The following is a 57671-nucleotide window of genomic DNA, read 5'->3' on the forward strand; positions in this document are numbered from 1 at the left end:
GCCACGCCCGTCGCCGACCCCGAAATAGCTGGTGGCATCGGTGCGGGTGTTTGTATTGGCGCCATAAAGCGCCTGCAGCGCCTGCATGTCCCAGAGCATCGGGGTCAGCGCCCAGCCCTGCGCGTCATAGCTCAGATCCGCCTCGCCCGGATGGGCGACATAGGACATCACCGTGAACTGGCCGCTGGTGTCGGGGTTGTCGGGCTGCTCATTGGGATGACGCAGCCCCAGCGCATGGCCCAGCTCATGCAGATAGGTGTTCCAGCTGGTATGCCCCAGCATGGGTCCGATGTTTGGCACATATTGATCGGGGTTGCTGTTGTTGATCCAGAGATCCCCGGCCAGCGACGGGGTACGGCCCAGATCAGCCGGTTCGGGAAAATCGGAAATGAAGCCGAACAGCCCGTCATCGGCGAAATGGGCACTGGCAAAGGTCAGATCCGCCATCCCGCCCTCGGCGGGCATCAGGTTGAGATTGGCCACCTCGTTCCAGGCTGCGACCGCCTGCAACATCATCTGCCGTTCGGCGGGGTCCATGTTCACCGTCGCCCCCTCGGGCAGGTATTCTCCGCCGACGTCATAATCTCCCCAGATCGGGTCATAGTCGTAATAATCCGGCACCGAGGTGATGAACTGATAGCGAATGACGCCGGAGCCATCATGCCAGCCGGTGGCGTCATCTATCAAAACTGCGCGGTAATCCTGATATATCGGCATATCATCCCTGCCTGCTATGAGCCCGTTTCCGGGGAGCCTAGCAGGGCGCTGTGTCCAAACCTTTAATTGTTCATGAAATCCCATATGGCCCCGCTGTCAGGCAGCCGCAGAGTGGGTTGGGACCACAATATGTGCCTTTCCCGTGGCATCACCGGCGTCTGGGCGTTAGGACTGAGGACAGGACCACGGCAGCAGATCGGGGGGAGAGGACATGCAGATTGAGGACACGGACCTGCCGGGGGTGAAGATCCTGACACCGGCGCGGTTTGGCGATGCGCGGGGGTTTTTCTCGGAATGCTGGAACCGGGCGCGGATGGCCGAGGCGGGGCTCAATTTCGATTTTGTGCAGGACAATCATTCGCTGTCGATGGAGCCGGGCACCCTGCGCGGGCTGCATTTCCAGGCGCCGCCCCATGCTCAGGCCAAGCTGGTGCGCTGCGGCCAGGGGGCGCTGTTTGATGTGGCGGTGGATATCCGCAAGGGCTCGCCCACCTATGGGCGCTGGACCGGGGTGGAGCTGTCGGCGGCAAATGGCCGTCAGCTGCTGATCCCGGCCGGGTTCCTGCATGGGTTCATCACCCGCCTGCCGCACACCGAGGTGCTGTATAAATGCAATGATTACTACGCGCCGGAGTGTGACGGCGGGGTGGCCTGGGACAGCTGCGGCATCACCTGGGGGTTTGACGGCAGCCCGGTCCTGTCCGACAAGGACGCCAAGGCGCCCCGGTTTGAAGATTTCGACAGCCCCTTCGTGTGGGAAGGATAAGAGATGAAGATTTTGGTGACAGGTGGGGCGGGTTTCATCGGCTCGGCCGTCGTCCGACTGGCGGTGGCGCGCGGCCATCAGGTGGTGAACCTCGATGCGCTGACCTATGCCGCCTGTCTGGACAATGTGGCGGCTGTGGCGGACAGCCCGCTTTATGCCTTTGAGCAGGTCGATATCCGTGATCGCGCCGCATTAGACACTGTTTTTGCCCGACATCACCCGGATGTGGTGATGCATCTGGCCGCGGAATCCCATGTCGACCGCTCCATCGACGGCCCCGGGGATTTCATCGAGACCAATATCACCGGCACCTATCAGATGCTGGAAGCGGCGCGGAAATACTGGAGCGAGGCGGGCCGCCCGGAGGCCTTCCGGTTCCATCACATCTCCACCGATGAGGTCTATGGCAGCCTGCCTGCCGACCCTGATGTGCTGTTCACCGAAGAGACCGGCTATGATCCGCGCTCGCCCTATTCCGCGAGCAAAGCCGCCAGCGACCATCTGGTGCGCGCCTGGCATGAGACCTATGGGCTGCCGGTGGTGCTGACCAATTGTTCGAACAACTACGGTCCCTTTCATTTCCCCGAAAAGCTGATCCCGGTGGTGATCCTCAATGCGCTGGCAGGCAGGCCGCTGCCGATCTATGGCGATGGCTCCAATGTGCGCGACTGGCTTTATGTGGAGGATCACGCCGATGCGCTGCTCTTGGTGGTGTCCGAGGGGCGCGTGGGGCGCAGCTACAATATCGGCGGCGAGAATGAGCGCAGCAATCTGGAGCTGGTCGAGACGCTCTGTGCGATCCTCGACGAGAAACGGCCCCGGGATGACGGGGGATCTTACAAGGACCAGATCACATTTGTGACCGACCGGCCGGGCCATGATGCCCGCTATGCTATCGACCCTTCCCGTATCCGCGATGAACTGGGCTGGCGGCCCAGCGTCACCGTGGAGGAAGGGCTGGCGCGCACGGTGCAATGGTATCTCGACAATGAGGCCTGGTGGCGCGCGCTGCAAAGCCGCGACGGGGTTGGCCAGCGGTTGGGGACGGGAAAGTGACGGCAGATATGCCACAAAGGGCAGCGCCCGAGCCTGGGCGGGTGCGAAGCGCCCTCCCGTGGGGAGGGTCGGGCGCTGCCCGGCCTAACGGTCGGGCGGTATTTCTTCCGGATAGCGCTCCCTCATGCTGACCGCGCATCTGCCCTCCGGCTATGTTCTGGCACGGCTGGCGCCTGAGAAGCACCGGCTGCTGATGCCCGCCGCGCTCATTGGCGCGGTGCTGCCGGATTTTGACATGCTGTGGTTCCATTTCGTGGATCAGGGCAGCATTCATCATCACCGCTATTGGGTCCATGTGCCCGCTTTCTGGGGGGCTATTGCGGCTCTGGTTCTGCCGGTTTTGGCCTTGTTTGCCCGCCCCCTGCTGCTCCCGGCGTTGGTGTTCTTTGCCGCCCTCTTCCTGCATATGGTGTTGGACACCATCGGTGGCGGCATCCTGTGGGGCGCGCCGCTTAATGATCATCTCTATACGCTGGTGGAGATACCAGCCAGCCAGCCTCATTGGGTTTTGTCCTTTTCTGCTGCATTGGACCTTTGTTCCGGAACTGGCTATCTGGGCTACAGCCTTGTATCTATGTCATAAAGGAAGCCGTATATGATCCTCGTTTTTGGCAAGACCGGCCAGGTGGCGCGGGAACTGGCGGCGCATGATGATATTCTCTGCCTCGGCCGCGATCAGGCGGATCTCACGGATCCTGCGGCCTGCGCCGAGATGATCCGCGCCCATGCCCCTGCCGCGGTGATCAATGCGGCGGCCTATACGGTTGTGGACCGGGCCGAGGCGGAAGAGGACCTGGCCACGGTGATCAATGGCAGCACCCCCGGCGTCATGGCCGAGACCTGCGCCATGCTGGGCATTCCCTTTGTCACCCTCTCCACCGATTATGTTTTCGACGGCAAGGGCAGCAGCCCCTGGCACCCGGATGAGCCGGTGGCGCCGGTCAATGCCTATGGGCGGTCCAAACAGGCCGGTGAGGCCGCCGTGCGCCTGGCCGGGGGGGCTTATGTGATCCTGCGCACCTCCTGGGTGGTCTCGGCCCATGGCAGCAATTTCGTCAAGACCATGCTGCGGCTCGGCCAGGACCGCGACCGGATGCGTGTGGTGGCCGATCAGATCGGCGCGCCGACCCCGGCCCGGGCCATTGCGGCGGCCTGCCTGGAGATCGCCCGCCAGCTGATGACGGCGCCGGAAAAATCCGGCACCTATCATTTTGCAGGCCAGCCCGAGACCAGCTGGGCCGGGGTCGCCACCGAGATTTTCGCCGAGGCGAAACTCCCCTGTGCGGTGGCGGAAATTCCCAGTACGGCCTATCCGACCCCGGCGCGGCGACCGTTGAACTCACGGCTGGATTGCAGCACGCTGGAGAAGGTCTTTGGCATCACACGCCCGGATTGGCGGGCCGGGCTGAGGGATATTCTGAAGGATCTGGGAGCGCAGGCATGACAGCACGTAAGGGTATCATTCTGGCCGGTGGCTCGGGCACGCGGCTTTATCCGATCACCATGGCGGTCAGCAAACAGCTCTTGCCGCTCTATGACAAGCCGATGATTTATTATCCCCTGTCGGTCTTGATGCTGGCGGGCATCCGCGAGATCTGCGTGATCACCACGCCGCAGGATCAGGATCAGTTCACCCGGCTTCTGGGCGATGGCAGCCAGTGGGGCGTTCATCTCACCTATGTGGAGCAACCCAGCCCGGACGGTCTGGCACAGGCCTTTGTGCTGGCCGAAGAGTTCCTGGCCGGCGCCCCCTCGGCGCTGGTGCTGGGGGACAATGTGTTCTTTGGCCATGGCCTGCCGAAACTGCTGGCGGCGGCGGATGCGCAGACCAGCGGCGGCACCGTCTTTGGCTATCACGTGGCCGATCCCGAACGCTATGGCGTGGTGGATTTCGACGCCGAGGGCCGCGCCCGCGAGATCATCGAAAAACCCGCCGTGCCGCCGTCGAACTATGCGGTGACGGGGCTGTATTTCCTGGACGGCAGCGCGCCGCAGCGGGCGCGGCAGGTCACCCCCAGCCCGCGCGGCGAGCTGGAGATCACCGATCTGTTGCAGATGTATCTGGACGAAGGCGCCCTCCGGGTGGAGACCATGGGCCGCGGCTATGCCTGGCTGGACACCGGCACCCATGGCTCGCTGCTGGATGCCGGCAATTTCGTGCGCACCCTGCAGGAACGCCAGGGGTTGCAGACCGGCTGCCCCGAGGAAATCGCCTATGAGGCGGGCTGGATCAGCGCCGACCAGCTGCGCACCCGCGCCGAGATGTTCGCCAAAAACGCCTATGGTGCCTATCTGGAACGGCTGCTGGACTGATCAGAGCGCGACACGGCTCCGCCTCAGGCCGGGCGCAGCAGCCGGATCAGCCGATCCGAGGCGCGGCGGGTCTGCTTGGACACCGGCCCCAGCGGCCGCTCATCCGGCTGGACGGCAATCCGGTGCAGAGAGACCCGCGCGACATCAACCGGAGCTGCCAGCGCCTGCAGGTCTGCGGCGGTGATCCAGCGTTCCTCGCGTTTGGCCAGGCTGTCCTTCTCCGGCTCGAAAGCTTTGCAGAACCGGCGCGGGTGCCCCATCTTGAAGGCCGCCAGCGTTTCCAGCGGATAATCCCACCAGGCCGTGGCCTCCAGTCGGGCGATCAGCGGGGCTGCAAACCGGTATTTCAACACCCGGGCCGGCACGCCGCCAACAACGGCATAGGCTGGCACATCCTTGGTGACGATGGCGCCTGCGGCCACCACCGCGCCATTGCCGACGGTGATCCCGCCGGCCATCTGCACCCCGCGCCCGATCCAGACGTCATTGCCGATGCGCACCGGCGGTGCCTTGGTGTTGAACCGTGCGTGGGGTTCATAGGTTTCAGCGCCCATTTTGCGGGCCAGTTTTTCGTAATGCGGCCCATAGCTGAACGGGTGGGAGGACACCCGCCGGATCGGGTGCCGGTCCCCCAGAACCCGCAGTCCGGCGGCAATCGAACAGAAGGCCCCGGCGGACCAGTTGCGCGAAGGCGAGTGGCTGTAGCTCATGTAACCGATGCTGCTGAGGGGCAGCAGCCCGCCCGATTTCAACCCGTGTCGGGTGAGCGCCGAGAGTTTCAGATCCGGAGGCAGGCTCACCCGTTTGAGGGCGGTCAGATCCCGTTCGTCACGCCAGGGTTTTGGCATCACATGGCAGTCGGCCAGCAGCCTGCGCATGCTGTCGGTCACACGAAGAGTGGTGGGTTTCATCGCAAATATAGGCTCTAAATAAGGTTTTTGCAGAATAACAATGCGAACCGGGGCCAGGTTTGGTGGCTTCGTGACCACAAAATAAGGCCAGACCACAGAATAGAAACCAAGCCAGAACCGGGAGGAACAGGACAGGGGCAGACTAGCCTCGAGACGCTGCAAGGGCCAGCGCAAAATCTCTGCCTTGGGTTGATTTCTGCGGGTACGGTCTGAGGTGCCGGGCCGCCAGATCGGGCGCGACAGCTCTTGTAGAAGAGAGGCGCCCCGATCTCAGCAGGCGCCGATCAGAGCACCCCGGCGCGGCTGAAGACGCCGAAGAAATTGCCGATGATATTGGAGATGGTCAGCGCGTCGTTCACTGGTGCCTCGGTGGCGATCAGCAGGTCGCCGGAATTGATCTGGAAGCGGCGGGCCGAGAACAACCCGTCGGCCGATGTGAGATCAAGGGTAAAGACCACCCGCGCCTGGCGCGGGCCGCGCTGACCGGGGGCAAGCGCACTGTCGGGGTATTCGCGCAGCACCAGCAGGCCCTGCGGATCGGCGCGGCTGTCCTGAAACCCGCCGGCAACCGACATCGCATCCATCGCCGACATCTGATCCTTGGTGAACGTGTGCAGATCCTCACGGCCGGTGGCGCCAAAGGACAGGAAATAGCGCGCATCCTCTTCCACAAACACCCGGTCACCGCCGCGCAGCAGCGTGTCGCGGCGCGGATCATTGAGCAAAGCCTCCACCGAGGTGCCATAGATGCTGCTGCCGCGCACCAGGCGGATCTGCGGGTTGTTGAGGCTGGCACTGATGCCACCGCCGGCCGCGATCAGCCCCATCACCGTGTAATTGCGATCGGGCATCGGGTAGGTGCCGGGGGTGGTGACGCCGCTGACCAGATCCACCGAATTGCTGCGGCCTTCGGTCATATCGAGCTGCAGCTGGGCTGAGGGAACAATGGTTTCCAGCTCGCGCTGCAGTTTTTCACGGGCCAGATCCGGGGTCAGCCCGTTGACGTTCACATTGCCCACATAGGGCATGAAGATGCTGCCATTGGCCGCCACCGTCACATCCTGCAGCTGCACCATCTTCTCATCCGGGGTGGTCAGCAGGGAATTGTCGCTGCTGTCCCAGATCCGCAGGGTCAGCAGGTCGCCGGGCTGGATGATCTGGGTCTTGGCGCCTCGGGTGGCGCCGATCCATTTCAGCGGGCGCTTGCCGCTCTGGCCGCCGCCGCTTTGCGGTCCGGTTTCGGGCCAATGCGCCACGGTGGGCAGAAAGGCGCGGGTCACCGGATAAAGGGCAAAATCGGCATCCGCATCATCGGCGGTTTTCAGGATCTCTTCGCTGGCGGGAGCGCCACCGGGCAGGCGGCCACAGGCGGCCGGCAACAGGGCAAGGCCAAGAGCGGCAAGCAGGAGGGTGAGGCGGCGCATGAGAGTCCTTGTCCGAAAACGGCTTGATTTTTGTTCTCCGCAAGATACTGGGCATGCAGACTGCGTCAACCGCAAGGGCAACGGTAACAGGGGGGCTGATGCGTTTTCCACCCATATTGATCCCCGCATTGGCTCCGGTATTGATCATGGGCGCCTCGGGGCGGATCGGCGGGCTCCTGCACAGCCAGTGGAGCGGGCCGGAGCAGGGGCTGCGCTGGCAGCGCCGCCGCCCGCCTGTCGGGACCGGTCCCGACGGCCGGGGCTGGCATGTTTTCGAGCCGCTGGCAGAGCCCGAAGCGCTGCTGCAGGCGGCGGTGGGCTGTGCGGCGATCCTCTGCCTGGCGGGGCCGGTGCCCGGCGGCACGGCGGGCGGCGATCTGAGGGCGGGCCAGCTGGTGCAGCATCGCGACCTGGCGCTGGCTGCGCTGGAGGCCTCCGCGCGGGCGCGCGACGCAGGAGCAGGGGCAGGGGCGCCACGGGTGCTGCTGGCCTCTTCGGCGGCGGTCTATGGCGCGACCCCCGGCCCGCTGCGGGAAGACACCCCGCTGGCGCCGCTGGCCCCCTATGGCGTCGCCAAGGCCGAGATGGAACAGGCCGCCCGCGCCCGCGCCACAGAGCTGGGGCTGGATGTCACCCTGCTCAGGATTGGCAATATTGCCGGCTTTGATGCCATTCTTGGTGGCTGGCGGGCCGGGTTCCGCCTGGATCAATTTGCCGATGGGCAGACGCCGCGGCGCAGCTATATCGGCCCGCGGACCCTGGCCGAGGTGCTGGCCGCCCTGATCGCCAGCCCGGCGCTGCCACAGGTGCTGAACATCGCCCAGCCCGGGCTGGTGGCAATGGGCGATCTGTTGCAGGCGGCGGGGCTGGAGTTTGCCCGCAGGCCCGCGCCGGGTGACGCCATTGCCGAGGTGCAGCTTGACGTCAGCCGGCTGATCGGGCTTTTGACGCCAGAGCCTGCACCCGCCGCAGATCTGCCAGCTTGCCTGCCTGTTGCCACAGCGGCTGATCTGGTGGCCGAGGCGCGCGGACTGGGCCTGTTGTCCCCTTCCGTTTCCGATAAGGATCCCCGCATATGACCTGGCGCAAACGCCTCTTTGATCTCTTCTTTGCCAGCCTTCTGGTGGTGGTGCTGGGCCCGGTGCTGCTGGCGCTGATGGCCTGGCTGCTGCTGAAGGAAGGCCGCCCGCTGTTTTATGTGGCCGAGCGGATGAAGGGCGTCGATCAGCCCTTTGCCTTGTGGAAACTGCGCACCATGCAGGTGGTGGACCAGGATACCGGCGTCTCCGGCGGCGACAAATCGGCCCGCATCACCAAAACAGGCGCCTGGCTGCGCGCCCGGCGGCTGGATGAGTTTCCGCAGCTGTGGAACATCCTCAAGGGGGATCTCTCCTTTGTCGGGCCGCGCCCGCCGCTGCGCCAATATGTCGAGGCCAACCCCGACCTCTATGCCCGGGTGCTGAAATCGCGCCCCGGCGTCACCGGCCTGGCCTCGATCACCTATCACCGGCATGAGGCCGCCCTGCTGGCGCGCTGCACCACCGCCGAGGAAACCGATCAGGTCTATTCCCGCCTCTGCGTGCCGATGAAGGCGCGGCTGGACCTGATCTACCAGCGCCACCAGAGCATGTGTTACGATTTTGACCTGGTGTTTCAGACCATCGGCAACCTGTTCCGGCGCGGCTGAGAACAGGTCTGCGGGGATCCGATGATTCGCCCCCCGGAGCGGCCGTTTCCCGCCGGACGGGCCCATATCGCCCCCCCGGAGCGGCAGGGGACCCGCCACCTCCGCCACTCCGGCGGCACCGGGGCCTTCAGAACCGGCATCAAGGCTCGGGGCAGGTCACCGGCGCGGCAAAACGGGCAAATCACCGGGCAAATCACCGGCAGGCGGCGCTTTTTTGCTGGTTGCGGTTTTGTATTAGCCCCTAAATGGGTCTAAAGTGATCGCCGGATGACCTTTGGATGTTTCAGGCTGGATTTCCTGGACAGGGCCCGAAGGTTGGACCAAAGAAACATAGGCCCGCAGCCAGAGAGACCCAGCGCATGAGGGTCCGGGGACCTGCTGCGGGGATTGATAAAAACACATTTGAAACGATGTGCATCGGGGTGACTTCGGCGCGACATCGGGACATATCGACGGGCCGCCCCGGACTGCAGGCGGCCACCGGGGACTGGAAGCGGGGACGGCCAGGGATGTTCAATCTGATCAGTGCGCTGTCACGCAAACAGAAATCCTATATCTTTCTCACCATTGATCTCACCCTGATCCCGCTGGCGCTGTTCCTGACCTTTCTGGTGCTGCCGCTGCCGGGACCTGCGCTGGCCACCTTGGCGGCCATGCTGCCGGTGCTGCCCTATGTGCTGGCGCTGGCGGCGGCGGTGGCGCTGTGGCTGGGGCTGCCCAAGGTGCAGCTCAACGCCTATGAGCGCCATGCCGTCGGGCTGACCGCGCTGCTGGCCTCGATCACCGCCGCAGCCACGGCGGGGCTGACGCTGCTGTTTGGCCCGGATCTGCCGCCCGGCACCCATGTGGTTTTTGCCACCACCTATTTTCTCTGCCTGCTGGCCGCGCGGGCGCTGCTCTATCAGGTGGTGGTGGCGATCTACCGGCGCGCCCAGCCGCGCTGCCGGGTGCTGATCTACGGGGCCGGCACCACCGGCGCCCAGCTGGCCCAGGCGCTGAAGGCCCATGACGGCATTGATCCTGTCGCCTTTGTCGATGACAATACCTCGCTGCAGGGGGTGACGCTGGTGGGGCTGCCGGTGTTCCCGCCCGCCCGCATCGCCGAGCTGGCCGAGGCCCGCCAGGTCAAACGGGTGCTGCTGGCGATGCCCTCGCAGAGCCAGCCGAAACAGGCCCAGATCATTCAGCGCCTGCAGCGGATCGGGCTGGAGGTACAGGCGCTGCCCTCCTTTGCCCAGCTCATCGGCGAAGAGGCGCTGGTGGACAAGCTGACACCCGTCGCGCCGCAGAATTTCCTCGGTCGGGCCACCCGCGATGTGCCCTTGCAGGAGGCCAGCGGGTCCTATCAGAACCGGGTGGTGCTGGTCTCCGGCGCCGGCGGGTCCATCGGCTCCGAACTCTGCCGTCAGGTGCTGGCCTGCCGGCCGCGCAAACTGGTGCTCTACGAGCTGTCGGAACTGGCGCTTTACACCATCCATCAGGAGCTGGAGCAGCAGCTGGAAGGCACCGGTATCGACCTAGTGCCGGTGCTGGGCTCGGTCACCGATCCGCGCCAGGTGCGCATGGTGCTGGCCGATCACGGCGTGCAGGTGGTGCTGCATGCGGCGGCCTATAAACATGTGCCGCTGGTGGAGGCCAACCCGCTGCCCGGTCTGGCCAATAATGTCTTTGGCACGCAAACCCTGGCCCGCGCGGCGGCGCGCAGCGGGGTGGAACGCTTTATCCTGATTTCCTCGGACAAGGCGGTGCGCCCGACCAATGTGATGGGCGCCTCCAAGCGGATGGCGGAACTGGTGGTGCAGGATCTGGCCACCCGCAATCCCGGCACCATCTTCACCATGGTGCGCTTTGGCAATGTGCTCGGCTCCTCGGGGTCGGTGGTGCCGCTGTTTCAGGAGCAGATCAGCCGCGGCGGGCCGGTCACCGTCACCGATCCGCGCGTCAAACGCTATTTCATGACCATCCGCGAGGCGGTGCAGCTGGTGCTTCAGGCCGGTGCCGAGGCGCTTGGCGGCGAGGTCTTTGTGCTCGACATGGGCGAGCCGATCTCGATCCTGCAGCTGGCCCGTCAGGTCATCGAAAGTGCCGGCTATTCGGTGCGCGACGATGAGGATCCCGACGGCGATATCGCCATCGAGATCATCGGGCTGCGCCCCGGCGAAAAGATGCAGGAAGAGCTGACGCTGAGTTCGGACCTGATCACCACCCGCCATCAGAAGATCTTCTGCGCCCGCGAGGCGGTGCTGTCGGAAATCGAGGTCGCCGCGCTGATCCGCGGATTGCGCCAGGCAGTGGCAGCAGGAGACGAAGGCGCGGCCCGGGCGCTGATCAAACGCTGGGTCGAGGGCTATCGCACCCCCGAAGAGGCGCGCAAGACCTCCTGACGACCCGGTGTCCTGTCACATCGCCCGTCGCGCTGACGGACAGCGCCGACAACCGGGGATGGCAACTGGGGGCGGGAACTGGGGAGCGGTCATCGGGAGGAATGCGCAGACACTATAGTTTGCCGGTCACAGGTCGATCTCCGGCAGGGGTCGGCGCTGGCCAGATCGTTGATCCGCCTGCGGCTTTTGTGGTCTAACCGGGCCAACCGCGCCCCCGGGGCGCAGAGCTGCGGATCGGCCCGCCGATTCTCGGACCCTCCGAAGCCCCGACCAGACAACAAGGCAGCCCGCCCGTGATCTTTGCTCTTCGATCTTTCCGCGCTTCGGTGCTTCTGCCCTCTGCCTGTGTGGCTGTGCTGGGTCTCAGTCCGGGTCTGGGTGCAGGGGCCGCACAGGCGCAGGATGCGCTCACCGCGCCCAAGCCGGAGGCCCCGCGCTTCAAACCGCTGCCCGCCCCCAGCCTCAATTTCTACGGCTCCCCCGGTCTGGTGGACATGCCAAGCGCCGAAATGCTGCCGGACGGGCAGTTTGCCGCCACCTATTCCTGGTTTGGCGGTCAGGCCCGCTACAATCTGACCTTTCAGGCCACGCCCTGGCTCAGCGCCGCGTTCCGCTACAATGGCATCCAGACCAATGGCGCGCAGATTGCCGGCTTCTCCACCTATTATGACCGCGGCTTTGACGTGCGGCTGCGGCTGCTGCGCGAGGGGCGCTATCGTCCGGCCGTGACCCTGGGCCTGCAGGATTTTGCCGGCACCGGGATTTATGCCGGCGAATATATCGTCGCCACCAAGAATTTTGACACCCCCGCCCTCAGCCATCGCAGCGGGGCCGGGCGGTTGAAGCTGACCGCCGGTCTGGGCTGGGGACGCCTGGGCACCAGCGGATCCATCGGCAGCCTGGCCGGCAGCAGACCGGGGTTCACGGCCGGCAGTACCGGCGGTGAACTGTCCTATGACCAGTGGTTTCGCGGCGAGATGGCGCCTTTTGCAGGCATCGAATGGCTGCCCAATGACCGCTGGGGGCTGAAGGCGGAATATTCCTCCGATGCCTATGTGCTGGAGACCGGCGCTCCGAATGTGTTTGAGCGCAAATCCTCCTTCAGCTTCGGCGCCGAATACCAGGCCAGACCGGGGCTGCGGCTGGGGGCCTATTACCTCTATGGCTCGGAACTGGGGGTGACCGCGCAGATCCAGCTCAATCCGAAACACCCCCCCCAGCCGATGCGGGTGAGCGCGCCGGTGCCGGTGGCGCCGCGCAGCAGCTGGGCCACCGAGGAGGCCCATTGGAGCCGCGACTGGGCCCGGAGCACCCGCGCCAAGACCACCCTGCGGGATCTGATGAGCGCGGCGCTGCAACAGGATGGGCTCATTCTTGAAGCGCTGACCCTGCCCGCAGATGGCACCGAGGCCGAGCTGCGCTATCGCAATCCCCGTTACCGCGCCCAGACCCTGGCCATCGGCCGCGCCGCCCGCGCCATGGCACGGCTGCTGCCGCCCTCGGTGGAGACGCTGAAAATCGTGCCGATGCGCGGTGGGCTGGCGCTGTCGCAGGTGGTGATCCGGCGCAGCGATCTGGAGGCGCTGGAACATCACCCCGACGCCACCGAGGCGCTCTGGGCGGTGACCGGCCTGCAGGAGGCAGGCCCGCTGGCCGGGGAGGCGCTGGTCGCGCAGGATCTCTACCCGGCGTTTTCCACCTCCATCAGCCCCTATACCGCGCCGTCCTATTTTGACCCGGATCTGCCGTTCCGGCTGGATGTGGGGGTGGATCTGAAGGCCTCTTATGCGCCCGCCCCGGGCTGGCGCATCGCGGGCACCCTCCGCCAGCGGGTCTGGGGCAATGTGGCAGACGGGCGCGCCTCCAATTCGGTGCTGCCACGGGTGCGGACAGATGCGAGGGAATATGCCCAATTCGGCACCACGCTGAAAAACCTCTATGTCACGAAGCAATGGCAGATGGGGCGGGATCTCTATGCCCGCAGCACCGTCGGCCTGTTTGAAAGCATGTTTGGCGGCGTCTCGGGCGAGCTGCTGTGGAAACCGGTCTCCAGCCGTCTGGCGCTTGGGATTGAGACCAACTACGTGGTGCAGCGCGATTACGATCAGCGGCTGTCGTTTCGCGATTACAAGACCTTCACCGGCCATGCCTCGGCCTATTACCAGCTCGACAAAGGCTACCATATGCAGGTGGATGCCGGGCGCTATCTGGCCGGCGATTATGGCGCCACCTTCAGCCTGGACCGCGAATTTGCCAATGGCTGGCGGGTCGGCGGCTTCTTTACCCTCACCGATGTCTCCTCCGAGGATTTTGGTGAAGGCTCCTTTGACAAGGGCTTCCGCTTCAGCATCCCGCTGGACTGGCTTCTGGGCAAACCCAGCCGCAATACATTTGGCATGGTGGTGCGCCCGACCCAGCGGGATGGTGGCCAGCGGGTGCATGTCCCCGACCGGCTTTATGGACAAATCCGCGAGGCCCACCGCGCGCAGCTGACCCGGCAACGGGCGAGGATCTGGGAATGATGATGTCTGCAACGGGTCACCCCCGGGGGCGTCTGGCCCCGTTTGTCGCCCTGCTGGGGCTGCTGGCGCTGACCGCCTGCAGCCGCGGACCGGACGCGCCGCCCCTGCAGGTCGAACTGTTGCGCAACCTGTCGGACCGGGTTGGCGCCCGGCTGTCCGGGGGCCGGGCGGATCCGGCCGCGCGCCCGCCGCTGACCCGCGCCGGTCTGGATGAGATCAAGGACCCCTATATCGAGGTCACCATCGAGAAAAACGGCGTCTTTGCCTATCTGTCGCGCCAGCAGCTGCGCCGCGATGACAGCCTCGGCACGGTGGCGGTCTGGCGCACCGAGGATAATATCAGCCTGACCCTGCGCAACGGCGTTCTGGTGGCCACCCGCAACCTTGGCAATGACATCCTGTCCAGCTCCGCCCTGGTGGCGGGGGAGACCGGTGGACCTCTGCGCAGCGGCGCCCGGCGCTATCATATCCGCGGGCTGGACAATGACGCCTGGCAGCTCGACATGCTCTGCAGCCGCCGCGATCTCGGGGCTGATCCGGTTGTCATCGTGGAGCTGCGCTACCCGACCCGCCACATCGAGGAACGCTGCCAGCCCAGCCAGCCGGGGCGCGGCGGCGAGATCGTCAATGACTACTGGGTAGATTCGCGCAGCGGCCGGGTCTGGCAATCACGCCAATGGGCCGGCCCCAATGTCGGCTATCTGCGCATCCGTCAGCTGACCACCGGCGGCTGATCCGGCCCCGGAGGCTATGAAAAACAGGCGGTTTTAGACCAGATCCGCCAAAATGAGCGATATCTCGGCAACGTCGGAAAAAAAATTCCAGTCCCCGGGATATTGCTGCTAAAAGCTGCGTTGAATTCAAAGGGTAACTCACCTACTCTCAGCTCAACGGTCTCCAAAGGAGTTTTGGATTATGAACAAGTTCTTCGCAGCACTCGCCCTGGCCACCCTGGCCGCAACCACCACCGCCTCCGCTCAGGAAGAAGGCACCCCGACCCTGCTCGGCGGTACCGGCCTTGAGCAGGGCACTCTGATTGCAGGCGGCGTTGCCGCTGCGGTCATTCTGGGTGTGATCCTGAACGACGACGACGAAACCAGCACCACCACCACCACCAACTGATCGCCTGCGATCTGATGGGGTGCGGCAGGATCTGACCTCCGCCCGGCGCGCCTGAGCAGGGCAGGGTGTGGATCCCAGGCTGACAGCGTCTCAGGAATACCCATCCTCGCGATGGAAAAAAGCGGGCCAGTGGCCCGCTTTTTGCGTCTGGATCGTCTCTGCGATTGATGTCTCCGACGGCGGGCGTCACCCCACCCGGCGCAGGAAGGCCCTTGTGCGCGGATCCTGTGGCGCGTCAAAGATCTGCGCCGGCGGGCCCTGTTCGACAATCCGCCCTCCTTCCATGAAGACCACGCGATCGGCGATCTCACGGGCAAACTGCATCTCATGGGTGACGATCAGCATGGTCTGGCGCTCTTCGGCGACCTTGCGCATCAGCGCCAGCACCTCGCCCACCCATTCGGGATCCAGCGCCGAGGTCGGCTCGTCAAACAGCATCAGCTCGGCCCCCAGCGCCATCGCGCGGCCAATGCCGACGCGCTGCTGCTGGCCGCCCGACAGGCTGGCGGGATAGGCATCGGCCTTCTCCGCCAGACCGGTCTCCGCCAGGATCTCCAGCGCGCGGGCGCGGGCTGTGTCGCGGGGCTGCTTCTGAACGGTGACCAGCGCCTCCATGATGTTTTCCGCCGCCGTCTTATTGGCAAACAGCGCATAGTTCTGAAACACGAACCCCGTGCGCCGGCGCAGGGCCAGGATCTCCGCCTTGCTGGCGCGGGCGGCGTCCACTTCCAGATCCCCAATGCGGATCAATCCCGCATCGGGAGCATCCAGAAAATTGAGACAGCGCAGCAGCGTCGATTTACCGGTGCCCGACGGGCCGATGATGACGATACGCTCGCCGGGCTGGATGGTCAGATCGATGCCATCCAGCACCACCGCATCGCCAAATGTCTTGCGCAGCCCGGTGATGGAAATCGCGGTGTCGGATCTTGCATCGCTCATCGTGCATAGGCCTTGTTCAGATGGGTCTCCAAGAGCCGCTGCGCCAGCGACAGCGCCTCCACCAGAATCCAGTAGATCACCGCCACCACCAGGAAGGCCTCGAAATAGAGGAAACTGCCTGCGGCCTCTTTCTGGGTCGCCCCCATCATTTCAGTGACCCCCAGCGTAAAGGCAAGCGAAGTGCCCTTGATCATGTCGATGAAGTAATTGACCAGCGTCGGCGCCGCGATCCGGGCCGCCTGCGGCAGCACGATACGGCGCATCATCTGGCCGCGGGTCATGCCGATCGACTGCGCCGCCTCCCATTGGCTGCGATCGACGCCAAGGATGGCGGCGCGGATGCTTTCGGCCATATAGGCAGCAAAATGCAGGGTCAGCCCCATGATTGCCGCGGTGACCCCGTCAATCTGGGTCAGCACCGACAATACCTGCGGCAGCCCGTAGTAGAACAGGAACAGCTGCACCAGAAGCGGCGTGCCGCGAAAGAAGCTGATGAACAGCACCACCAGCTGGTCCAGCACCGGGATCCGCAGCACCCGTTCCACCGCCAAGAGGGACGCCAGCACCAGTGCCAGCGCCATGGCCACCACCGCCATGAACAGCGTCAGCGGCACATAGCTCAGCAGCACCGGCACCAGCCCCAGCATATAGGCGAGGTCCAACCCCTGCATTTACCGGCTCACTTCTCGACCGCTGCGGTGGCAACCGTGATATCGGTGCCGAACCATGTCTGCGAGATCTCGGCCAGCCTGCCGCTGTCGCGCAGCCGGGTCAGCGCCGCATCCACACGGTCGCGCAGCGCCAGCCCCGCCTCGTCCTGACGGAACGGCAGGGCATTGCGGATCTCGGAGAAGGGCGCGCCGGCCAGCGCCAGCGGCAGCGGGCTTTCCTGGATCAGCTGGGCCGAGGACACCCGGTCCATCACAAAGGCATCGACCCGCCCCAGTGCTGTATCCTGGGCGATATTGGCCTCATAGGTCTTGATCTCGATCTTGTCGGCCTCCGGCAGGTTGCGCAGCAGCTCCTCGAAGTTGGAGCCGAGGTTCACCGCCACGGTCTTGCCCGCCAGATCAGCAGGGCCTGCGATACTGTCCTCATTGCCGCGTTTCACCACCACCTGGGCGCCATCAATGACATAGGCTTGGGTAAAGGCGAATTTGGCGCTGCGCTCGGGCGTGATGGTGATCTGGTTGGCGATGGTGTCGATACGCCCGGCATCCAGCGCGCCGATCAGCCCGGAGAAGGACATGGTGACAAATTCCACCTCAAGGCCGGTTTCCTCGGCCACCGCATTCATCACATCCACTTCAAACCCCTGCAGCACATCCTGCCGCACGAAGGTAAAGGGGAAATAGCCGCCCGACATGCCCACCCGCAGCGTGTCGGAGGCAAGGGCTGAGGAGGCGGACATCAGGCTCACGGCGATGGCCGCAGTGCGGGCAAGCCGGACAAATGGTTTCATCATGACAAGGGAATCCTTTTGAGTTCGGCCCCGACCTAATCCCCCTGCCGCCGGGGACCAAGATGTCGCAGGCCCGGAAATGACAAATAAGCCCGCCTGTTCGCAGCCAGACGGCAGGCAGAGAACCAGCCTACGGAACAGACGCCGCAAAGCGGGAACTTGTTCCCTTTTTGGGTCGATTTTCTCGGGTTTGTTCCGATCCGGGCCGGAATGCGCCCGGATCTGAGCGGGATCAGCCGGTTTTCCCATCTGCCGAATGCGCCATCAGGCGCGCCATATGGCGGGCCAGCTGCTGCACATTGGGTGGCTGCAGGATCGACAGGTGTGATCCCGGCACCTCGATCAGCTCAAACCCGGCCTCGGCCACCGGCGCCCAGCCCAGCCCATGGGCCAGCCCTTCGGAGCTGTCAAAAAGATCGTCGCCGGCCCGGAACACGGTCAGCGGCGTGGCCAGCGGCTCCGGCGCGTAATGTTCCACCGACTGCTGGTTTGCCGCGATCAGCGCGTCGATCGTCAGTTCTCCACCACCGCCGGTTTGCTCCAGCCGCCGCCGCTCAACGGCATTGCGCAGCAGATCAATCCGATTACCGACGATATGGCGCAGATAGGCAGGCCCCATGCGCCGGAGCAGCTGCAGATGGGCGCTCAGCCTGGCCCGGCCCTGTACCCGGCTGCGCCCGGCCGGCCCTTCGGCATCAAACAGCGCCACCAGCCCCAGCTCGCGCCCCGCCGCCAGCAGCTGACGCGCCAGTTCAAAGGCGAAATAACTGCCCAGAGACACCGCCGCCAGATGCACAACCCCGCTGGGGTAATGGGTCTGGATCTCGTCCAGATACATCTTGGCGGTGGTCCGCACCCCGGTGGGGGTGTCATCATCCAGCAGGCCGATGCTCAGCCCGTAGACCGGCTGGTCGGGGCCAAGGGCACGGGCCAGCGGGCGATAGAATTCCTCGTTGCGGCCCAGCACATGCACGCCAAACAGCGGCGGCCGCGCCGCGCCATCCTGGATGATCACCAGATGATCGGGCAGGCTGTGGCCTTCCGGTGTTTCCGGCGCGCCGGTCTGTTCCCCGTTCTGCTCCGCCTCCAGCGCCGCCGCCAGGGCGCGGGGGCTGGGGGTCAGATGCAGCGCCGCCAGGCTCAGCCGCTGGCCCAGATCCGCCTCGATCCGGCCAATCAGCCGCATCGCCAGCAGCGAATGGCCGCCGCGGTCATAAAAACTGTCATCCGCCGCCAGATCGGGCTGGCCCAGGATATCGGCCATCATCTCCGTCAGCTGCCGGGCCAGCGGCGAGGGCGGGGCAGAGGTGTCGACCGCCGCTCCGGCGTCCCGCCGCAGACGCAGACCGAGCGCCCCTGCGGCCTGCTCCGGGGCGGGCAGGGCGGCCATGTCGATCTTGCCCCCTGCGGTGCGTGGAAACTCTGCCAGCGCCACCAGCGCCGGACGCATATGGGCGGGCAGATCGCGCTGCACCACCTGCTGCAACGGGCCGAGATCCCATTGGCCATCGCCCGTCTGCGCCACGCCCCGGACCCAGCAGCAGAGCTGCGCCGCAGGCCCATCCTTGCCCCGGACCGCCGCCAGCGCCTGCACCCCGGGACAGGCGCGCTCCAGCACCTGTTCGACATGGCGCAGATCAATGCGAAAGCCGCGCAGCTTGACCTGCCGGTCCTGCCGCCCGAGAAAGGCCAGCGTGCCATCCCCCCGCCAGGCAGCGCGATCCCCGGTGCGATAGATCCGCGCCGCCGCGCGCTCCGCTGCAAAGGGGTCGGGCCGGAACGCCCGCGCGGTGTCCTCGGGGCGGCCGATATAACCATCGCTCACCGCCAGGCCGCCAATCCACAGATCCCCGGCCACCCCTGCGGGGGCCAGGCTGCCATCAGCGGCCAGCACATAGGCGCGGGCATGGGCGGTGGGGCGGCCGATGGGCACATCCTCCTCCGCATCAACCGGGCCGCCCGGATCATGCAGCGTGCAGGTGATGGTGGTTTCCGTCGGCCCGTAGCCATTGAGCCAGCGCACCCCCGGCGCCAGCTGCTGCCAGCGCGCCAGCGCCTGCGGGCTGACCTGCTCCCCGCCGACGATCACCAGCCGCACCGAGGGCGGCAGGCTGCGGCCACTGTCGGCCATCACATCGCACAGCACATGCCAGAAGGCGGTCGGCAGGTTCAGCACCGTCAGCTCCAGCGCCGCCACCCGGTCCAGAAACAGCCCCGGCGCGCCGATCATATCGGGCGCGCGCAGCACCACGCAGGCGCCGGCCAGGAGGCTGGGCAGCACCTCCTCGATGGCGACATCAAAGGACAGGCTGGCAAATTGCAGCATCCGGTCGCTGGCCTGGAGGTCAAAGGCGGCGGTGATGGCGCTGGCATGGGCCAGAAGCGCCCGCATCGGCACCCGCACCCCCTTGGGTTTGCCGGTGGACCCGGAGGTATAGATCACATAGGCCAGCCGCGCCGGATCCGGCGCGGGGCGGATCGGCGCTGCGGATCGGGGCTGCGCCTGCCCGGCCCCGGGCGGGATCCAGACCAGCCCGTTTGAGGTCAGCGCCGTCTCATGTTGAGGAGCCTGATCGGCGGATTCACTCATGTCAGAGCCTGAAACGGTGCCATGATCCGGCCCGCCGATGCCCAGCCGGGTGCCGCTGTCCTCCAGCATATGGGCCATCACCGCCGCCGGGTAGGTCGGGTCCACCGGCAGGAAGGCGGCGCCAACCTTCAGCACCGCCAGCATCGCAATGATGAACTCCGGGCTGCGCGGCAGGCAGATGGCGATGATATCGCCGGCCTCCGCCCCCTGCGCCTGCAGAACCCCCGCCAGCTGATCGGCGCGGGCCTGCAGATCGGCATGGCTCAACACCGCGCCCTCGGGCGCCATCTGCAGCGCCGGGGCATCCGGCATCCGCGCCGCCGTGGCCTCCAGCCGGGTTGCCATACAGGGCGGGGCCGCTGCCATCTCCCGCGCCAGCCTCTGCGCCAGCGCCGGATCCGGGCGGCCCTGTCGCACCAGCTGCGTGACCTCCGCCTCCGGCAGCATCCCCAGATCGCGCAGGGCCATGCCCGCGGGCGCCGTGGCGAGGCTCTGCAACAGCTGGCACAGGTGATCCAGCATCCGCTCCACCTGTGTGCCCGGCAGCACCTCGGGATCATATTCCAGCATCAGCAGCGGCTGTTCATCGCCATAGACCGCCAGGGTCAGCGGCATCGCGCCCTCTTCGCGCAGTTCCACCCGGCGGTGCCGCCAGGGGGTCTGCGGATCGGCGCCGCCGAGGCTGCGCATCCGCTCGTTCAGACTGTCGCGTTCGAACATCACCATGCTGTCAAACAGCGGCACGCTGCCCGGCAGCCCGCACCAGCCGCGCATATCCGCCAGCGCGGCATGTTCATGATCGCGCAGCGCCACCGCATCGCGGCGCAGGCGCGCCAGCAGCCCGTCAACCGTCTCGCCCCCCGACAGATGCAGATACAGCGGCACCGTATTGATCAGGCAGCCTACCGTGCGCCCGCAGCCCTCCAGAAGATAGCGCCCCGATCGGGTGACCCCGAAGAGCGCCGTTTCCCGCCCGCTCCAGCGCGCCACCAGAAGCCCCCAGGCGGCATGGACCATATTGGCCAGGGTGGCCGCGCCGCCGCCCTCTGTCGCCGTGACCGCGCCTGCGCGCTGCATGAGGGCGCGGCGCAGCTCGGCCGGCAGATGTCGCTGCAGGATCCGCTTGCGCCCGGAGCTGTCCTGCGGTGTGTCGGCCGGCAGATCCGCCAGCCGGGCAATCTGATTGGGGGTTTCGAATCCCTTGAGGTGATCCTGGAAAAACGCCCGGCTTTCCGCCCGCCCCGAGACCTCCGCCACGGCCGGGCTGAAGGCGTCAAAACCGGTCACCGGCGCGGTCTCGGCAGGCAGATCGCCCGCGCTCAGCGCCGCAAAGACATCCTCCAGCACCACCGCCATGCTGCGGCCATCGACCAGCACGTGGTGGATGGTCCAGACCATCACCGACCGCTCCGGCCCCAGCCGCGCCAGCAGCACCCGCCAGGACACCGCCTGCTCCAGCGCGCAGCCCCGGTTGCGATCCTCGGCCAGGAACCGTTCCAGCCGGGCGGTCTGATCCTCCGCCCCCAGCCCCTGCCAGTCCTCGGTCTCCACCGTGACCTGCGCCGCGGCCACGGCCACCGGCGCCACCTGCAGCACCGGCTGCGGGCGGCCCTGCCACAGCACCGCGCTGCGCAGCACCGGATGGCGGGCGCAGACCTGCTGCCAGGCCGCCTGCAGCGCCTCGGGCGCGGGCGCCTCGGCGTCCAGATGCACCACGATCTGTTCCAGATTGACCCAAGGTCGGCCGGCAGCCGCGCTTTCATAAAGCAGCCCCTGCTGCATCGGCGTCAGGGGGATATCCCGCGCCCCGTCCACCACAGACGCTGCCTGAAGATCCGTCTCGCCCATCGCAGATGTCGAGCCAGGCTTAGCTGCCTGTGAAGTACCGGTCATGATGCCCCCTACCTGGCATCGGGCCTGGGCCAACCCGCGCCATACTTTCGATCCTGTGCCGCGCCCAGGTGGTCTGGGTATCACGTCACTCTTAACATCCACCTGTCTGCGGCCCTTCCGGCCCGGCTTCCGATGATGCCGACCGCAGGACCAAAGGCTACCAGATCAAACGGCAGACGAACAATAAAACACCACCCGGCCACGATCACATCTCCGTCTGATCCGGCAAGATAGGGAATTTGTCGCACCCCGGTTCGGAATGTGCTCCGGGTGTAAAAAGCTCCTTAATCAATCTTATGTTAAATTATTGCACATTCACCGCGTCGCGGCGATATATTCAGCGGGCAGATGTGACAAAGGCCGCCTGACAGGCGGCCTTTGTATCTGGGTTCGACATGACACCAGCAGCAGCGGATCATTCCGCCGGGGTTTTCTGGGCAACCAGCTCCCCCAGCACCTGCTCCAGCGCCGCCGCGTCGCCGCCGCGCAGGCAGGTCAGCACGGTCCGGGGCAGACGGCGCTTGGCGCGCAGCAAAGGGGTCACCGGGCGCTTGCTGTCATGGGACAGCTCGGCGTTGATCAGCCGCGATCCGGCCGCCGCGCGCAGCCGCTCCACATGAGCCAGATCCAGCGGATGATCGCCGTGGATGGCATAGATCCGGGCCGCCCGGTCACAGCCGCTGCAGCCATCGCGGTAGCCACTGCTCCAGTCCAGCTTGCGCGCCGCCGGGAAACGGGTCTCTCCGGGGATCAGATCCTCGGCCAGGGTGGTGATCGGCTGCAGCGCCACCACGTTTTCCGCGCCGATCAGGTCGGCAAAGGCCATGGCGCCAAAGGCCCCCATACCGGAGCCCAGCACATGCACCTTGTCAAACCCAGCCATCCAGGCGCGGGTGTCCGGTGCCCGGAAATACTGTTCCAGATCCAGCGGACGGTACCAGTTCTGCTGATGCGGCAAGACCGACAGCACCGCATAGCCGGATTTGATCAGGAAACGCTCGCCAAAGCCCGGACGCAAGGGATCCTTGCGGTCCAGCGCCTGGCCTGCCCCTTCAAAGGTGACAACCAGCTCCCGCGCGCCCTCCGGATGCAGCCGCCGCATGGCATAAGACGGGGTTAGCGTGGTGGTGGGCCACAGCCCCTCTGGCAGCGCTTCTTCGGGGGCCTTCTGGCTGCGGATGGCGCCCAGATGGCCTTGCCGGTCCACCGCAGGCACCGGCTGCGGCTCGTCGGGCACGATGGTGTCGACCTCCAGCCCGTGTTCGGCCAGCGCCGCCACATATTCGGCATGCCGCTGGCGATAGGTCGCCTTCATCGTGTCCAGCATCTCGGGCGACAGATATTCATCCAGCGTCGCCTTCAGCCCCTTGCGCATGAATTTCTGCGTGTTCAGCGCCGGCAGGCCGAAATGTTCGGTCAGCTCGGCCACCCGGTTGTCATGCTTGAGGAAAATCGCCGGCTGACCCGCCTGCAGGGCCGCCACGCCACCGTGGAACCGGTCGCCGATATAGACATCATGCAGCATCGCCGCCTGCCGCCAGGCGCCAGCCTCGGAGAAGTAATAATAGCGGTTGAAATCGACCTTATGGCCGCATTTGCGGCTCAGCCAGCGATTGAGCATCTCGGGCTGGGCAATATTATTGCCCTCATTATAGCCAAACCGGTCCGTGATGAATTTACCATAGGCAAAGATCTCATCCTGGAACACATAAGAGGCGTCGATCTTGTCGAACGCCTTGGCCAGTTCGGTGCCGCGTTCAACGATGGCGCCGTCGCGCATGGAGAAATGGCCTGCGGTCATCACATTGGCCTGACGCCCCTTGGCCTGGGCTGCGGCCCCGTCGATGGCCATGATCGACTGCGGATAGACATAGAGACTGGGGCAGCCCAGCACGGTGGTGTTCTCCAGCCCGTTGTTGGCCAGCCACTCTGCCGTCTGGGTGCCGCGCACCCCAAACAGATTGGCCCGTTCATTGAGCAGCGCCAGAAGATCGCGGTTGCCCGGCAGCAGGTCCTCAAACGCATGGCTGCCCTGCATCCCGGCCCCCAGCACCACAAAAGGCACCCGCCCATCCAGCGCCTCCAGCGCGGTAAACAGCCGGATACCATCGTGATTGGGGCGGATAAAATTGGCCAGTGACACCACGATCATGTCGAAATGCTCGGCGATGGTCTCGGCATAGCCCTCACCGAGGTTTTTCTGCAGATTGGCAATATTGCCCACCGCCGACCCATCCGGGTCCTTGCGCAGGCTGCGCGCCGGGGCTTCGGCATGGATGATATTGCCGCGATTCCCGGTCAGCCTATGCGCCGGTTTCAGACCGAACAATGTGTCCGTCACCGTCGGCGGCACCCCCAGGATACTGGAGAGTGCCGGATCCGGACGGTGGACCGAAAGCACGGGAGCGTGGAAAAGGATTCTCATATATCACCAGATGTTACTCGCCATAGCCTCCACAAACGGATGGTATGGCCTATTGAAAATAGGGGATCGGCAACCGCGCTTTGGCGTCTCCGGCGGCCGCAGCCCCCGGGATTGCTGCGTTGCGCGCATGTTAGCGCCATGACCTCTGGGGACAAGCCCGGAAAACCCGGCAGAGGCCCCTGGTGGTGAAACCCTGCCCATGGGGGCGCCCCGCGCACCCGCGCGCCTGGACATACTGGACGCCCGGCCAGATCTCCCCGCCCGCGCCCCGCCGAAAGGGTTGCGCCTGCCGCCCTCTCGCGGCATGGATAGGGGATGAAATTTCTCTTTGTGCACCAGAACATGCCCGGCCAGTACCGGGAGATGATCCAGTGGCTGGCCGATCAGGGCGAGCATGAGATCGTGTTTTTGACCCAGCGGAATGATGTGAAGCTGCCCGGGGTCACCACCGCAACCTACAGCAGCCATCACCAGCCTGCCGCCGATGCCTACGGGCTGTCCAAGGACTGGGAGGCGGCAGCCGGCAATGGCATTGGCGCCGCCCTCGCCGCGCGCCAGCTGGAGGCCAGGGAAGGCTTCAAGCCCGATATCATCATTGGCCACACCGGCTGGGGGGAGCTGACCTTCATGAAAGAGGTCTGGCCGGATGTGCCGATCATCGGCTTCTTTGAATATTTCTACCGCACCACTGGCGGGCTGGTTGGCTTTGACCCGGAAAATCCCCCCGGCGAACACGCAGGGTTCTTTGCCCATGCCCGCAACACCGTGCCCTTTGCCAATATCGAGGTGGTCGATCTGGGCCACAGCCCGACCTACTGGCAGCGCGACCGCTTCCCCAAGAGCTTTCACGACAAGATCTACGTCAGCCATGACGGCATCCGCACCGACCGGCTGCAGCCGGACCCACAGGCCAGCATCGGCCTCGGCCGCCTGCCCCGGCCGCTCAGCCGCGACGATGAGGTGATCACCTATATCGCCCGCAATATGGAACGCGCCCGTGGTTTTCACGTGATGATGCGCGCCCTGCCCAAGATCCTGTCGGAACGCCCCAATGCGCGGATCCTGATGATCGGCGGCAATGAGACCTCCTATGGGCGCGAAAGCACCCATCCCGCAGGGCTGCGCGGCGAGATGGAGGATGAGCTGGGCGACAGCGTCGACTGGAGCCGGGTGCATTTCCTCGGCCGGGTGCCTTACAGCGATCTGTGCAAGATCATCCGCATCAGCCGCTGCCACATCTATCTGACCATGCCCTTTGTGCTCAGCTGGTCGTTGCTGGAATCGATGTCGATGCAGGCCACTGTCGTCGCCGCCGATGTGGAGCCGGTGCGCGAGGCGGTGACCCATAATGAGACCGGCATGCTGGTGGATTTCTTTGATCCCGGCGCGCTGGCCGATCAGGTGGTGGATGTGCTGGCCAATCCCGGCGCCTATGCCCATCTCGGCCCCAATGCCCGCGCCCATGTGGTGGAAACCTACGATTTCCTGACCCGCTGCATGCCCGAGCACGCCCGCCAGATCAACGCGCTGCTGCCTGCGGGCAAACAGCTGAAGATCTGACACCCGGGTCGGCAACCGCCCAGTCTGTAACAGTTCGGTCCGCAGCAGAGTATCCGGGGATGATCTGCGTCGACCCGGGATCCAGCCCCCCAGCATGGATCCATGGCCGACGCAGCCCCGACCTGCCCGGCCCACCAGATGGTGGGATCAGGACAGGAATTGCTCCGACGCCCAGATCGCGGCCTGGGTGCGGTTCTTGGCACCGACCTTGCGAAAACAGGTGCGCAGATGCACCTTCACCGTGGCCTCGCAGATGCCCAGCTCATTGGCGATGGATTTATTGGTGGCGCCGTCGATCAGCTTGGTCAGGATCAGCCATTCGCGTCCCGACAGCCCGCGCGCCGCAGCCGAGGCCGGCATCCGGCGCAGGTCCACTGGCAGGGGATCGGCCGGAACACCGTTGGGTTTCCCCTTGTTAGAGCCTGCCTCAGACAGGCTCCCATTGACCCGACCGTCCAGGGTCACCGCCGCAAAATCCGCAGAGGCGCCGAGGGTTTCCGCCGCCTGGTCGCCGCTGGATGTGGTCACATCCGCCGCCCGCAGCGCCGCGGAAATATCCGATGGCACGATCCGATAGCCGCTTTGCACCACCCGCAGCGCCGCAATCAGCGCCTCGGCCGATTTGCGTTGCGGGATCACCGCCTCGGCATAGGCGCTGAGCGCATTCTGCATGCTGGTGGAACATTCGCGCCCCATGATCAGGATCAGCAGAGAGGCGTCATTGCCCTCTTTGAACTGGCGCAATTCCTCCACCAGCTCCGGTCCGGTTTCATGGCTGTAATATAAAACCAGATCATCCACCCCCAGCCCGGAGAGCGTCGAAAGCTCATCGCAGCAGGTGCCGATCTGGTAGTCGTTGCTCTGGCAAATGGCGAGGAACATGTCGCGTAACAAGCGACTTTCGCCCACAATATGAACAGGCATGATATACCCCCATACTCTTAAAAAAACTGATCCACACACGATCAGATGGTCTCAATGAATGATCTCCGGAACAGGGAGGTCACCGGGCTTTTCTGCGGGTTTGGAACACCCCGCCCTGGCCCTCGCGGTGCTGTTGCGACCCCCGTCACAGATGGCACCCCGGTGTTGTCTTATGTCTTGTGTTTTTGTCCTTTCGATCAGATGAGCGCCGCATTGCGACCCGGCCGACCAAGGGAACGCCTCAGCCGCCTGCCCGCAGGCCATCTCTCAGCTCCCCGCTGCAGCCCCCCCTATCACGGGGAAGTTTCACAGGGCCTGCTGTTCAGGCGGGCCTCCTCCAGGCCAGCCCCCTAAAATGCCGGGGCCAAATATCACGCCCCCCTGCCTCCAAATTGCAGCCCGTATCAGCGCTGCACCGCTATGCGGCACTCCAAAATAGCCCGAATCCATCCGTTTTTGTCAAAAAACTTACCCATTGGCGAAATGTTGGCGCCACCAGAACCAAAGCCTAAAGTATTGTTTTCGATATAGGCTTTTGTTTTATCAACAAGAATATCCTCAGGGCGGGCAAATCCAAAGATGTGCGAATTCCTTAATTCTGACCCGCCTCGGGCCGGTTTCCACAACCTAATGGTGTTCAATCTTCGCGAATCCTACCGCAAGAGATGGAATCACCCTTCCTTTGTTGCGCCCCCGCCCGGATCCTTACCCCCTCCGAGGTAGTTCTCCTTGAGCCCTTCACTCAGGCGGCGGATCTTTGCCAATATCTAATCATTTGAAAAATAATAATATTATGGAAAATACTGAATTGGCCCTTCGCGGTGACTTGTGGCTTACCCTGCGTCACAACACCAGATATTGATTAAAACTCAACCCTCTGTGGGTTCGCCCGTTGGTTGATCGCAAGGACAGCCCAAACCAACAGCGAATCGTCACATCCGAAGGGGTACGCCCTCTGCACAATTTGACGGCACCGGCGATATGCTAGGCTGGGACATATTCGTTTTGATATGCCGGGGGGCAATATGAATGTGTTCGGGGGCGCCGTGATCCACACGGGCGAGATCGCTTTTGCGCGATCGTTTCAAAGACAAGTTTCATCCATCACCACCACCGCCATTGCCGAGATCGACTGCACCGGGCCTGCCCGTCTGCTGGTGACCACATGTCTTGTGACCAGCGGCGACGGGGCCAGCAGCGACGGGGCCAGCGGTGCCGGATCCGCATCACGATCCGCAGCCGGGTCGCGGCCGAAACCGCCCAGGGAGGATCTTCGCTCCCTGCTGCGCAGCGGGCCGCTGATCCATTGCACCCAGCTGCATGATCCGCAGAGCCATCCCAACGCCTGGCCCGACTGGCTGGATCCCGCTGCCCTGCGTGCGGATGGCTCTGGCCACAGATCTGGCCGCTGGGTGGTGTTTGCCTGCCGTTTTGCCGATGGCAGCGAAGACCGGGTCGCGCTGCATCTGGAAGGCAGCCAGCATGACAGCCATTGCGCCGATATCCTGCCTGCCATCTGGCCGCTCACCCGCGAGGATGTGCTGCGCGAGATGCTCGCCGGCACACCGGCGCCGGAGCTGGCCCTGGAGGCCTCCGAAACCTCCGAAGCGATGCTCTGGACAATTTCCACCAAAAGCGACAGCGCGGTTCTGGTGCTGGACAGCTCGGGCCGACTGCTGGATTGCAATGGGGCCGGCTGCGACATGCTGGCGGCAGGCAATCTGCTGTGCAACAGCGACGGCGTGCTGCGCTGTGCCAACAGCCGGGAAACCCGGGCGTTTTACGCAGCCGTGCAGGAATGCGCGCGCACCCCGACCCAAGCAGCCGCCGGATCCCATGTGCCCGGCGGCGGGGCCAGCCAAGAGCTGATCCTGTTTCTGCAGGATGCCAGCTCGGGAATGCGGCTGCCGGTCTCGCTGACCTGCTATCTCTGTGCCGACACCCGGCGCGCGCTGGTGGTGGCGATCCTGCCGCGCCAGCCCGATCAGCAGCGGATCGAGATGCTGGCGCAGAAAATGGGGCTGTCGCCCTGCGAGGCCCGGGTTGCGGCGCTGATCCAGCTGGGGCTGTCCAACCGCGAGGCTGCGCATATTGCGGGCATCAAGGAACAGACCTTCAACACCTATGCCAAGCGGGTGATGTCCAAGCTTGAGGTGGCCGGGCGCACGGAAATGGCGCAGCGGCTGACCTGGCAGGCCTCTCTGGGGAGAGCGTCATGAACAAGGTAACCCATGAAAGCCTCACCCAGGGGCCACCCGCACCGGTCGCGCCAACCGCGGCCTCGATCGGCGCCGCAGCCCTGGCCGCCCAGGACCGCCGCGCGGCAGACCCCACCACAGGATCGACCACGGATGCGACCAGAAACACCGGCAAGGCCAAGTCGGCAGCCGGATCAGAAACCGCAGCCGAGCCGGCATCAGATATCGAGATGGAGAGCACCACGGATCAGACCACGCAGAACACCGACAAGCCGCGCCCCGACGGGGAGCCGGCCCATGCAGAATCCACATCGGAGGCCGCATCGGAGGCCGCCGCCCACAGGCTCGCCCCGGCGGATCTGGACCAGCTGGCCGCCCATCTGCGCGGCGGCCCCCAGCCTCTGGCCGGGCGCGGCGATCTCATTGAGCTGCACAAGCGGATCACGGCGATGTTCGCCACCCTCAACGACGGGCTGGGTGAGATCTACACCCGGAAGGCCGAGGCGGATCGCAAGGCGCTGAGCGCGCGCATCGACACGCTGGAGGAGGCGGTGAACCGGATGGAAGGGGCGCTGCGGATCGAGCTGGAGCCGGTGCTGCGCAACAGTTTTGCCAGGGTGCTGGCCGACAGCTCCGCCCACCGCCGCAGCCTGCGGCAGCGGCTGGCACGCGGGCTTGGCCAGGGCGGATATCTTGCGCTGATCCTGGCGCTCGGGCTGGCGGCGGGCACGCTCTATCACAGCCGGATTTCCGCCGCTGCCAGCACGGCCTGGAGCGAGGCGCAGATCCATTGGGCCAGCCTTGTCCGTTTTGTTGAAACAACCAGAGAAGATCCGGGCCAATAAGCAGGGAGACGGCCTGGCGATATCTGCAAATAATAGACTCTAACAAAGGATAAAGAGTCTTTCTCTTTCGGGGGTGCGACATCCCTCCGGGCCGGACTGCTGTCCCAAATCCCCGGCCCGGAAAAGATGCGTCGGACGGCTTTGGTGCCTGTCCCACATATCTCGCAGAAGAGCCCGCCGGGCATCTGATGCCGCACCCCCGGAAATCGACAATTTGAGGAAAATTTGTCCCCATTTGGGGGCATCCACCCCACCCGATTTGCGATGCAATCACCATCAGAGACCCAAGCGGTCTTTTGGTACTGGTCAGGTCCCACACCCAATTTCCCCTGGCCAGATTTCTAAAGGGGGTCGCGTCGGGGGGCGCATCACACTCCCGGTATATTAATTAGGAGGATGTTTAAGATGGGTAGACCAGACGAAGGCTCACCATGGGAAGAGTGCAATCCAGACTGCGAGATCATCTTTGACGAGGACAATAAATTCAGTCCCAATTACAATGATGGCACCACGGAACGTGGCGGTCGCGATGGCAATGTCATCAATCTGAACGACCATGATGCCGGTGACAACGCCGCAGCTGGCGGCGGCAATGATGCGGTCTATGGCAACGAGCGCAACAACCGGCTCGATGGTCAGTCCGGCCAGGACTATATCGAAGGCCGCGGCGGCAATGACGCCATCAATGGTGATGGTGGCAATGATACCCTTTACGGGGGCAATGGCACCAACGCGACCCGCGACGGCAACGACTGGATCGATGGCGGCGATGGCTGCGATTACATCGATGGCGAAAACGGCAATGACTCGCTGCTGGGCGGCAAGGATCAGGATACGGTCTTTGGCGGCAATGGCGACGACCAGATCTTTGGGGATGAAGGCGGCAAGGGCGATGGCTCCGGCGACGCCGGCGATTACCTCTATGGGGATCTGGGCGACGACTGCATGGACGGCGAAGGCGGCGACGACTGCATGTGGGGTGACCGCGGCGGCCGCGCTGGCGAATCCATCTATGACGGCGACGACACCATGTATGGCCGCGGCGGCAATGACCGGATGAACGGTCAGGGCGGCGACGACCGTATGGCCGGTGGTCTGGGCGACGACCTGGTGATCGGCGGCTCCGGCGATGACGAGATGTTCGGCGACGAACGTCAGTCCCAGGGCGACGATCTCGACTTTGGCTCTGACAGCGGTCCGGTTGGCAAAGGCCCCAATGAAGACGGCAATGACTGCATGCTGGGTGGCGATGGCCATGACACCATGGATGGTCAGGGTGGCATGGACACCATGTTCGGCGAAACCGGCGACGATCTGATGCAGGGCGGCCGCGGCCGTGACCTGATGGATGGTGGCGAAGGCCGTGACGACGTCAATGGCGATGCCGGCAAGGACACTCTCCGCGGCGGCAGCAACAATGACGTGCTCGAAGGCGGTGCCCAGGGCGATTTGATCTTTGGTGACCATGCCCGGGTCAAGGGCTATGGCGACATCGATTGGGATTGCTGCGACGACGACCCCAAAACATCGGTCGAGGCCTCAGCGCATACCAGCGATGAAACCGATCTGCGTCCCGTCGACTGCCCGGACTGCTACACACCGCAGGACGGTGGCGAAGCCGGCAATGACCGCATCCGCGGTGGCTCCGGCCATGACACCATGTTCGGCGAAGAGGGCAATGACGTCATCATCGGCGGCCGTGGTTTCGACCTCGGATATGGGGGTATCGGCCGGGATCGTCTTTATGGCAACCAGGGCAATGACACCCTCTATGGCAACGAAGGCGACGACTGCGTCCACGGCAATGTCGGCGACGACGTGCTGTTCGGCAACTCCGGCAACGACACCGTCAAAGGCGGCGATGGCGATGACCTGATCTACGGCAACAACCAGGCCGATACGCTCTATGGCGATGCCGGCAATGACACTATGTATGGCGGTCATGGCAATGACCTGATGCATGGTGGCACTGGCAATGACGTCATGAGCGGCGGCGACGGCGAAGACACCGTCAACGGCGATGATGGCGACGACCTGCTGATGGGTGACAATCGCGCGGATGAGCTGAACGGCGGCGACGGCGATGACGTCCTTCTGGGCGGCAACGGTGGCGATGACCTGAACGGCGACAATGGCAACGACTGCCTCTATGGCGAAGTTGGCAATGACGATCTGGACGGTGGCCGTGGCCATGACTTCCTGGATGGCGGTGAAGGCAATGACACCCTCTACGGCGGCGACGGCAACTTCAACGACTACCTGAAAGGTGGCGCGGGAGATGACGATCTGACCGGTGGCAACGGCAAGGATGTCTTCATCATCGACCTGACCTGGGACGGGGCTTCCTTCAGCTCCGGCGATGGCATCGACTGCATCAATGACTTTGACATTGATGAGGACCACGATGTGCTGGCCTTCCGCGTCACCAATATCGACGCTGGTGCAGGCACCTCGTCAGAGGCGGCCTTTGGCGCCCTGAATGGCGTGGCCAGTGTTTCGGATGATGGCACCGACACCACCATTTCTGTTGGTGGCGCCACCGTGGTCATCAAGGGTCTGACCAATGCCAATGGCTACACCTCCCTGGGACAGGACGCCCTGCCCTCTGGCGGTGTTGGCATCAATGCGGTCGGCACCGGCGACGCCGGCAGCTACGAGCCGATCCGGGTCGTGGCCAGCGATGACGGCTTTGACGACAGCTATGACAACATCTGGGGTCATACGCTCTGAGCCATAAGGAATGATCCTCCCGGGTGGCGGCCGCCACCCGGGGGGGTCTAGCCCTGGTTCAGGACAGCGATTTGGTCCCCGGCCAAGGATTGCCACCTTGGACCAGGGCGCTGATCTGCCAGCTTCAGAAACTTCACATCGTGCAACCGGGGGGTCACGGGTATGAAGACGAAACGGGTCTTTGACGGACAGCGGGGTGTTATCACCTCAATTTTTGTAGCGAGTATCTTTGTTAACCTGCTTGTCCTGACAGCGCCGCTGTACATGTTGCAACTGTTTGCCCGGGTCATGGCTTCGGGCAGCATGCCAACCTTGATTGCTTTGACCACCGGCGCGGCAATCGCGCTGGTGTTCTTCTTTCTCTTTGATGTCATTCGCCAGCGCCTCGTCGCCCGCCTCGGCTCGCGGCTGGAGGCCCGGCTGAGCCCGGTTGTCCTGCAAGGGATGATCAGCGGCAACCTGCCCGCGCCTCTGCGCACGGCGGAACCGATCCGCGACATTCAGGATCTGCGCGGCTTTGTCACCAGCCCGGTGTTCATTGCGCTCCTGGATGCGCCCTGGTCGCTGCTGTTCATCGGGCTGATCTTTCTGTTCAGCCCGATCCTGGGGCTGGTCTCGGTGGTGGGTCTGCTGATCCTGCTGGGGCTTGGCGTGCTGAGCGAGGTCTTTGCCCGCGCGCCCGGCAAGACCTCCGAGGAGGCCGCCCGCGAAACCAATGCCGCGGTTGAGGAGATGATGGTCAATGCCGAGATCATCCACGCCATGGGCAAGACCTCTGCCCAGATCGGCCGCTGGCGGGGGCGCGCCTTTACCGCCATTCTCTTTGGCACATTGGTCACCGACCGGGTGGCGCTGATGACCTCGCTGGCCAAGGCCACCCGCATGGGTCTGCAGATCGCCGTGCTTGGCGTGGGCGTGGTGCTGGTGATCAACAACCAGCTGACACCGGGGCTGATGATTGCCTCCTCGATCCTGCTGGGCCGGGCCGCCGCCCCGGTGGAGCAATCCATCGCCGGCTGGCGTGCCCTGCTCAAGGCCCGCAGCGCCATGGAACGGCTGAACCTCCTGCTGGCCCATGCCGAAGACACCAGCGACCGGATGGAACTGCCCGACCCCACCGGGCGGCTGTCGGTGGAAAATGCCACCGTGGTGCTGCCAGGGCGGCAGGATCCGCTGCTTCTCGACATCACCCTGTCGCTGCAACCGGGCCATGCGCTGGGGCTGATCGGCCCGTCGGGCGCGGGCAAGACCACATTGGCGCGGGCGCTGGTGGGGCTGCAACCGCTGGTGCGGGGCCATGTGCGCATCGATGATGCCGCCCTCACCGATTGGGACCCCGAACAGATCGGCCGCCATATCGGCTTTCTGCCGCAGCAGGTGGAGCTGTTCCGCGGCACCGTGGCCGAGAATATCGCCATGATGGATCCGACATCGAAACCCTCCGATGTAGTGGCCGCCGCCAAACTGGCCCGCGTGCATGAGCTGATCCTGGCCCTGCCCGGCGGCTATAACGCCGAAGTCGGCCCGCGCGGCGGGTTCCTCTCCGCAGGGCAGCGTCAGCGGATTGGCCTGGCCCGCGCCTTCTTTGGCGATCGCAAGCTGATCGTGCTGGATGAGCCCAATGCCAATCTCGACCCCGAAGGCGAAGAGGCCCTGGCCGCCGCCATCGAGGAGGTCTGCACCCGTGGTGCCATCGTGGTGGTGGTGACGCATCGGCTCAACCTGTTGCGGCGGGTCAGCCATGCCGCCCTGATACAGGAAGGGCGGATTGCCCGCTTTGGCGAGGCCCGTCAGATCATCGAAGCCGCCGCCCAGCCGATGAGCCGGGCCCAGAGCGATCCCAAGGTGACCAATCTCGCACCGCGCCGGGCGGCGGCCCGGACGGACACCGATGCAGAGGCCAGCACCGCAGAAGGAGCCCAGTCATGAGCCGCAGCAACAGCCGGGAGCTGGCCCCGCGCGCCGCCAGCGAGATTGAAATAAACCGGGGCTTTCAGGACCTGATGCCCGATGGCTTCACCCTGCCCCGCACCCCGCCGACCCGCGTGCGCCAATTGGTGCTGTGGATGCTGGTCTGCGGCTTTGGCCTGTTTGGCGGTTTGGTGTTCTGGGCGACCAGGGCCGAGCTGACCAGCGCCGTGGTCGCCCCCGGGGAATTCACCGTGGATGGCGACCGGCTCAGCGTGCAGCATCTGGAGGGCGGCATCGTCCGCGAGATCAATGTGGCCGAAGGCGATATGGTTGCCGAGGGCGATGTGATCGCGGTGCTGGACGGGCGCCGGATGCGCGCCAACCGCGCCATCCTGACCAGCCAGATGGCCAGTCTTCTGGCCCAGCAGGCGCGGCTTCAGGCGGAGCTGGCCCAGGCTGATCAGATCGAGATCCCGGCCGAGCTGGACCAGCTGATTGCCGAGGATCCAGAGCTGGTCTCGCTGTTTGAGGTGCAGCGCGATGTCTTCGCCAGCAACCGCGCCTTGTATGAAGGTCAGGTGCAGATCCTGCGCGACCGGATTGCCCAGCTGGGCAAACAGCTCATCGGGCGGCAGGCGCGGCTGACCGCGGTGGAGGATCAGCTGACCCTGATCAGGGGCGAGGTCGCCGATCTGCACAAGCTCTATGAAAAAGGCCTGGTTCCCAAGACCCGGCTCAGCGACCGGCTGTTGCAGGAAACCGGGCTGATGGGCACGTTTGGCGCGCTGGAAAGCGACAGCGAAAACCTTCAGGAGCGTGTCGCCGAAACCGAGGAGCGCATTCTGCAGGTGCACCGCGACACGGTGAACCGGATCTCCAGCGAAACCCAGCTGGTGCAGGAGCGTATTCTGGACCTGCGCCAGCGGCTGGATGCGGCGGAGGATGTGATCGAACGCCAGACCATCCGCGCGCCGCAGGCCGGCCGGGTGGTGGAGCTCTCCATCAATACGCTGGGCCAGGTGCTGAACCCGGGCCAGAATGTGCTGGAGCTGGTGCCCTCGGGCAGCGATCTGATTGTCGTGACCCGCGTCTCGCCCACCGATATCGACGAGGTGGTGACCGGTGGCCGGGCCCGCGTGCAGCTCACCGCCTATAGTTTCCGCTCCACCCCGCCGGTCCGGGGCGAGGTGGTGATGGTGGCGGCTGACAGCATTGCCGATCTCAACAGCGGCATTCCCTATTACCGCGTTCACATCCGCATTCCGCCCGAAGAGCTGGCGGCGCTGCCCAACGTCAAGACCCTGCCCGGCATGCCGGCCCAGGCGATGATCGAAACCGGGCGGCAGACCTTGGCGGATTACCTGCTCAGCCCGGTGCTGCGCAGCATGTCGAACGCGTTGAGAGAGGGGAATGGCTGATCAGGGATGCGCGGCCGGTAAGACGTCTGGCGTTTCATACCTGGGGGGGACCTGATCAGACTTCCTTTCGCCCGTCCGGCCTCTGGCCGGGCGGGTCTTTATCTGGGCAGACCGCCGGCAGGCACCGCCGTGCAAAATAGGTCCGGTTCGGCCCAAATGTTTCGCGTGCGAAACATTTAGACAACAATACTGACCTATTTTAAAGGCAAACCCGTCTCTGACACGGGGCTTTTCCCCTGCCCTATTCCGTGGCGCGTTTCTTCACCCAGCCCAGAAAGGCCGCATCGGGGCGGCGCAGCCGCGGCGCGCCGGAACGCACCCACATTTCGCGCCAGTCGGCCTCCAGCGCATAGACGTCAATGCCGGGGATCAGGCTGCGGGCCTGTTCCAGCGCGCGCGCACTCAGCACCGGCGGGCGCTGGCTGTTGTCCAGCACCGCATGTTTCTGGGAAAAGCGGATCAGATCCCCCGGCAGCTCTTCCATCGCGTAATCCGGCAGCGGCTGGGCGGTGATCATGTCGCGCAGCATCTTGCGGAACACCCGGCGCGGGCTGGCGGAGCCGGATTTCTTCAACAGCGTCTCCACCGAGATCTGCCAGCTGTCCTGGCGGCCGCAATGTTTGCGCGCCAGCTCATAGATGCGCCGCTCCAGCGGTTTGCGGAGACGGAAGTAATCGCGGCTGAGGGTCAGCACCGATTTCGACAGCACCGCGCGATAGATCCATTCGCTGAGCGTCACCACCACATTGACCATCCGCCCGCCGCGCGCCTTGCGCACGATCTCCCAGCTCTCGATCAGGCCAAAGCCGCTGGTGACCTCCTGCCCGCCGGTGACGATATTGGTGGTGATGCGGGTGCCCGCCAGCCGCTCGAACGCCTCGCGCAGGCGGCGGTAGGCATCGCCCGAGGTCTCGCGGTTGGTCGCCACCAGCAGATCATGGGCGGTGAGATGCAGCGTGCGGCTGACCTGCCGGCCGGCATTCACCGCCGCCATCAGCTGGCTGATGCAGAAGATCAGGATGTCCTTGTCATGGATCGTCGCCAGCCCTTTGACCGAGGGCACCACGGTGATCTCCGCACCATTATGTTCATAGTTCAGGATGCGCCGGTCCGGTCTTGTGCCGAGCGAGAACAGCGGATGCTCCATCGAGGCGAGATCGTTTTTCGGAATCGCATCGAAAATATCGCAGAGGAAGAAATCCCCCCCCTGCGCTGCGCTGCCCCCTGCGGTCATCTGGCCCGAAATCTGGCCTGCCATATTGCTGTCCCGTCTGCTCTGCCCGCCCCCCGCTTATCCGGGCCTTATGGCCTCTTTCGGGGTGACTCGCGTCTTCGTGGTTTTGATTACGCCCACCCTAAAGTTATCCACACCACTTCTCAACGGGGGTTCGGAGTCACTGCTTCGGGGGTTCAGAGTCAGTCTTTCGGGGTTTCGGAATCGCAGCAGCCCGAAAACCGGCTCCAAACGCCAATGAAAAAAGGGCTTTGCCGCCACTGGTGTTGCGCCTTAACTTATATATAACTCAATTATAACAGGTAGAAAAAATCGACAGGGCAGAAATTGCCCCGGTCCCGCCCCGGATCCCACCGGTTTCTTTTGCCGCAACCCCCGGATTTGCTTAGAAAATTCAAAACAGATGCGCATATATCTTTCATGTGCGCTGTTTTATGCTATCATCTCCAAAAGGCCGCACATCAAACAGGGAACCCTACAGGATCCCTGCACCGGCGGACCCAGGCAGAGGCGTGAGAGCAATGGCACGAGACATCCAGAAGAAAGATCCAGGCCGCAATGCGGCCGGGCTGCCCCCCTATTTCAACATCGACCCCGACGCCGCCCTGGGCGATCTGGAGGCTCCCACCAGCACCGGCGGCTTTGCCGATATCGCCGAGGCCTGCGCGCGCGGCCGGGCCGATCTCTCCAGCCGGGGCATGAACGAAGAGGGCCGCAAGGAGCTGCGCCTGTTCTCCACCTGGGAGATCACCCGCTATCTGATCCCGGTCGCCCAGGCCCATTTCCGCCGGGTGCTGAAGGCCAACCCAGATCTGCCGCAGGGCCGCTCCGAGACCGAAGGTGGCGCCAAATGGTTCACCCTCGACGAGGTGCTGCGCCTGCGCGCGCATTTTGCCGCGCAGGGCTCCAAGGCGAAGGATTACCAGCCCTACCGCCCCGAAGGGCTGCCCGCCAAAATGGTCGCTGTCGCCAACTTCAAGGGCGGCGTCGGCAAGACCTCCACAGCGGCCCATCTGGCGATGTCGGCGGCGCTGGATGGCTACAAGGTGCTGGTGATTGATCTTGATAGCCAGGGTTCGATGACCTCGATCTTTGGTGGCCGCGTGGAGGATGAATGGCAGACCGCCTTTCCGCTCCTGGCGCGCCATTACGGCGATCACCTGCGCCTGGAAAACCAGCGCCGTCTGGATCGCGGCGATGCGCCCCAGCCGCTGGACGACAGCCTGTCGGCGGCGATGGGCATGACGGCAGCGGATGTGATCCAGCCCACCCATTGGCCCAATATCGATCTGATCGGCGCGCAGCTGAACCTCTACTGGGCGGAGTTCCAGATCCCGGTCTGGCGGATGGCCGCGCGCAGCTGGAAGCTCTGGGATGCGCTCACCGAGCGGCTGGAGGCCGACGGGGTGCTGGAGCAATACGACGTGATCTTCATCGACACGCCGCCGGCGCTTGGCTATCTCACCATCAACGGGCTGTCGGCGGCGGATATCCTTCTGGTGCCGATGGGCGCGTCGTTTCTGGAATTCGACAGTACGGGGCGGTTCTTCGATATGCTGCATTCCACCTTCGCCTCCATCGAGGAGGGCGAGAATCTGGCGGCGCGCGCGCTGGGGCGGCCGGAGATCGCCTTTGAATGGGATGCGGTGCGCACGGTGATCACCCGCTATGACGGCGCCCAGCAGGGCGAGCTGGCGGCCTTGATGCAGGCCTATCTGGGGCCCACCCTGTCGCCGCACCGGCAGGATTACACCGCGCTGATCGGTCAGGCCGGCGAGCAGGTCAATGGCATCTACGAGGCCGATTACCGCGATTTCAACCGCGAGACCTACGCAAGGGGGCGCGAGACCTTTGACGCCACCTATGCGGCCTTCAAGCGGCTCCTGCTGGCGGTCTGGCGCCGGGATGAGTTGCAGATGCAGCGCGCGGCGCAGTAACGGGCTAAAAACGCAAAGCGCCTCATACTGCGACCCTGCAGCCCCCAAAGGGCAAACAGGGCGTGCAGGGATCAGAACAGGCGCAGGAAGAGGACAGGCAGATGGCAAAACGCAAACGGCTTTCACCGGCACAGCCGACCTATCTCAGCACGGCACCTGAGAACAAATCCGCCCTCGGCGGCCCCGGTTCGCTGTCAGCGCCGCCGATTGCGCAGGTCGCCTCCGAAGCCGCCACAGAGGGCGCGCTGCAGGAGCTGACAGCGGTGCTGGAGACCGCCCGCGCCAAGGGGCTGATGATCGAGGAGATCGCGCTTGGCGCCATCGACGAGACCCATCTGGTGCGCGACCGGCTGGAGCAGGACGAGGAAGAGATGGGGGCGCTGGTCGGATCCCTGCGCGCCCGTGGCCAGCAGACCCCGATCGAGGTGGTCGCCCTGGGCGCGCAGGCCCCGGCGGGCAAGACCCATGGTCTGATCTCCGGCTGGCGCCGTCTGACCGCGATGCGCAGGCTATATGCCGAGAGCAATGATCCTGCCTTTGCCACCATCAAGGCGCTGGTGATTCAGCCCGACGGGGCTGAGGGCGCCTATGTGGCGATGGTCGAGGAAAACGAAATCCGGGTGAACCTCTCCCATTACGAACGCGCCCGCATTGCGGTGCGGGCGCTGCGCGAAGGGGTCTACAGCAGCCAGAAATACGCGCTGCAATCGCTCTTTGCCAATGCCACCCGCGCCAAACGCTCCAAGATCGGCAGCTTTGTCACCCTGGTCGAGGCGCTGGATGAGGAGCTGCTGTTTCCCACCGCCATCCGCGAGAAACTGGGATTGGGGCTGGCGCGGGCCTTTGTGCAGGATCCTGGCTTTGCCGATGCGGTGGTCGCGGCCCTGCGCGCCACCGCCCGCCCCACGGCAGAGGCGGAACAGGCGCTGCTGAGCCAGCTGCTTGAGGCCCATGAGGGGAGTGAGATCGCGCCGGCAGATCCGCCGGAGGCGACCCCTGCCCCGGTTCCGTCCTCTGCCCCGGGTTCCTCTCCGGGTCCTTCTCCGGTGCCACGGGTGCGCAGCCTGGATCCGGCGGACAGCATCGGCGCACATGAGCGGGTGAGCGTGCAGGCCGCCGCTGGCGTGCGGCTGGGATTCACCCCCGGCCAGCAGCGGATCGAACTCACCGGGACAGCGGTGGACAGCACCCTGATGGAGGATCTGAAGGCCTGGCTGCGCCACCGCTGAACAGAGTCTGAGGATGATGTGAAAAGACCCTGATACAGCTGTATCAGGGTCTTTTTGTGTTTGGGGTGATGACCGGGTGGGTTTAGCGGCCCACCCCGATATAGGTCTCGAATCCGGCGCGTTTGGCGGCTTTGGCGGTGTAGATATTGCGCAGATCCACCATCCGGGGCTGCGCCATCTTGCGCCCCAGCGCCTTCAGGTCGAGGGCGCGGAATTCATTCCATTCCGTCAGCAGCACCACCAGATCGGCATTGCGCACGGCCTTATAGGGGTCGTCTTCCCATTTGACACCGGGCAGCAGATCGCGGCCTTCGGCCTCGCCCTGCGGGTCGACCACCCGCACCTTGGCGCCGCCGCCGATCAGGGCCGGCACGATGGTGAGGCTGGGGGCCTCGCGCATGTCATCGGTATTGGGTTTGAAGGTGACGCCAAGCACCGCGATGGTCTTGCCGTTGAAACTGCCGTCACAGGCATCGCGCAGCTTCTCCAGCATCCGCGCCTTGACCTCCTGATTGACTCGCATCACCGTTTCGGTGATCTGCATCGGATAGGCGTGGTCCTGCCCGATGCGCGCCAGCGCGGCGGTGTCCTTCGGGAAACACGACCCGCCATAGCCGGGACCGGCATGCAGAAACTTATTGCCGATGCGCCCGTCCAGCCCGATGCCACGGGCGACCTCCTTTACATCGGCGCCCACCCGTTCACAGAGGCCTGCGATTTCATTCATGAAGGTGATCTTGGTCGCCAGAAACGCATTGGCGGCATATTTGATCATCTCGGCGCTTTCGAGATCGGTGGTGAGGATCGGGAAATCGCGCAAATATAATGGCCGGTAGATCTCGGCCATGACCTCGGCGGCGCGGTCGTTCTGCACGCCGACAACCACCCGGTCGGGGCGCATGAAATCATCAATCGCCGCCCCTTCGCGCAGGAATTCCGGATTGGAGGCGACGTCAAATTCCGCCGCCGGATTGGCTTTGGCAATCACCTGTTTCACCTGCCGGTTGGTGCCCAGGGGCACGGTCGATTTGGTGACCACCACGGTATAGCCCTGAAGGGCGGCGGCGATCTCCTCGCTGGCGGCCATCACATAGGTGAGATCGGCATGGCCATCGCCGCGCCGCGTGGGCGTGCCAACGGCGATGAACACCGCTTCGGCCTCGGCCACGGCGGCGGCCAGATCATCGGTAAAGGACAGCCGGCCCGCAGCCACATTGCGCGCCATCAGATCCTCCAGCCCCGGCTCGTAGATCGGCACCTCGCCGGCCTGCAGCCGCGCAATCTTGGCCGCATCCTTGTCGACACAGATCACATCATGGCCAAAGTCGGAAAAACAGACGCCGGAGACCAATCCGACATATCCGGTGCCAATCATTGCAATGCGCATGGGGGCGGTCCTTTGCTGTTGCCTCATGTCCCCCGCTTGAAGGGGCGGGGTGTTGGGGATCAGACATATACGGGCGCGATGGGAGCGGGAACCGGAATTTTGGACACAGGAGAGATAGGTCCGATTCGGACCAAATGTTTCGCGTGCGAAACATTTGGTCAATCATGCTGACCTAATTTGAAGAGATGCCCTGATCCCGATTTCTATGAAATCGGGAGGCCTGCGGCGCGAGTATTTGGGGAAAGGTGACAGGTCAGCGGCGCATGTCGCACCGGATCAGCCCTGCCCGGATCAGTCTTGGGTGTCGCTGTAATACTCCCGGTACCAGGCGACAAACCGCGCGACGCCCTCTTCGACGCTGATCTGTGGCTCATAGCCGGTGAGCTGGCTCAGCAATGTGGTATCGGCCCAGGTGGCCGGCACGTCGCCGGGCTGCATTTCCATCAGGTTTTTGCGGGCCGTGATCCCCAGCGCGGTTTCCAGCGCGGCGATATACTCCATCAGCGGCGTGGGCCTGGAGGCGCCGATATTGACCACCCGGAACGGCGCGACGGGGCTGAGGTTGTCCTGCTCCGAGACCGGCTGATCCCCCGGCACCGCGTCGATCAGCCCGGTGATGCCCGCAACCAGATCGGAGATATAGGTGAAGTCCCGGCTCATCCTGCCGTGGTTATAGACATCGATCGCCTCACCGGCCTCTATCGCCCTGGTGAATTTGAACAGCGCCATATCGGGTCGGCCCCAGGGCCCATAGACGGTGAAAAATCTGAACATCGTGGTCGGCAGCCCGTAGAGATGGGCATAGGAATGCGCCATTGTCTCGCCCGCCTTTTTGGTGGCGGCATAAAAGGACATCTGATGATCCGCCTGCTGGCGCTCATCAAAGGGCATCTGCGTGTTGGCGCCATAGGCCGAGGAGGTGGAGGCGATCAGCATATGGGCGGGCGGATGGGCGCGGGCGGCTTCCAAGAGTTCAAAAGTGCCGATCAGATTGGCCTCAAGATAATCGCGCGGCGCATCAATCGAATGGCGCACCCCGGCCTGGGCTGCGAGATGGATCACCACATCGGGTTTATGGGTGGCAAACAGCCCCATGAGGCGGCCGGGATCTTCCAGCTTGCCGATCACAGGCGTGAAACCCGCGTATTCCGCCAGCATCGCATGGCGGCGTTCTTTCAGGCGGACATCATAATAGGGCGAGAGGCAATCCAGCCCGATGACACGCCAGCCCGCGGCCAGCAGCCGGTCTGCAAGGTGATAGCCGATAAAGCCGGCCGATCCGGTGATAAGAGCGGTTTTCATGCCCCTTAGGTGGCGGCTTGGGCGCGGGGTGTCAATGCGTCCTGCGGCGCGGGAAAGCGACCTGTGACCGGCAGGTGAATTGACAGCACGGTCTATTTATGAGCTTTGCGCTCTGAACCAGATCTGTCGTCGCCCACAGGAGCCTTTGCCACCGTGACCAAAACCCTGATCCCCGATCCCGCGCATCAGGCTGCGGCCGCCGCTGGTGCTACCGCTGGTGCCGGACGTCTGGTGGCGGTGGTGGTCACCTATAATCGGCTGGAGAAGCTGAAGGTAACGTTGGCGCGGCTGCTGGACAGCCCCGCTGCGGAACTGTCGGCGCTGGTGGTGGTGGACAATGCCTCCAGCGATGGGACCGGTGACTGGCTGGGCGGCTGGGCGGCGGAGCATCCGCGCGTCGATGTGGTCACTAGTGCCACCAATCAGGGCGGGGCCGGGGGCTTTGCCCTGGGAATGCAGCGCGCGATGCAGGCACATGCCCCCGACTGGCTGGTGGTGATGGATGATGATGGCCGCCCGGACCCCGGTGGGCTGGCGGCGTTTCACGCCATGGGGCAGAGCGGTGAGCTGGCCAATTGGGACGCGGTGGCGGCGGCGGTCTATTTCCCGAGCGGCGAGATCTGCGAGATGAACCGCCCCTCGCGCAATCCGTTCTGGAGCCTGTCGCATTTCCTCTCCACCGCGCGCAAAGGGCGCGATGGGTTCCATATTCCGCGCAGCGCCTATGACGGCGGGCTGAGCGCGATTGATGTGACGTCTTTTGTGGGGTTCTTCATCTCAGCAGCGGCGGTGCGCCGGGTGGGCTACCCGGATCCGGACCTGTTCATCTATGGCGATGATGCGCTTTATACGCTGGGGCTCAGTGCGGCGGGCGGGCGTATCTGTTTTGCTGCTGATCTGCGGTTCGAGCATGATTTCTCCACCTTCAGCAATGGCGACAGCGGCCAGCGCTTTCGCCCGCTGTGGAAGGTCTATTACCACCACCGCAATCTGCTGCTGCTGTATCGGCAGGCGGCGGGCTGGCTGTTCTGGCCGGTGTTGCTGCTGATCCTGCCGAAATGGATCCTGAAAGTGCGCCACCACCCCGGCGTGCGCCGCGCCTATCTGCGGCTCACCTGGCTGGCGGTGCGCGACGGGCTGCTGCGGCGTCTGGGGCGCCGCCATGCCGCGGTGCTGGCAGAGGCTCGCGAATAAATAAGGCGCAGATCAGCGGTTCAGGATCACCCGGTGATAGCGGCGCATCAGGATCAGCCCGATGGCGGTCAGCGTCATGCCGATCAGCAGCACATAGGCATGGCTGACGTAATCGGCATTATAGGTGGGATAAAATCCGGTGCGCATCAGCCCGATGATATGCAGAAGCGGATTATACCACAGAATGTCCTGTGCCACCGGCGGCAGGTCCTCGTAGATATAGATCACGCCGGAGGCCAGGAACAGCGGCCGGGTGATGATCGACCAGGCCACATCCCACAGGGGAAACAGCCCCATCAGCACCGCATTCATGCAGCCGACCCCCAGCCCGAGGATCATGGCGAGGGCGATGGCTTCGACCAGGGGGGGCAGGTCGATGGCGGTGCGGCTGTCGATCACCGCGAGGATACCGGTCATCAGCAGGGTGGTGATGACAATGCTGGTCAGGCTGTTCAGCACAAACCGTGCCAGGATCGCATCCAGCCAGGTGACAGCGGGGTATCGCAGCAGGGGGCGGGAATAGGCAAGCGCCCGCGCAACGGTGCCGGAGAGAGTCTGATACAGGTTAAATGGCAGGAATCCGGTTGCGTAAAACAGCAGGAAACTGGTGCCGAGCGACGGCGTGCGGATCACCAGCGAGAAGCCCAGCGACAGGAACAGGATCGCGGCCAGGGGCTCTAGGATCCCCCAGAGATAGCCACCGGGGGTGCGCCCGTAGCGGGTCGACATCTCGCGCAGCACCAGCGCGGCCACGGTGCGCAGCGTCGCCATGCTGCGGCGGTGGCGGCGATGCGGATTGGCGGCGGGGCTGGTGGGGATCTGGGCCGGCGTCTGGGCGGGAGCCTGTGCCGTAACCTGTGTCTTTGGCGGGCTTAACGGACGGGGCTGAGCCGGGGGCGCAGAAGAAGACAGGCTGGCCATGAACACCCCATGAATACCCATTGTGAAACGCGGATCGCGAACGGTATTATGAGAGAAACAAAAGACAATGACAAACGGCTTGGGGCAGGGTGCTTTTGGGCCAGGACAGGTTGATCATGACACAGACGCCCCCGTCGGCCCTGGCCGGACGCCCCGCCTCAGAAGAGGCGACATCAGAGGAGGCGGCTGCGGCAGATACCGCAGCAAGCACAGCAACCGGTACACCCGCTGCCTCTCCTGCTGCCACAGCATCGGACACGGCCCCGGATGCAGCAGAGGCCGCCGCCCCTGTCCAGCGGGTGCCGGATCCGGTCAAACAGCTGAAACGGGTACGGCGCAAGGCGCGCAAGGCCGAGGCCGCCGTGGCCGAGCTGGAGGCGCGTATCGCTGAGGCCGAGCAGCGCCCGGCCTATCCGCTGGCACGGCCTGCCAGCATGAAAAAACGCCACTGGGGGCTGGTGATCAGCTTTGTGGCCTTGGTGCTGGCGCCGCTCCTGGCGGTGATGATCTATCTCTGGACCTTTGCCGAGGATCAATATGCCTCCACCGCAGGCTTTACCGTGCGCAGCCAGGAAAGCAGCGGCGCCAATGATCTTCTGGGCGGGCTGGCGCAATTTACCGGCAACAGCAGCGCCTCGGACAGCGACATCCTCTATGAATTCATCCAGAGCCAGGAAATGGTGGCCGCGGTCGATGCGGCGGTGGACCTGCAGGGGCATTACAGTGCGCTCTGGCCGCGCGACTGGGCCTTTGCGCTCTGGCCGGAGGCGACGATCGAGGATCTGACCTGGTACTGGCAGCGCATTGTCGGGATCTCCTTTGACAGCGGCTCGGGGCTCATTGAGGTGCAGGCGCTGGCCTTTGACGCAGAAACCGCGCAGGCGATCACAAAAGCCATCGTCGCCGAGAGCCAGACCCGGATCAATGCGCTCAATGAACAGGCGCGCGCCGATGCGATGCGCTATGCCCGCGCCGATCTGGACGAGGCGCTGGAGCGGCTGAAGGCCGCGCGCCAGTTGCTGACCCAATTCCGCACCCGCACCCGGATCGTCGATCCCGAGGCCGATATCCAGGGCCGTATGGGGGTGATGAACAACCTTCAGCAGCAGCTGGCCGAGGCGCTGATCCAATATGATCTTCTGCGGGGCACGGTCAGCGAGGCGGATCCGCGGCTGACCAAGGCGCAGCAGCATATCGACGTCATTCGCGACCGCATCAATATCGAACGGCAGACCTTTACCTCCGACAATACCGACACCGGTGGTGTCGGTGAGGATTACCCGTCGCTGATTGCCGAATTCGAACGGCTGACGGTGGATCGCGAATATGCCGAGGAAAGCTACCGTGCCGCGCTGACGGCGCTGGAGGTGGCGCGCGATGATGCCGCCCGCCAGAGCCGCTATCTGGCGACCTATATCAACCCCACCCGTGCCACGGAGCCGGAATACCCGCGCCGCGCCGTGCTGGCGGCCCTGGCCGGGCTGTTCCTGCTGCTGACCTGGTCGATTCTGGCGCTGATCTATTATTCGATCCGCGACCGCAGCTGAGGCGAGAGGGCAGGGCAGTGATCCGGTTTGAAAATCTGACCAAGAGCTTCTGGCTCAAGGGGGAGCGGCGGGTTGTCATCGACAATCTGAACCTGACGCTGCCGACGGGCCGGTCGCTGGCGCTTCTGGGGCGCAACGGGGCGGGCAAATCCACCCTGCTGCAGCTGGTGGCGGGCACCATGCGCCCGGATCATGGCGAGATCATCTCCGATGGGTCGATCTCCTGGCCGGTGGGGCTGGCGGCGTCGTTTCATGGCGATCTGAGCGGGGCGGAGAACGTCCGTTTCATCGCCCGGATCTATGGGGTCGATACCGATGATCTGGTGGCATTTGTCGAGGATTTTGCCGAATTGGGCAAATTCTACCATATGCCGATGCGCAGCTATTCCTCGGGGATGCGGGCGCGGCTGACCTTTGGTGCGTCGATGGGGATCAAATTCGACACCTATCTGGTGGATGAGGTGACGGCGGTGGGCGATGCCGCCTTCAAGCGCAAGAGCCGCGATATCTTTACCGACCGGATGCGCCACTCCAGCGCCATTCTGGTCAATCATTCGATGCGCCAGCTGCGCCAGTTCTGCAATGCGGGGCTGGTTCTGGACAATGGCCGGCTGCGCTATTTCAGCGATCTGGATGAAGCCATTGCCGAGCATCACCGCCTGATGGCGGTCTGATGGCGGTCTGGCGGCCCTGCCCGATCTACGGCTATGTCGTCGCAATATTCTGAAACAAAAGGGAAATGCGGCTCTTCGCCTGTGCGGAAACCGAACCTTGTGTGCCTCTGGATTGTTTGACAAAAAGGGCAGGGGACGCAAACAGGACGGGGTGCCGGGGTGAATATACTGATGGTGGGCGCAGGGCTTTCGGGTGCTGTGATCGGACGGCATCTGGCCGAGGCAGGCCACAGGATCACGGTCATGGACAGCCGCAGCCATATCGGCGGCAATTGCCATACCGAGCGCGACGCCGAGACCGGCGTCATGGTACATGTCTACGGGCCGCATATCTTTCACACCGATGACGGCGAGGTCTGGGACTATGTGAACCGTTTCGCGCGTTTCCTGCCCTATAAGAACCGGGTGAAGACCACCAGCCTGGACCCCGAGGGGCGGCGCGGCGTGTTCTCGCTGCCGGTGAACCTGCATACGATCAACCAGTTCTTCGGCAAGACCCTGCGCCCCGAAGAGGCGCATGATTTCATCACCGAAGAACAGGCCGATACCTCCATCACCGATCCGCAGACCTTTGAGGAACAGGCGCTGCGCTTTGTCGGGCGCGATCTTTATGAGGCGTTTTTCAAGGGCTATACGATCAAGCAATGGGGCGTGGCGCCAAGCGCGCTGCCGGCCTCGATCCTGAAGCGGCTGCCGGTGCGGTTCAACTACGACGACAATTACTTCTTCCACAAATATCAGGGCATGCCGGAGGACGGCTATACCGCGATGATCGCCAAAATCCTCGATCATCCGGGCATAACGGTCAAGTTAGAGACTGTTTTTGATCAGTCCCAGGCGGCAGATTTTGACCATGTGTTCTACTCCGGGCCGCTGGATGGGTATTTCGACTATCAGCTGGGGCGGCTTGGCTACCGGACGCTGGATTTCGAACGCTTCACCCATCAGGGCGATTATCAGGGCTGCGCGGTGATGAACTACGGCGAGGAAGAGGTGCCCTATACCCGCATCACCGAACACAAGCATTTCGCCCCCTGGGAAAGCCACGACGGCTCGGTCTGCTACCGCGAATATTCCCGCGCCGCAGAGCCCGAGGACATCCCCTATTACCCGATCCGCCAGGTCGAGGAGAAGGCGCTGCTGGGCGATTATGTGGCGCTGGCGGAACAGGCCCAAGGGGTGACCTTTGTCGGCCGTCTGGGCACCTATCGCTATCTCGATATGGATGTGACCATCCGCGAGGCGCTGGACACCGCCCGCGGGTTCCTGGCGGCTGAGGCGCAGAACGCCCGGGTGCCTGCGTTCTTCGTGGCGCCGCTCTGAGCGGATCGGAGCGGATGTGACAGGCGGATGTGACAGGGCGGGCCGCTGCCGGGGCGGCGGCTTGGTCTGGACCCGTGCCGGATGTTAGAGTAGGGCTTGGGCGCTGGAAAACAAGGCTGATGCAGAAACGAGATGGAGCCGATGAGCGACAAGACCGGAGCCAGACCCAAGACGCTTGTGATTCACATCGGCGACCACAAGACCGGGACCACCACCATTCAGAACGCGCTGGCTGTTGGCAGCATTCAGCTGCATGACGCCAAGCTGCTGTACCCGGCCAAGCTCAACCATAATTACCTGACCGGGTTCATCACCAGCTATCGCAAGGGCACCCCCCTGCCCAAGCATCTTGAGGATCGCGATGGTCTGGAAGAGGTGGCGGCCCAGATTGCGGCCTCGGATGCGGATTATGCGGTGCTGTCCGCCGAGGCCTTTGAAAACATCCCGGCACCGGAATTCCACGATCTGGTCGAGACCTTCTTTCGCGGCTGCGCCGATCGTATCCATATCGTGGCCTATGTGCGCCCCCATGCGCAGCGGATCCTGTCGAGCTATGCCGAGCAGATCAAGATCGGCTGGTATCGCGACAGCATGCAGGACTTCTTTGACCACAATCTGCAAAATGGCCGGTTCCATTACGCGCCGCGCTTTGCCCAGTGGCGGGCGCTGTTCGGCGATGAGTTCACCCTGCGCCCGATGATCCGCAAGGAGCTGAAAAACGGTTCGGTACTGGATGATTTCGCCGAGGTGGCCTTTGACGGGCGGCCCTGCACGGTGGAGGAATTCGAGCCTGAAAACCAGGCCATGACCGTGCGCGAGCTGGCGCTGATGTATTTCCTGCAGGGCCAGTTCCAGGAGCAGGACCCCTGGCTGCGCCATACGCTGGGCTGGGAATTGTCGCGCCAGCTGGACCGTTCGCGCAGCGAGAGCGAGGCCAAGGTGCGCAAACTGGTGATGGCGCGGGATCTGGCCGAGGCCGCCACCGCCGCCTACCGCAGCGATGCCGAGATCATGGATCGCGAATTCTTTGGCGGCCGGCCGCTCCTGCGGAACGCGCTGCGCGACATGGAAAAACAATCCGCCCCGCGTGCGCCCTCGCTGGATCCGAGTCAGTTCTTCAGCCCCGAACATCTGCGCAATCTGACCGTCATGGCCAAGATCATCGAAGGTATGCTGGAACGGCAGGGCAAATGGCCCTCCTATTTCCACAGCCACCGGATCAAGGATATTGAGCGGCACAAGAATGCGCGTCTGGGGCTGGATGAAAATGGCGATCCGCTGGACCCCGAGGCGGAGATGCCGACCGTATCCGAGACCGCAGCGCCGCCCGCCACACAGAGCGCCGCCACCACATCTGACAGGCCGGCCCAGACACCACCGCCCGCCCGCGCCCTTGCACATGCCGCAGCCGCGGCTGCGCCACAGAAGGATCAGCCATGAATATCCGTTCCTCCCTTGCCGCGGTCATCGTGACCTATAACCGGCTGGACAAGCTGAAGCGCGTGATCGCCGCCCTGCAGGCACAGACCTGCCTGCCGGAACGGGTCTTTGTGATCGACAATGCCTCCACCGATGAAACCGGCAGCTGGCTGAGCCAGCTGCAGAAGGACGACCCCCGGTTTCAGCATGTGCGCCTGCCGGAAAACATCGGCGGCGCCGGTGGCTTTTACGAGGGCGCGCGGGTGGCCTATGAGGAAGGTTATGATTTCATCTGGTTCAGCGATGACGACGCCTATCCCGAGCCCAATGCCATTGAGCTGCTGCTGACCGGCATCAAGGATTTCGAGGCGCGGTTCACCTGGCGGCCGTCTTTTGCCTGTTCGGCGGTGAAATGGACCAATGGCGATCTCTGCGAGATGAACACGCCCTCAACGGTCTGGGACTGGCCGCGGTTCTACAGCCCCGAGACGCCCTATTTCCTGGTCGGCTCCTGCTCCTTTGTCTCGGTGCTGGTGCCGCGTTGGGCGATCCAGAAACATGGCTTTCCGATCAAGGAATATTTCATCTGGTACGATGACGCCGAATACACCCAGCGTATCGCCAAATCCTATCCCGGCATCTACTGCCCCAACAGCGTGGTGGTCCATGATGTGCCGGAAAACAAGGGCGTGAACTATTCGCTGGTGAACCAGGCCAATATCTGGAAATTCCGCTATGGTGCGCGCAATGAGGCCTCGTTCCGCCGCCGCGAACAGGGCTGGGCCGGGGTGGCGGTCTTTGCCCGCGGGGTGCGGCGGCAGATGCGCCAGGGCAATGTGGAGAAATCGCTGCGCCGTGAGGTCTACAAGGCGATCTGGCAGGGCTGCTCCTTCAACCCGCCGATCATCCGCCCCGACCCCGATACCGGCGTCTGAGGCGAGATCTGCCCGCAAAACCACCCGCAGCGCCGGATCCGCCGGACAGATGTATCACAGATCAAAAGGACAGGCAGGGAGCCCCCATGTCTCAGGACAGAGAGTATATCGATCAGGAGATCGCCCAGATCCGTTTCATCTATGAGACGCTCTACCCCGAGATCCCGGTCGAGGCCCATATGTGGTGGGAAGAGGCCAAGCTGCCGACCCCGGCGGTGCAGCCGCAGGATATGTCCTATGGCGCCGAGATGATGGCGCTGACCTATATCGGCAATCTGCGCACCGGGCCGCAGGAAACCCCGGCGCTGCCGGGCAAGCGGGTGTTTGTCACCATCCCCTCGCCGCGTCAGGTGGCGGTCCGCGAAAGTGCCGGCGGCGTGGCCTGGCACAAACGGCCGCGCAAATATCGCGCCATTCACGCGCTCTCGCCGATATTGGCGGAGCAGATGAAATACCAGATCGAGGCCCGGCGCTGGCGCAAGCTTCCCGCCCGGCATAAATTCTCCCGCCTGGCCTGTTCGCGTGGCATCTTCGAGACCCAGACGATGGCCCCTGAGGGGCGCCATGGCGGCAAGGATCCGGCAATCCTGATCGGGTTGCACTGGCTGGATGTGGGCGGCGCCGAAAGCCTTGGCATCGACAGCATCCGCTGGGCGCTGGACGCCGGGTTGCGGGTGTTTGTCATGGTCGGGCAGGAAGGTCCCGAACGGCTGCTGGCCAAGCTGCCGGAAGATCCGCGCCTGCAGCTGATCCGCACCGATCGCTATCTGCCGCGCAGCCAGACCAGCGCCTTTGTCAGTCAGCTGATTGCGCAGGAAAACATCATCCTCACCCACAATCACCACTGTGTGCCGCTCTATGATGCGCTGCCGACGATCAAGTTGCGCCATCCGCATGTGGTCAATCTCGACAGCACCCATATCGTGGAATATGCCGATGGCGGCTATCCGCGGATTTCCGGTGTCTGGAGCAATTTTATCGACCATCACCATGTGATCAGCGGCGAGCTGGAGCGGTTCTACAAGGAACGCTTCCGGGTTTATGGCAGCAAGCTGGTGCTGGGGCGTCTGCTGGATGACAGCCGTCGCGGCGCTGACGTGGTGCCGGTGCGGATCCGCGCGGGCCAGACCCGCTGCCGCGTCGCCTTTGTCGGGCGGATGGTGCATCAGAAACGCCCGGTGGTGGCGCTGTCGATCATCCGGCGGCTGCGGGCCTGGGGCAAACGCAACGGCGTGGATTTCCGCTTTGATATGGTGGGCGAGGGCCCCTATCGCGGCGCGGTGGAACATCTTTTGACCCGCTACCGTCTGGCGGATGTGGTGCATCTGCATCCCGCAGGCACCGATGTGCCGGGCCTTCTGGGGCAGAGCGATATCCTCCTGGTGCCGTCCTCGAACGAAGGGCTGGCGCTGGTCTGCTATGAGGCGATCGAGGCCGGCTGTGTGCCGATCTGTTCCGATGTGGGGGCGCAGGCGGAGATCTGCCCGCCGGAGACGCTGGTGGCTTGGTCGCCGCTGCAGGCAGTGCGCGAGAGTGTCGCGGTGGTGCAGCGGCTGTTGCGCGAGGAGGGTTTTGCCGAGGGGGTGGAGGCCGGCCAGCGCGCCCGGATGCAGGCCTTGCAGAATGACCCTTCGGCGCGCGAGGTGCTGTCGCAGCTGTATCGTGATGCGCTGGCGGCGGTCGCGGCGGAGAGGACGGGCAGCACACCTGCGGCGGCAGAGCGCCCCGTGCCCCCAAGCCCCTATCTGGAAAAAAAAAAGCGTAAGCTCTGGCTGCATATAGGGTCGCATAAGACGGGATCGACTTCGTTGCAGATCGCGCTGCGACAAGGCCAGATGCAACAGACCTTGGGCAGCTGGAGTTATCTGCATGCAAAGCCCCGGGTCGATTTCAACCCTCTCATCCGCAATCACAAGATGGGAGGGAACATGTATTCCGAATTGCGCTGGCCGTTTCTGGAGCGGCGCATGGCGGATGCGGATCAGCGGGAGTGTGGCGACTGTATCATCGCGACGGAAATGCTGTTCTGGCTGATGAACCCGAACGATATCCGGGCATTGCACAGGCGGCTGCGTGAGCATTTCGACGAGATCAACGTGGTGGCCTATCTGCGCCGTCAGGACACATTGGCGCTGTCGCACCGCAAACAGGTGATCCTGGGGCAGACGGCCTATCAGTTCTATGGCGCGCAGCTGCAGGCCTTGCCGGTCTATCGGCCGCATATGATGCGCTATTTCGACTATGCCACCAAACTGGCGCGCTGGGAGGAGATGTTCGGGGCCGGGAATGTCACCGTGCGCCGCTTCCAGCGCAGGGATCTGGTGGGCGGCGACACGGTGCTGGATTTTTACAATCTGGTGGGGCTGACGCCGCCGGACAATCCGCCGCGTGACAACGAGGCCTGGTCGCGCAGCCAGATTCTGGCGGGGCTGTGGCTGCGTCAGCAGGGATTTCCCAAGAGCAGTTTTGAACAGATCCTGCGGGAGCTGCCGGAGGATGGGCCGTTGTTGCCGTCGCGGGCGGAGATGCAGGGCTTTCTGGCGCGGTTTGACGACATCAATCGCAGGCTCGCGCAGCGTTATGATCCCGAGGGACCGGAGAGCTTCTTTGATCTGGAGTTCGACCGCTACCCGGAGGTGGCCAATGGTGGCCGCACAGCGGCGGGCGGGTTTGACGGTGATCCGGTGCTGACAAAAGAGCTGTTGCAGGAGCTGAAGGCCGGGGCCGAGGCGGAATGCGCCCGGCAGGATCTGGCGCGGGATCCGCTCAATACGGCGGATCAGCTGCTGGATCTGGTGGAGGCCTGAACCGGTCACCCACAGGAAAACGGGCGCTGGACCCTCACCCCCCGCAGGGATCTGCGGGGGTTTTCTTTGCGCAGTGCAATCCCCCGGCAAAGAAACCAGCACAGACAACAGCGCTCCCGCGCAAAAGAAAAGGCCCCGCAAAGCGGGGCCTTCCCTAAGACTGTGACAGCGCGGATTAGGCGAAGTCGAAGTCGGATGCGTCCAGGTCTGCCAGGGTCAGGCTTGCCAGGGTCACGGTGGTGTCAGCATCGATATCGAGGACCACACCTGCGCTTGTCTGGTAAGCAATGGCCAGAACGTCGGCCAGGTCGTTGTAACCCAGACCTTCGACGTTCAGTTTGTCGCCGGTTGTGAAACCGTTGATGAGGGTCGCACCGCTGTCGTCACGCAGGATGAAGGTGTCATCGTCTGCGCCACCGTCCATGGTGTCGTTGCCGAGGCTGACATACATCATGTCGGCACCAGCGCCACCATTTACGGAGTCATCGCCAGCACCGCCGCGCAGTTCGTCGGCACCAGCGCCGCCGTCCAGATTGTCGTCGCCGTCACCGCCACGCAGTTCGTCGTCGCCAGTGTTGCCGACCAGGGTGTCTTCGCCTGCACCACCGTTGATGACGTCGTTGCCTGCGCCACCGTCAAGGTTGCTGTCGTCGCCGTTGCCGCCGAAGATGGTGTCAGCACCAGCGCCACCGGTGATGTCGTCTGCACCAGCGCCGCCACCCAGGGTGTTTGCATCGGTTGCAGTTGCACCAGTTACAGTGATGGTGTCGATGCCATTGCCGCCACGGATGACGTTGCTACCGGCGCCGCCGTCGAGCACGTCGTCGCCGTTGCCACCGATCAGGGTGTCATTGCCGAGACCTGCAGTAATGGTGTTGTCTTCATCGTTGCCGTTGAAGGTGTCGTTGCCCAGGTCTTCGCCGCCGAAGTCGGCGTTTTCGTTAACGTTGGCCGCTGCGCCTGTGCCAGCTTCCCATGTGTCGTCACCGGTGGTGAAGGGAATTTCTGCGGTATAGGTCACAGTGACGGTACGGGTTTCGGTGCCAGCTGCGTTTGCAACAACAACTTCGTAGGAGAAGGATGCGTCGTCACCAACGTTGCCCTGTGCGGCAATCGCTGCGGTGTTCGCAGTGAAGGTCACAGTTTGGGCACCGCTGTTGACGGTGAAAGCACCATCAGCGTTCACGAAGTTGCTGCCAACGGTTGCAATGTCCTGGCCGTCAACGCTGACGATGGATGCTGCGGTGAAGGCGTTTACTGCCGCGTCCGCACCGTCCCAGTCATAGCTGTTGATGGTGGTCAGGGTCGCTGCTGCGCCGCTGTTGACGGATGCGGGCTGGATGATGCCCTCGGACGCAACACCGGCTTCGATGGTCACGCCATCAGCCAGAGTGACAGAAGTGAAGCCTTCGGTCAGCGACGCGGTGGAGACAGTCCAGGTGTCGGTTGTGTCGTCATAGGCGAGAGTGGCAACCTGTGCGACAAAAGTGTCAGCCGCGTTGTTCAGGGTCAGCGTATCCGCACCACCGTTGCCGTCGATGCTGTTCGCGCCGATTGCGTCGGTCAGGGTGATTGTGTCATCGCTTGTGCTGCCTGCGACAACGGTCACACCAGCTGCTGCATTAATATTAGCCATTTTCTACTCCGTAGTAATGCTCGTCGATTTCTGCGAACAAACGCGCCTGCCTTATGCCCGCAAAGGTTTTACCGCTCTCTGTCTCTCTGGATGGGGGTCTGTTGTCAAGGAAACTTGCGCCAGAGGGGTCAGGAATTGCGGAGATGTCGAAATCGTGCCCTTCCCGCCACGCCGCGGGGGGAGGGCACGGCGGGGATTTCTGGTGGAGACACCCATTTTAAGGGTTGAAAAGGCGGAGTCTTTTTGCAAACTCTATGCCCCATAGGGGGTGCGTTGCGGCGGGCCTGCGGGAGCTATTGTGGAATGGCCTCTATTTTTGCGGTAGAACTTGACGTTTTGCGAAGATTCTGCGCATTTTGTTAACTCTTTGTTAACTCTTTGTTAACTCTTTGTTAATACATCCTATGAGGGTAGGGAATTCCTGACCCCTGCCATTCCCTCTCCTTCAGGGTGTGTGGTTTTTGCCACCATGGCCGGACAGGCTTTTCATTTATCAACATTCCGCCCCGGCGTTTTAAATGACGCGCGCGATTTCTTTCACATTTTATTCGCGCAAAGAGAGCTTTGATTTAAATTAATCGGCTTTTTTCGGGGCAATCTCCGCCATATGCCGTCGAGAGTTTCACTTTTTCCACACTACGCCCTTTGGTGTAGGAAGGTGGTAGCGCCCCGATGCGGGGAAAAACCGGTCAAATCCGGCCAGATCTGACGCAAGGGCAGCTGCGCGGACAGAGAATCTCTGGCCCGCTGCCGGGGCTGTGTCCCTGTTGGAGCAGGCCAGAGCAGGCCGGGGGAATCGCGAGGGCGGGCCGGCTGGGGGGCGGTGGTTCGGGGCGGTCAGCAGGCTGCCGGGGCTTGCGGCAGGCACATGCCCCGGGGTGGCCGCTGCATGCCGGTCAGCCGTAGCAGCGGCTCACCAGCTGGTGCAGGCGGGCGTCGTTGCGGCTTTTCTCGCCGACGATATTGCGCACCGCATCGGGGATCTCTTCGGCGGCTTTTGCCGTGCTGCCGGTGTTCTCGCGATGCTCGGCCAGTTCGGCCGCAAGACCGTGGCTGCGGCGGAAATGCTGCAGGCTGGCGCCCAGATGTTCGGTCACGCCGATAAAGCTGTAGTAGCGGTTCAGCTTCTCCAGCGCGTGATCAAAGGAGTAGAAGGCGCCGGTCATCAGCGACAGCTGATAGTCCAGCGGCAGCGCCTGGGCATAGGCCTCCAGCGTCGGGTAGCGGGCGGCAAAGGCCTCGTGCTGGGGGTGTTTGTCGGAGGTGTTGTAGCGGTAGTTGGACACGAAGCGGTCCAGCGGATCGCGGATGATGGTGGCGCATTTCAGCGGCAGTTCCTGATGGCGCCAGTACATGACGTCGGACCATGCGAAATGCCCCATCAGCACCTGACGGCAGGGGTTGGCCTCATCGCTGCGCCGGTAGAGCGCCTTGCGCGTCTTGTTGCGGAAGGACTGGTTGGTGTTCTCCCAGGAGACCGGGTGAAAAATGTCAAAAGCCGCCTGCAGCGCCTTGCCCACCGACATGCCCGCGGTCTTGGGGATATGCATGAACAGGATCACGTCATTGAGGTCGTGATAGGCCTCTGGCGCCACCAGCCGGGGTGCAAACCGAGCCTCAAAGGCGGTCTCGGCAACGGTCTTGATACCGGAGGTCTGAGAGGAAACCTGTGACATGATAAGGGCTTGCTCCACGTTGGGCGGCAGGTGCCGGATGCGCTGTCGGGCCTTAGCGAAGGGGGGGCTGGATGTCAATCTGAGCAGCGGGGAGGCGGCCGGTTTGCGCCCCCCTGTGGCAGGGCGGCTGCCTGCGGGCGGCCAGTGATGCCGCGCCGCCGCGCCTGCCGCCTATTCTATGAGGAACGGGGAGAGCTGTTTGACAAGGCTCCGGCGGCTGTGCTTTTGACCCTGTGCAGAGATGCCCGGAGAACAGGGGCGCCCATCGCCATTGGCAGGAGCCATTGTGCATCCGGGCGTGTCCGGGCATATCCCCCTGATCCCGGCCCGCTCTGCCCAGATCTTTCTTGCGGGTGGCCGGGTCTCTTGGACTTCTTACTTTTGGTTGCCCGTCCGGGTGACCCAGACAAAGGCAATACGTCAATGGCACGCACCTCGGCACAGCAATCAGGATCGGCGCATAAGGCGGGGCTGGCTGAGATCCGCAAGGCCCGCAGGGGCAACCGCGGCGCCTTCTGGCTGATCGGCCTGTTCAGCTTCTTTGCCAATCTGCTGATGCTGACCAGCCCGCTTTATATGATGCAGGTCTATGACCGGGTGCTGGGCAGCCGCTCGCTGGAGACGCTGGTGGCGCTGACGGTGCTGGCGGG

General features: G+C 64.0%; 42 protein-coding genes and 1 pseudogene (1 of these 43 running past the window's edge). 27 read left to right on the forward strand and 16 right to left on the reverse strand.

Annotated elements, in window-relative coordinates; genetic code table 11:
* Positions 1–717, reverse strand: a pseudogene (locus tag VXL81_RS12790) (metallopeptidase); the annotation flags it as partial.
* 211 nt (positions 718–928) lie between these two features.
* Between VXL81_RS12790 and rfbC the strand changes: the two are divergent.
* The 5 genes from rfbC to rfbA all read left to right on the forward strand — a co-directional run bounded on the left by rfbC (position 929) and on the right by rfbA (position 4852).
* The gene (rfbC, locus tag VXL81_RS12795) at positions 929–1483 is read left to right on the forward strand and encodes a dTDP-4-dehydrorhamnose 3,5-epimerase (protein WP_416554579.1); all 555 of its coding nucleotides are present in this window, start codon (positions 929–931) and stop codon (positions 1481–1483) included.
* Positions 1484–1486: 3 nt separating this feature from the next.
* The gene (gene rfbB, locus VXL81_RS12800; RefSeq protein WP_416541045.1) at positions 1487–2539 is read left to right on the forward strand and encodes a dTDP-glucose 4,6-dehydratase; all 1053 of its coding nucleotides are present in this window, start codon (positions 1487–1489) and stop codon (positions 2537–2539) included.
* A gap of 124 nt (positions 2540–2663) precedes the next feature.
* A complete protein-coding gene (locus VXL81_RS12805) occupies positions 2664–3122 on the forward strand; it encodes a metal-dependent hydrolase (protein ID WP_416554581.1) in 459 nt (152 codons plus the stop codon).
* A gap of 12 nt (positions 3123–3134) precedes the next feature.
* Positions 3135–3983 carry a dTDP-4-dehydrorhamnose reductase gene (rfbD, locus tag VXL81_RS12810; RefSeq protein ID WP_416554583.1) on the forward strand — a complete coding sequence of 283 codons (849 nt, stop codon included), beginning with the start codon at positions 3135–3137 and terminating at the stop codon, positions 3981–3983.
* Positions 3980–4852, forward strand: coding sequence for a glucose-1-phosphate thymidylyltransferase RfbA (gene rfbA / locus VXL81_RS12815; protein WP_340547817.1), 873 nt, complete (start codon positions 3980–3982; stop codon positions 4850–4852). Before rfbD ends, rfbA begins: the two co-directional genes overlap by 4 nt.
* A 23-nt stretch (positions 4853–4875) precedes the next feature.
* On the opposite strand, the gene VXL81_RS12820 is transcribed toward rfbA, so the two are convergent.
* The gene (locus tag VXL81_RS12820) at positions 4876–5763 is read right to left on the reverse strand and encodes a CatB-related O-acetyltransferase (RefSeq protein ID WP_416554585.1); all 888 of its coding nucleotides are present in this window, start codon (positions 5761–5763) and stop codon (positions 4876–4878) included.
* 284 nt (positions 5764–6047) lie between these two features.
* Entirely contained in the window at positions 6048–7187 is a 1140-nt protein-coding gene (locus tag VXL81_RS12825) for a polysaccharide biosynthesis/export family protein (protein ID WP_340547819.1), read from the reverse strand.
* A gap of 98 nt (positions 7188–7285) precedes the next feature.
* Between VXL81_RS12825 and VXL81_RS12830 the strand changes: the two genes are divergently transcribed.
* The 6 genes from VXL81_RS12830 to VXL81_RS12855 all read left to right on the forward strand — a co-directional run bounded on the left by VXL81_RS12830 (position 7286) and on the right by VXL81_RS12855 (position 14902).
* Positions 7286–8266, forward strand: a complete 981-nt coding sequence (locus VXL81_RS12830; protein ID WP_416554587.1) for an NAD-dependent epimerase/dehydratase family protein — start codon at positions 7286–7288, stop codon at positions 8264–8266.
* Complete coding sequence (locus VXL81_RS12835; RefSeq protein ID WP_340547821.1) at positions 8263–8874, forward strand: sugar transferase; 612 nt, start codon at positions 8263–8265, stop codon at positions 8872–8874. Before VXL81_RS12830 ends, VXL81_RS12835 begins: the two co-directional genes overlap by 4 nt.
* A gap of 509 nt (positions 8875–9383) precedes the next feature.
* Positions 9384–11258, forward strand: coding sequence for a polysaccharide biosynthesis protein (locus VXL81_RS12840; protein WP_416554589.1), 1875 nt, complete (start codon positions 9384–9386; stop codon positions 11256–11258).
* Positions 11259–11605: 347 nt separating this feature from the next.
* The gene (locus tag VXL81_RS12845) at positions 11606–13780 is read left to right on the forward strand and encodes a YjbH domain-containing protein (protein ID WP_416544866.1); all 2175 of its coding nucleotides are present in this window, start codon (positions 11606–11608) and stop codon (positions 13778–13780) included.
* A complete protein-coding gene (locus VXL81_RS12850) occupies positions 13777–14514 on the forward strand; it encodes a YjbF family lipoprotein (RefSeq protein WP_416554591.1) in 738 nt (245 codons plus the stop codon). Before VXL81_RS12845 ends, VXL81_RS12850 begins: the two co-directional genes overlap by 4 nt.
* A gap of 181 nt (positions 14515–14695) precedes the next feature.
* On the forward strand, positions 14696–14902 hold the full coding sequence (locus VXL81_RS12855; RefSeq protein WP_340547824.1) for a hypothetical protein: 207 nt from the start codon (positions 14696–14698) through the stop codon (positions 14900–14902).
* A gap of 186 nt (positions 14903–15088) precedes the next feature.
* On the opposite strand, the gene VXL81_RS12860 is transcribed toward VXL81_RS12855, so the two are convergent.
* The 5 genes from VXL81_RS12860 to VXL81_RS12880 form a co-directional block, all read right to left on the reverse strand.
* The gene (locus VXL81_RS12860) at positions 15089–15844 is read right to left on the reverse strand and encodes an amino acid ABC transporter ATP-binding protein (RefSeq protein WP_416554593.1); all 756 of its coding nucleotides are present in this window, start codon (positions 15842–15844) and stop codon (positions 15089–15091) included.
* Entirely contained in the window at positions 15841–16515 is a 675-nt protein-coding gene (locus tag VXL81_RS12865; protein WP_340547826.1) for an amino acid ABC transporter permease, read from the reverse strand. Before VXL81_RS12865 ends, VXL81_RS12860 begins: the two co-directional genes overlap by 4 nt.
* Positions 16516–16523: 8 nt before the next feature.
* Complete coding sequence (locus VXL81_RS12870) at positions 16524–17255, reverse strand: amino acid ABC transporter substrate-binding protein (protein WP_416535237.1); 732 nt, start codon at positions 17253–17255, stop codon at positions 16524–16526.
* Between the two features lie 283 nt (positions 17256–17538).
* Positions 17539–21789 (reverse strand): non-ribosomal peptide synthetase, encoded by a 4251-nt coding sequence (locus VXL81_RS12875; protein WP_416554595.1) that lies wholly within the window; start codon positions 21787–21789, stop codon positions 17539–17541.
* A 415-nt stretch (positions 21790–22204) separates the two neighbouring features.
* On the reverse strand, positions 22205–24214 hold the full coding sequence (locus tag VXL81_RS12880; protein WP_416535221.1) for a polysaccharide pyruvyl transferase family protein: 2010 nt from the start codon (positions 24212–24214) through the stop codon (positions 22205–22207).
* 315 nt (positions 24215–24529) lie between these two features.
* On the opposite strand from VXL81_RS12880, the gene VXL81_RS12885 reads away from it, so the two are divergent.
* The gene (locus tag VXL81_RS12885; protein WP_340547830.1) at positions 24530–25774 is read left to right on the forward strand and encodes a glycosyltransferase family 4 protein; all 1245 of its coding nucleotides are present in this window, start codon (positions 24530–24532) and stop codon (positions 25772–25774) included.
* 147 nt (positions 25775–25921) lie between these two features.
* On the opposite strand, the gene VXL81_RS12890 is transcribed toward VXL81_RS12885, so the two are convergent.
* A complete protein-coding gene (locus VXL81_RS12890) occupies positions 25922–26698 on the reverse strand; it encodes a helix-turn-helix transcriptional regulator (protein ID WP_340547831.1) in 777 nt (258 codons plus the stop codon).
* A 404-nt stretch (positions 26699–27102) separates the two neighbouring features.
* A complete protein-coding gene (locus VXL81_RS12895) occupies positions 27103–27339 on the reverse strand; it encodes a hypothetical protein (protein WP_340547832.1) in 237 nt (78 codons plus the stop codon).
* Between the two features lie 384 nt (positions 27340–27723).
* Here VXL81_RS12895 and VXL81_RS12900 point away from each other — a divergent pair, with 384 nt between their 5' ends.
* The 5 genes from VXL81_RS12900 (at position 27724) to VXL81_RS12920 (ending at position 35800) form a co-directional block, all read left to right on the forward strand.
* The gene (locus tag VXL81_RS12900; protein WP_416554597.1) at positions 27724–28917 is read left to right on the forward strand and encodes a helix-turn-helix transcriptional regulator; all 1194 of its coding nucleotides are present in this window, start codon (positions 27724–27726) and stop codon (positions 28915–28917) included.
* A complete protein-coding gene (locus tag VXL81_RS12905) occupies positions 28914–29741 on the forward strand; it encodes a hypothetical protein (protein WP_416554599.1) in 828 nt (275 codons plus the stop codon). Before VXL81_RS12900 ends, VXL81_RS12905 begins: the two co-directional genes overlap by 4 nt.
* A gap of 405 nt (positions 29742–30146) precedes the next feature.
* Entirely contained in the window at positions 30147–32471 is a 2325-nt protein-coding gene (locus VXL81_RS12910) for a calcium-binding protein (RefSeq protein ID WP_416535224.1), read from the forward strand.
* Positions 32472–32633: 162 nt separating this feature from the next.
* Positions 32634–34400, forward strand: coding sequence for a type I secretion system permease/ATPase (locus VXL81_RS12915; protein ID WP_416535225.1), 1767 nt, complete (start codon positions 32634–32636; stop codon positions 34398–34400).
* Positions 34397–35800 carry an HlyD family type I secretion periplasmic adaptor subunit gene (locus VXL81_RS12920; RefSeq protein ID WP_416535226.1) on the forward strand — a complete coding sequence of 468 codons (1404 nt, stop codon included), beginning with the start codon at positions 34397–34399 and terminating at the stop codon, positions 35798–35800. Before VXL81_RS12915 ends, VXL81_RS12920 begins: the two co-directional genes overlap by 4 nt.
* A 241-nt stretch (positions 35801–36041) precedes the next feature.
* Here VXL81_RS12920 and VXL81_RS12925 read toward each other — a convergent pair whose 3' ends face one another.
* A complete protein-coding gene (locus VXL81_RS12925) occupies positions 36042–37058 on the reverse strand; it encodes a replication initiator protein A (protein ID WP_340547838.1) in 1017 nt (338 codons plus the stop codon).
* A gap of 497 nt (positions 37059–37555) precedes the next feature.
* Between VXL81_RS12925 and VXL81_RS12930 the strand changes: the two genes are divergently transcribed.
* Together VXL81_RS12930 and VXL81_RS12935 are read left to right on the forward strand one after the other, a co-directional pair.
* Positions 37556–38971: an AAA family ATPase gene (locus VXL81_RS12930; protein ID WP_340547839.1), complete on the forward strand. Its 1416-nt coding sequence runs from the start codon at positions 37556–37558 to the stop codon at positions 38969–38971.
* A 101-nt stretch (positions 38972–39072) separates the two neighbouring features.
* The gene (locus tag VXL81_RS12935) at positions 39073–40200 is read left to right on the forward strand and encodes a ParB N-terminal domain-containing protein (RefSeq protein ID WP_416554601.1); all 1128 of its coding nucleotides are present in this window, start codon (positions 39073–39075) and stop codon (positions 40198–40200) included.
* An 82-nt stretch (positions 40201–40282) separates the two neighbouring features.
* Here VXL81_RS12935 and VXL81_RS12940 read toward each other — a convergent pair whose 3' ends face one another.
* Positions 40283–41587, reverse strand: coding sequence for a UDP-glucose dehydrogenase family protein (locus VXL81_RS12940; protein ID WP_260107657.1), 1305 nt, complete (start codon positions 41585–41587; stop codon positions 40283–40285).
* A gap of 291 nt (positions 41588–41878) precedes the next feature.
* Positions 41879–42889 (reverse strand): NAD-dependent epimerase/dehydratase family protein, encoded by a 1011-nt coding sequence (locus tag VXL81_RS12945; protein ID WP_416554603.1) that lies wholly within the window; start codon positions 42887–42889, stop codon positions 41879–41881.
* A gap of 153 nt (positions 42890–43042) precedes the next feature.
* On the opposite strand from VXL81_RS12945, the gene VXL81_RS12950 reads away from it, so the two are divergent.
* Positions 43043–44083 (forward strand): glycosyltransferase, encoded by a 1041-nt coding sequence (locus VXL81_RS12950; protein ID WP_416554605.1) that lies wholly within the window; start codon positions 43043–43045, stop codon positions 44081–44083.
* A gap of 12 nt (positions 44084–44095) precedes the next feature.
* On the opposite strand, the gene VXL81_RS12955 is transcribed toward VXL81_RS12950, so the two are convergent.
* Positions 44096–45004, reverse strand: a complete 909-nt coding sequence (locus VXL81_RS12955; RefSeq protein WP_416554607.1) for an ABC transporter permease — start codon at positions 45002–45004, stop codon at positions 44096–44098.
* Positions 45005–45120: 116 nt separating this feature from the next.
* Between VXL81_RS12955 and VXL81_RS12960 the strand changes: the two genes are divergently transcribed.
* The 6 genes from VXL81_RS12960 (at position 45121) to VXL81_RS12985 (ending at position 53709) form a co-directional block, all read left to right on the forward strand.
* The gene (locus VXL81_RS12960; protein ID WP_416554609.1) at positions 45121–46551 is read left to right on the forward strand and encodes a sugar transporter; all 1431 of its coding nucleotides are present in this window, start codon (positions 45121–45123) and stop codon (positions 46549–46551) included.
* A gap of 17 nt (positions 46552–46568) precedes the next feature.
* Entirely contained in the window at positions 46569–47225 is a 657-nt protein-coding gene (locus tag VXL81_RS12965; protein WP_340547845.1) for an ABC transporter ATP-binding protein, read from the forward strand.
* A 159-nt stretch (positions 47226–47384) separates the two neighbouring features.
* The gene (gene glf, locus VXL81_RS12970) at positions 47385–48548 is read left to right on the forward strand and encodes a UDP-galactopyranose mutase (RefSeq protein ID WP_416535232.1); all 1164 of its coding nucleotides are present in this window, start codon (positions 47385–47387) and stop codon (positions 48546–48548) included.
* A 141-nt stretch (positions 48549–48689) separates the two neighbouring features.
* On the forward strand, positions 48690–49988 hold the full coding sequence (locus VXL81_RS12975; RefSeq protein WP_340547847.1) for a hypothetical protein: 1299 nt from the start codon (positions 48690–48692) through the stop codon (positions 49986–49988).
* Complete coding sequence (locus VXL81_RS12980; protein ID WP_340547848.1) at positions 49985–50902, forward strand: glycosyltransferase family 2 protein; 918 nt, start codon at positions 49985–49987, stop codon at positions 50900–50902. Before VXL81_RS12975 ends, VXL81_RS12980 begins: the two co-directional genes overlap by 4 nt.
* 86 nt (positions 50903–50988) lie before the next feature.
* The gene (locus VXL81_RS12985; RefSeq protein WP_416554611.1) at positions 50989–53709 is read left to right on the forward strand and encodes a glycosyltransferase family 4 protein; all 2721 of its coding nucleotides are present in this window, start codon (positions 50989–50991) and stop codon (positions 53707–53709) included.
* 175 nt (positions 53710–53884) lie between these two features.
* Here VXL81_RS12985 and VXL81_RS12990 read toward each other — a convergent pair whose 3' ends face one another.
* Positions 53885–55345, reverse strand: coding sequence for a calcium-binding protein (locus tag VXL81_RS12990; RefSeq protein ID WP_416544864.1), 1461 nt, complete (start codon positions 55343–55345; stop codon positions 53885–53887).
* A gap of 896 nt (positions 55346–56241) precedes the next feature.
* Positions 56242–57021, reverse strand: coding sequence for a sulfotransferase family 2 domain-containing protein (locus VXL81_RS12995; RefSeq protein ID WP_416537067.1), 780 nt, complete (start codon positions 57019–57021; stop codon positions 56242–56244).
* Between the two features lie 423 nt (positions 57022–57444).
* Between VXL81_RS12995 and VXL81_RS13000 the strand changes: the two genes are divergently transcribed.
* A protein-coding gene (locus VXL81_RS13000) for a type I secretion system permease/ATPase (RefSeq protein WP_416554613.1) crosses the window boundary here: on the forward strand, positions 57445–57671 show its 5' portion. Its footprint extends 1678 nt past the window's final position; the window shows 227 of its 1905 coding nt (coding positions 1–227); the start codon lies at positions 57445–57447; the stop codon falls past the right edge of the window.

Source organism: Phaeobacter sp. JH204B, assembly GCF_048055755.1.
GTDB lineage: Bacteria > Pseudomonadota > Alphaproteobacteria > Rhodobacterales > Rhodobacteraceae > Phaeobacter > Phaeobacter bryozoorum.

Excerpts from the sequence above, each read along its gene's own strand:
- VXL81_RS12880 (WP_416535221.1), bottom strand. The coding sequence starts at position 24,214 with ATGAGAATCCTTTTCCACGCTCCCGTGCTTTCGGTCCACCGTCCGGAT.
- VXL81_RS12915 (WP_416535225.1), top strand. The coding sequence starts at position 32,634 with ATGAAGACGAAACGGGTCTTTGACGGACAGCGGGGTGTTATCACCTCA.
- VXL81_RS12875 (WP_416554595.1), bottom strand. The coding sequence starts at position 21,789 with ATGACCGGTACTTCACAGGCAGCTAAGCCTGGCTCGACATCTGCGATG.
- VXL81_RS12980 (WP_340547848.1), top strand. The coding sequence starts at position 49,985 with ATGAATATCCGTTCCTCCCTTGCCGCGGTCATCGTGACCTATAACCGG.
- VXL81_RS12945 (WP_416554603.1), bottom strand. The coding sequence starts at position 42,889 with ATGAAAACCGCTCTTATCACCGGATCGGCCGGCTTTATCGGCTATCAC.
- VXL81_RS12870 (WP_416535237.1), bottom strand. The coding sequence starts at position 17,255 with ATGTCCGCCTCCTCAGCCCTTGCCTCCGACACGCTGCGGGTGGGCATG.
- VXL81_RS12835 (WP_340547821.1), top strand. The coding sequence starts at position 8,263 with ATGACCTGGCGCAAACGCCTCTTTGATCTCTTCTTTGCCAGCCTTCTG.
- VXL81_RS12925 (WP_340547838.1), bottom strand. The coding sequence starts at position 37,058 with ATGGCAGGCCAGATTTCGGGCCAGATGACCGCAGGGGGCAGCGCAGCG.
- VXL81_RS12885 (WP_340547830.1), top strand. The coding sequence starts at position 24,530 with ATGAAATTTCTCTTTGTGCACCAGAACATGCCCGGCCAGTACCGGGAG.
- VXL81_RS12900 (WP_416554597.1), top strand. The coding sequence starts at position 27,724 with ATGAATGTGTTCGGGGGCGCCGTGATCCACACGGGCGAGATCGCTTTT.
- VXL81_RS12820 (WP_416554585.1), bottom strand. The coding sequence starts at position 5,763 with ATGAAACCCACCACTCTTCGTGTGACCGACAGCATGCGCAGGCTGCTG.
- rfbC (WP_416554579.1), top strand. The coding sequence starts at position 929 with ATGCAGATTGAGGACACGGACCTGCCGGGGGTGAAGATCCTGACACCG.
- VXL81_RS12890 (WP_340547831.1), bottom strand. The coding sequence starts at position 26,698 with ATGCCTGTTCATATTGTGGGCGAAAGTCGCTTGTTACGCGACATGTTC.
- VXL81_RS12855 (WP_340547824.1), top strand. The coding sequence starts at position 14,696 with ATGAACAAGTTCTTCGCAGCACTCGCCCTGGCCACCCTGGCCGCAACC.
- VXL81_RS12840 (WP_416554589.1), top strand. The coding sequence starts at position 9,384 with ATGTTCAATCTGATCAGTGCGCTGTCACGCAAACAGAAATCCTATATC.
- VXL81_RS12860 (WP_416554593.1), bottom strand. The coding sequence starts at position 15,844 with ATGAGCGATGCAAGATCCGACACCGCGATTTCCATCACCGGGCTGCGC.
- VXL81_RS12985 (WP_416554611.1), top strand. The coding sequence starts at position 50,989 with ATGTCTCAGGACAGAGAGTATATCGATCAGGAGATCGCCCAGATCCGT.
- rfbD (WP_416554583.1), top strand. The coding sequence starts at position 3,135 with ATGATCCTCGTTTTTGGCAAGACCGGCCAGGTGGCGCGGGAACTGGCG.
- VXL81_RS12805 (WP_416554581.1), top strand. The coding sequence starts at position 2,664 with ATGCTGACCGCGCATCTGCCCTCCGGCTATGTTCTGGCACGGCTGGCG.
- VXL81_RS12825 (WP_340547819.1), bottom strand. The coding sequence starts at position 7,187 with ATGCGCCGCCTCACCCTCCTGCTTGCCGCTCTTGGCCTTGCCCTGTTG.
- VXL81_RS12905 (WP_416554599.1), top strand. The coding sequence starts at position 28,914 with ATGAACAAGGTAACCCATGAAAGCCTCACCCAGGGGCCACCCGCACCG.
- VXL81_RS12960 (WP_416554609.1), top strand. The coding sequence starts at position 45,121 with ATGACACAGACGCCCCCGTCGGCCCTGGCCGGACGCCCCGCCTCAGAA.
- VXL81_RS12995 (WP_416537067.1), bottom strand. The coding sequence starts at position 57,021 with ATGTCACAGGTTTCCTCTCAGACCTCCGGTATCAAGACCGTTGCCGAG.
- rfbA (WP_340547817.1), top strand. The coding sequence starts at position 3,980 with ATGACAGCACGTAAGGGTATCATTCTGGCCGGTGGCTCGGGCACGCGG.
- VXL81_RS12975 (WP_340547847.1), top strand. The coding sequence starts at position 48,690 with ATGAGCGACAAGACCGGAGCCAGACCCAAGACGCTTGTGATTCACATC.
- rfbB (WP_416541045.1), top strand. The coding sequence starts at position 1,487 with ATGAAGATTTTGGTGACAGGTGGGGCGGGTTTCATCGGCTCGGCCGTC.
- VXL81_RS12930 (WP_340547839.1), top strand. The coding sequence starts at position 37,556 with ATGGCACGAGACATCCAGAAGAAAGATCCAGGCCGCAATGCGGCCGGG.
- VXL81_RS12865 (WP_340547826.1), bottom strand. The coding sequence starts at position 16,515 with ATGCAGGGGTTGGACCTCGCCTATATGCTGGGGCTGGTGCCGGTGCTG.
- VXL81_RS12990 (WP_416544864.1), bottom strand. The coding sequence starts at position 55,345 with ATGGCTAATATTAATGCAGCAGCTGGTGTGACCGTTGTCGCAGGCAGC.
- VXL81_RS12955 (WP_416554607.1), bottom strand. The coding sequence starts at position 45,004 with ATGGCCAGCCTGTCTTCTTCTGCGCCCCCGGCTCAGCCCCGTCCGTTA.
- VXL81_RS12850 (WP_416554591.1), top strand. The coding sequence starts at position 13,777 with ATGATGATGTCTGCAACGGGTCACCCCCGGGGGCGTCTGGCCCCGTTT.
- VXL81_RS12935 (WP_416554601.1), top strand. The coding sequence starts at position 39,073 with ATGGCAAAACGCAAACGGCTTTCACCGGCACAGCCGACCTATCTCAGC.
- VXL81_RS12920 (WP_416535226.1), top strand. The coding sequence starts at position 34,397 with ATGAGCCGCAGCAACAGCCGGGAGCTGGCCCCGCGCGCCGCCAGCGAG.
- VXL81_RS12940 (WP_260107657.1), bottom strand. The coding sequence starts at position 41,587 with ATGCGCATTGCAATGATTGGCACCGGATATGTCGGATTGGTCTCCGGC.
- VXL81_RS12910 (WP_416535224.1), top strand. The coding sequence starts at position 30,147 with ATGGGTAGACCAGACGAAGGCTCACCATGGGAAGAGTGCAATCCAGAC.
- VXL81_RS12830 (WP_416554587.1), top strand. The coding sequence starts at position 7,286 with ATGCGTTTTCCACCCATATTGATCCCCGCATTGGCTCCGGTATTGATC.